The 56,113-nt window shown below is 66.1% G+C and carries 56 protein-coding genes and 2 tRNA genes (2 of these 58 running past the window's edge); 49 read left to right on the top strand and 9 right to left on the bottom strand.

All coding sequences use genetic code 11. From position 1 onward, the window contains the following. The 3 genes from rpoH to fghA form a co-directional block, all read right to left on the bottom strand. On the bottom strand, window positions 1-497 hold the 5' portion of the coding sequence (rpoH, locus tag AC6LJW_RS00535) for an RNA polymerase sigma factor RpoH (RefSeq protein ID WP_056565550.1). It extends 388 nt beyond the left edge of the window; only the first 497 of its 885 coding nucleotides appear in the window; its start codon is at window positions 495-497; the stop codon falls past the left edge of the window. A gap of 142 nt (window positions 498-639) precedes the next feature. Then, a complete protein-coding gene (locus tag AC6LJW_RS00530; RefSeq protein ID WP_056565553.1) occupies window positions 640-1,329 on the bottom strand; it encodes a hypothetical protein in 690 nt (229 codons plus the stop codon). Between the two features lie 97 nt (window positions 1,330-1,426). Then, window positions 1,427-2,293 carry an S-formylglutathione hydrolase gene (gene fghA / locus AC6LJW_RS00525; RefSeq protein ID WP_498086169.1) on the bottom strand — a complete coding sequence of 289 codons (867 nt, stop codon included), beginning with the start codon at window positions 2,291-2,293 and terminating at the stop codon, window positions 1,427-1,429. A gap of 241 nt (window positions 2,294-2,534) precedes the next feature. Between fghA and AC6LJW_RS00520 the strand changes: the two genes are divergently transcribed. The 4 genes from AC6LJW_RS00520 to AC6LJW_RS00505 all read left to right on the top strand — a co-directional run bounded on the left by AC6LJW_RS00520 (window position 2,535) and on the right by AC6LJW_RS00505 (window position 10,803). Next, window positions 2,535-3,299: a hypothetical protein gene (locus tag AC6LJW_RS00520; protein WP_498086168.1), complete on the top strand. Its 765-nt coding sequence runs from the start codon at window positions 2,535-2,537 to the stop codon at window positions 3,297-3,299. 449 nt (window positions 3,300-3,748) lie between these two features. Further along, window positions 3,749-8,488 (top strand): glutamate synthase-related protein, encoded by a 4,740-nt coding sequence (locus AC6LJW_RS00515; protein ID WP_056565560.1) that lies wholly within the window; start codon window positions 3,749-3,751, stop codon window positions 8,486-8,488. A gap of 8 nt (window positions 8,489-8,496) precedes the next feature. Beyond that, window positions 8,497-9,963, top strand: coding sequence for a glutamate synthase subunit beta (locus AC6LJW_RS00510; protein ID WP_056565563.1), 1,467 nt, complete (start codon window positions 8,497-8,499; stop codon window positions 9,961-9,963). A gap of 201 nt (window positions 9,964-10,164) precedes the next feature. Next, complete coding sequence (locus AC6LJW_RS00505; protein ID WP_056565566.1) at window positions 10,165-10,803, top strand: OmpW/AlkL family protein; 639 nt, start codon at window positions 10,165-10,167, stop codon at window positions 10,801-10,803. A gap of 39 nt (window positions 10,804-10,842) precedes the next feature. On the opposite strand, the gene AC6LJW_RS00500 is transcribed toward AC6LJW_RS00505, so the two are convergent. After that, a complete protein-coding gene (locus AC6LJW_RS00500) occupies window positions 10,843-11,715 on the bottom strand; it encodes a LysR family transcriptional regulator (protein WP_498086167.1) in 873 nt (290 codons plus the stop codon). Window positions 11,716-11,780: 65 nt separating this feature from the next. On the opposite strand from AC6LJW_RS00500, the gene AC6LJW_RS00495 reads away from it, so the two are divergent. From AC6LJW_RS00495 to AC6LJW_RS00370, 26 genes are all read left to right on the top strand, one after another. Further along, entirely contained in the window at window positions 11,781-13,010 is a 1,230-nt protein-coding gene (locus AC6LJW_RS00495; RefSeq protein WP_498086166.1) for a YbfB/YjiJ family MFS transporter, read from the top strand. 26 nt (window positions 13,011-13,036) lie between these two features. Further along, a complete protein-coding gene (locus AC6LJW_RS00490) occupies window positions 13,037-14,014 on the top strand; it encodes a Bug family tripartite tricarboxylate transporter substrate binding protein (RefSeq protein ID WP_498086165.1) in 978 nt (325 codons plus the stop codon). Between the two features lie 18 nt (window positions 14,015-14,032). Next, window positions 14,033-15,094: an NAD(P)H-dependent flavin oxidoreductase gene (locus AC6LJW_RS00485; protein WP_498086164.1), complete on the top strand. Its 1,062-nt coding sequence runs from the start codon at window positions 14,033-14,035 to the stop codon at window positions 15,092-15,094. 375 nt (window positions 15,095-15,469) lie between these two features. Next, complete coding sequence (locus AC6LJW_RS00480; RefSeq protein ID WP_056565582.1) at window positions 15,470-16,306, top strand: ABC transporter ATP-binding protein; 837 nt, start codon at window positions 15,470-15,472, stop codon at window positions 16,304-16,306. Further along, window positions 16,303-17,091 (top strand): lipid asymmetry maintenance ABC transporter permease subunit MlaE, encoded by a 789-nt coding sequence (gene mlaE, locus AC6LJW_RS00475; protein ID WP_056565585.1) that lies wholly within the window; start codon window positions 16,303-16,305, stop codon window positions 17,089-17,091. The genes AC6LJW_RS00480 and mlaE overlap by 4 nt, the downstream gene beginning before the upstream one ends. Before the next feature lie 12 nt (window positions 17,092-17,103). Next, window positions 17,104-17,604, top strand: a complete 501-nt coding sequence (gene mlaD, locus AC6LJW_RS00470; protein ID WP_056565588.1) for an outer membrane lipid asymmetry maintenance protein MlaD — start codon at window positions 17,104-17,106, stop codon at window positions 17,602-17,604. A gap of 82 nt (window positions 17,605-17,686) precedes the next feature. Continuing rightward, window positions 17,687-18,493, top strand: coding sequence for an MlaA family lipoprotein (locus tag AC6LJW_RS00465; RefSeq protein ID WP_056565590.1), 807 nt, complete (start codon window positions 17,687-17,689; stop codon window positions 18,491-18,493). A gap of 37 nt (window positions 18,494-18,530) precedes the next feature. Then, on the top strand, window positions 18,531-19,169 hold the full coding sequence (locus AC6LJW_RS00460) for an MlaC/ttg2D family ABC transporter substrate-binding protein (protein ID WP_056565593.1): 639 nt from the start codon (window positions 18,531-18,533) through the stop codon (window positions 19,167-19,169). Window positions 19,170-19,342: 173 nt separating this feature from the next. Next, window positions 19,343-20,155 carry an ABC transporter ATP-binding protein gene (locus tag AC6LJW_RS00455; protein WP_105236929.1) on the top strand — a complete coding sequence of 271 codons (813 nt, stop codon included), beginning with the start codon at window positions 19,343-19,345 and terminating at the stop codon, window positions 20,153-20,155. Further along, entirely contained in the window at window positions 20,152-20,964 is an 813-nt protein-coding gene (locus tag AC6LJW_RS00450) for an ABC transporter permease (protein WP_056565599.1), read from the top strand. The genes AC6LJW_RS00455 and AC6LJW_RS00450 overlap by 4 nt, the downstream gene beginning before the upstream one ends. 5 nt (window positions 20,965-20,969) lie before the next feature. Continuing rightward, window positions 20,970-21,215 carry a BolA family protein gene (locus tag AC6LJW_RS00445; protein WP_056320382.1) on the top strand — a complete coding sequence of 82 codons (246 nt, stop codon included), beginning with the start codon at window positions 20,970-20,972 and terminating at the stop codon, window positions 21,213-21,215. Further along, window positions 21,215-22,486, top strand: a complete 1,272-nt coding sequence (gene murA / locus AC6LJW_RS00440) for a UDP-N-acetylglucosamine 1-carboxyvinyltransferase (RefSeq protein ID WP_498086220.1) — start codon at window positions 21,215-21,217, stop codon at window positions 22,484-22,486. Before AC6LJW_RS00445 ends, murA begins: the two co-directional genes overlap by 1 nt. After that, complete coding sequence (gene hisG, locus AC6LJW_RS00435; protein WP_056565602.1) at window positions 22,483-23,157, top strand: ATP phosphoribosyltransferase; 675 nt, start codon at window positions 22,483-22,485, stop codon at window positions 23,155-23,157. Before murA ends, hisG begins: the two co-directional genes overlap by 4 nt. 61 nt (window positions 23,158-23,218) lie before the next feature. Further along, window positions 23,219-24,523, top strand: a complete 1,305-nt coding sequence (gene hisD, locus AC6LJW_RS00430; protein WP_498086163.1) for a histidinol dehydrogenase — start codon at window positions 23,219-23,221, stop codon at window positions 24,521-24,523. Further along, entirely contained in the window at window positions 24,520-25,626 is a 1,107-nt protein-coding gene (gene hisC, locus AC6LJW_RS00425; RefSeq protein WP_498086162.1) for a histidinol-phosphate transaminase, read from the top strand. Before hisD ends, hisC begins: the two co-directional genes overlap by 4 nt. Before the next feature lies 1 nt (window position 25,627). After that, on the top strand, window positions 25,628-26,215 hold the full coding sequence (gene hisB, locus AC6LJW_RS00420; protein WP_105236925.1) for an imidazoleglycerol-phosphate dehydratase HisB: 588 nt from the start codon (window positions 25,628-25,630) through the stop codon (window positions 26,213-26,215). A 53-nt stretch (window positions 26,216-26,268) separates the two neighbouring features. Next, window positions 26,269-26,967: an imidazole glycerol phosphate synthase subunit HisH gene (gene hisH / locus AC6LJW_RS00415; RefSeq protein WP_056565616.1), complete on the top strand. Its 699-nt coding sequence runs from the start codon at window positions 26,269-26,271 to the stop codon at window positions 26,965-26,967. 56 nt (window positions 26,968-27,023) lie between these two features. Further along, on the top strand, window positions 27,024-27,764 hold the full coding sequence (gene hisA / locus AC6LJW_RS00410) for a 1-(5-phosphoribosyl)-5-[(5-phosphoribosylamino)methylideneamino]imidazole-4-carboxamide isomerase (protein ID WP_006224535.1): 741 nt from the start codon (window positions 27,024-27,026) through the stop codon (window positions 27,762-27,764). After that, a complete protein-coding gene (hisF, locus tag AC6LJW_RS00405; RefSeq protein ID WP_056565619.1) occupies window positions 27,761-28,582 on the top strand; it encodes an imidazole glycerol phosphate synthase subunit HisF in 822 nt (273 codons plus the stop codon). The genes hisA and hisF overlap by 4 nt, the downstream gene beginning before the upstream one ends. A 2-nt stretch (window positions 28,583-28,584) precedes the next feature. Beyond that, window positions 28,585-28,989, top strand: a complete 405-nt coding sequence (hisI, locus tag AC6LJW_RS00400) for a phosphoribosyl-AMP cyclohydrolase (RefSeq protein ID WP_056565623.1) — start codon at window positions 28,585-28,587, stop codon at window positions 28,987-28,989. After that, on the top strand, window positions 28,986-29,336 hold the full coding sequence (locus AC6LJW_RS00395) for a phosphoribosyl-ATP diphosphatase (RefSeq protein ID WP_056565627.1): 351 nt from the start codon (window positions 28,986-28,988) through the stop codon (window positions 29,334-29,336). The genes hisI and AC6LJW_RS00395 overlap by 4 nt, the downstream gene beginning before the upstream one ends. Before the next feature lie 17 nt (window positions 29,337-29,353). Beyond that, window positions 29,354-29,722 (top strand): histidine triad nucleotide-binding protein, encoded by a 369-nt coding sequence (locus AC6LJW_RS00390; RefSeq protein ID WP_056565630.1) that lies wholly within the window; start codon window positions 29,354-29,356, stop codon window positions 29,720-29,722. A gap of 14 nt (window positions 29,723-29,736) precedes the next feature. After that, a complete protein-coding gene (tatA, locus tag AC6LJW_RS00385; protein ID WP_056320404.1) occupies window positions 29,737-29,964 on the top strand; it encodes a Sec-independent protein translocase subunit TatA in 228 nt (75 codons plus the stop codon). A gap of 75 nt (window positions 29,965-30,039) precedes the next feature. Further along, window positions 30,040-30,597, top strand: coding sequence for a Sec-independent protein translocase protein TatB (gene tatB, locus AC6LJW_RS00380; RefSeq protein WP_427985294.1), 558 nt, complete (start codon window positions 30,040-30,042; stop codon window positions 30,595-30,597). After that, a complete protein-coding gene (gene tatC, locus AC6LJW_RS00375; RefSeq protein ID WP_056565635.1) occupies window positions 30,594-31,385 on the top strand; it encodes a twin-arginine translocase subunit TatC in 792 nt (263 codons plus the stop codon). Before tatB ends, tatC begins: the two co-directional genes overlap by 4 nt. 109 nt (window positions 31,386-31,494) lie before the next feature. Continuing rightward, window positions 31,495-31,965: a helix-turn-helix domain-containing protein gene (locus AC6LJW_RS00370; protein WP_498086160.1), complete on the top strand. Its 471-nt coding sequence runs from the start codon at window positions 31,495-31,497 to the stop codon at window positions 31,963-31,965. Here the strand turns inward: AC6LJW_RS00370 and AC6LJW_RS00365 are convergent. Further along, window positions 31,962-33,119 carry a trypsin-like peptidase domain-containing protein gene (locus tag AC6LJW_RS00365; protein WP_498086159.1) on the bottom strand — a complete coding sequence of 386 codons (1,158 nt, stop codon included), beginning with the start codon at window positions 33,117-33,119 and terminating at the stop codon, window positions 31,962-31,964. The two genes, AC6LJW_RS00370 and AC6LJW_RS00365, sit on opposite strands and share 4 nt — an antisense overlap. A 19-nt stretch (window positions 33,120-33,138) precedes the next feature. Here AC6LJW_RS00365 and AC6LJW_RS00360 point away from each other — a divergent pair, with 19 nt between their 5' ends. Continuing rightward, window positions 33,139-33,915, top strand: coding sequence for a Nif3-like dinuclear metal center hexameric protein (locus AC6LJW_RS00360; protein ID WP_498086158.1), 777 nt, complete (start codon window positions 33,139-33,141; stop codon window positions 33,913-33,915). A gap of 47 nt (window positions 33,916-33,962) precedes the next feature. Here the strand turns inward: AC6LJW_RS00360 and mscL are convergent, their stop codons facing one another. Next, entirely contained in the window at window positions 33,963-34,409 is a 447-nt protein-coding gene (gene mscL, locus AC6LJW_RS00355; RefSeq protein ID WP_498086157.1) for a large conductance mechanosensitive channel protein MscL, read from the bottom strand. Between the two features lie 138 nt (window positions 34,410-34,547). On the opposite strand from mscL, the gene petA reads away from it, so the two are divergent. From petA to AC6LJW_RS00325, 6 genes are all read left to right on the top strand, one after another. Beyond that, window positions 34,548-35,189, top strand: a complete 642-nt coding sequence (gene petA, locus AC6LJW_RS00350) for a ubiquinol-cytochrome c reductase iron-sulfur subunit (RefSeq protein ID WP_056565650.1) — start codon at window positions 34,548-34,550, stop codon at window positions 35,187-35,189. A 71-nt stretch (window positions 35,190-35,260) separates the two neighbouring features. Beyond that, complete coding sequence (locus AC6LJW_RS00345; RefSeq protein ID WP_056565653.1) at window positions 35,261-36,649, top strand: cytochrome b; 1,389 nt, start codon at window positions 35,261-35,263, stop codon at window positions 36,647-36,649. Window positions 36,650-36,673: 24 nt separating this feature from the next. Continuing rightward, complete coding sequence (locus tag AC6LJW_RS00340; RefSeq protein ID WP_105236914.1) at window positions 36,674-37,525, top strand: cytochrome c1; 852 nt, start codon at window positions 36,674-36,676, stop codon at window positions 37,523-37,525. Window positions 37,526-37,675: 150 nt separating this feature from the next. Then, window positions 37,676-38,287 (top strand): glutathione S-transferase N-terminal domain-containing protein, encoded by a 612-nt coding sequence (locus AC6LJW_RS00335; RefSeq protein ID WP_006388039.1) that lies wholly within the window; start codon window positions 37,676-37,678, stop codon window positions 38,285-38,287. Between the two features lie 13 nt (window positions 38,288-38,300). Continuing rightward, a complete protein-coding gene (locus AC6LJW_RS00330) occupies window positions 38,301-38,753 on the top strand; it encodes a ClpXP protease specificity-enhancing factor (RefSeq protein WP_056565659.1) in 453 nt (150 codons plus the stop codon). A 68-nt stretch (window positions 38,754-38,821) separates the two neighbouring features. After that, window positions 38,822-38,897, top strand: a tRNA-Thr gene (locus tag AC6LJW_RS00325). A 96-nt stretch (window positions 38,898-38,993) separates the two neighbouring features. Here the strand turns inward: AC6LJW_RS00325 and AC6LJW_RS00320 are convergent. Continuing rightward, a complete protein-coding gene (locus AC6LJW_RS00320) occupies window positions 38,994-40,382 on the bottom strand; it encodes a GntP family permease (RefSeq protein ID WP_498086156.1) in 1,389 nt (462 codons plus the stop codon). Window positions 40,383-40,554: 172 nt separating this feature from the next. Here AC6LJW_RS00320 and AC6LJW_RS00315 point away from each other — a divergent pair. The 4 genes from AC6LJW_RS00315 to AC6LJW_RS00300 all read left to right on the top strand — a co-directional run bounded on the left by AC6LJW_RS00315 (window position 40,555) and on the right by AC6LJW_RS00300 (window position 43,504). Continuing rightward, window positions 40,555-40,630 (top strand) — tRNA-Asn (locus tag AC6LJW_RS00315). A 138-nt stretch (window positions 40,631-40,768) separates the two neighbouring features. Further along, window positions 40,769-41,680, top strand: coding sequence for a transcriptional regulator GcvA (gene gcvA, locus AC6LJW_RS00310; protein ID WP_056565664.1), 912 nt, complete (start codon window positions 40,769-40,771; stop codon window positions 41,678-41,680). A 119-nt stretch (window positions 41,681-41,799) separates the two neighbouring features. Then, window positions 41,800-42,273, top strand: coding sequence for a RidA family protein (locus tag AC6LJW_RS00305; RefSeq protein WP_056565666.1), 474 nt, complete (start codon window positions 41,800-41,802; stop codon window positions 42,271-42,273). 34 nt (window positions 42,274-42,307) lie between these two features. Beyond that, window positions 42,308-43,504 carry an aminotransferase class V-fold PLP-dependent enzyme gene (locus AC6LJW_RS00300; protein WP_498086155.1) on the top strand — a complete coding sequence of 399 codons (1,197 nt, stop codon included), beginning with the start codon at window positions 42,308-42,310 and terminating at the stop codon, window positions 43,502-43,504. A gap of 59 nt (window positions 43,505-43,563) precedes the next feature. Here AC6LJW_RS00300 and AC6LJW_RS00295 read toward each other — a convergent pair whose 3' ends face one another. Beyond that, window positions 43,564-44,472 (bottom strand): DMT family transporter, encoded by a 909-nt coding sequence (locus tag AC6LJW_RS00295; RefSeq protein ID WP_498086154.1) that lies wholly within the window; start codon window positions 44,470-44,472, stop codon window positions 43,564-43,566. A gap of 171 nt (window positions 44,473-44,643) precedes the next feature. On the opposite strand from AC6LJW_RS00295, the gene AC6LJW_RS00290 reads away from it, so the two are divergent. From AC6LJW_RS00290 to AC6LJW_RS00255, 8 genes are all read left to right on the top strand, one after another. Continuing rightward, complete coding sequence (locus AC6LJW_RS00290) at window positions 44,644-45,534, top strand: helix-turn-helix domain-containing protein (RefSeq protein WP_498086153.1); 891 nt, start codon at window positions 44,644-44,646, stop codon at window positions 45,532-45,534. Window positions 45,535-45,641: 107 nt separating this feature from the next. Then, window positions 45,642-47,099 (top strand): DUF2868 domain-containing protein, encoded by a 1,458-nt coding sequence (locus AC6LJW_RS00285; protein ID WP_498086152.1) that lies wholly within the window; start codon window positions 45,642-45,644, stop codon window positions 47,097-47,099. Continuing rightward, window positions 47,092-48,480, top strand: coding sequence for a GTPase/DUF3482 domain-containing protein (locus AC6LJW_RS00280; RefSeq protein WP_498086151.1), 1,389 nt, complete (start codon window positions 47,092-47,094; stop codon window positions 48,478-48,480). The genes AC6LJW_RS00285 and AC6LJW_RS00280 overlap by 8 nt, the downstream gene beginning before the upstream one ends. A gap of 260 nt (window positions 48,481-48,740) precedes the next feature. After that, complete coding sequence (locus AC6LJW_RS00275; protein WP_056565680.1) at window positions 48,741-50,348, top strand: ABC transporter substrate-binding protein; 1,608 nt, start codon at window positions 48,741-48,743, stop codon at window positions 50,346-50,348. 119 nt (window positions 50,349-50,467) lie between these two features. Then, the gene (locus AC6LJW_RS00270; RefSeq protein WP_056565682.1) at window positions 50,468-51,439 is read left to right on the top strand and encodes an ABC transporter permease; all 972 of its coding nucleotides are present in this window, start codon (window positions 50,468-50,470) and stop codon (window positions 51,437-51,439) included. 99 nt (window positions 51,440-51,538) lie between these two features. Continuing rightward, complete coding sequence (locus tag AC6LJW_RS00265; RefSeq protein WP_498086150.1) at window positions 51,539-52,465, top strand: ABC transporter permease; 927 nt, start codon at window positions 51,539-51,541, stop codon at window positions 52,463-52,465. 7 nt (window positions 52,466-52,472) lie between these two features. Then, entirely contained in the window at window positions 52,473-54,200 is a 1,728-nt protein-coding gene (locus tag AC6LJW_RS00260) for a dipeptide ABC transporter ATP-binding protein (protein WP_427985308.1), read from the top strand. 27 nt (window positions 54,201-54,227) lie between these two features. After that, entirely contained in the window at window positions 54,228-55,436 is a 1,209-nt protein-coding gene (locus AC6LJW_RS00255; protein WP_498086149.1) for a metal-dependent hydrolase family protein, read from the top strand. Between the two features lie 3 nt (window positions 55,437-55,439). Here the strand turns inward: AC6LJW_RS00255 and AC6LJW_RS00250 are convergent, their stop codons facing one another. After that, window positions 55,440-56,113, bottom strand: partial view of a YdgA family protein gene (locus AC6LJW_RS00250; RefSeq protein WP_498086148.1) — the end only. The gene runs 778 nt beyond the window's last position; only the last 674 of its 1,452 coding nucleotides appear in the window; its start codon lies off the right edge, out of view; it ends in the stop codon at window positions 55,440-55,442.

Raw genomic sequence — 56,113 nt, 5'->3', positions numbered from 1 at the left:
ACCTGATCCGGGTCCAGGGTCTGGCCGTCGGGACGCATGCTGCGCAGGTTGAAGAACAGCTTGCGCTGCGCCTTGGTCGTGGCCACCTTGACCAGCCGCCAGTTGCGGATGATGTATTCGTGGATTTCGGCCTTGATCCAGTGCACGGCGAACGACACCAGGCGCACGCCGCGCTCGGGGTCGAAACGTTTGACGGCCTTCATCAGGCCGACGTTGCCTTCCTGGATGAGGTCGGCGTGGGGCAGGCCGTAACCCAGATACTGACGGGCCACGGACACCACAAGACGCAGATGCGAAAGAATCAGCTCGCGGGCGGCGCCCAGGTCTTCCTGGTCGCGCAGGCGGCGGCCGAGTTCTGTTTCGCGATCCGCGGACAACACCGGCAGGCGGTTGACCGCGGAAATATAAGCGTCGATCGTACCGAGAGCGCCCGGATTGGCGATGGCCAACGCCAGAGCGTTGCCGGAGGCGGTCAACGAGGTACTGGGTTGCTTCATAGCGGGGGTCTCCGGATGGCGAGATAACGACATGAATTCGATGTTAGCACTCAAGTAATAGGAGTGCTAATTCGACTGTTGCGACGCGTCAAAGTTTCATTCCTGTAGCGCGTCCCCATTTATTCGGTGCGCCGGGAGCCCTTCACCATCCCAGGCGCTTCAGCCCTTCGGCGGTGGCTTCGCCGTCCGGACGGATGAAAAGCGCGCCGCGCGGGTCCATGAAGACCTGGTAGCGGGCCCCGTCGAACAGGGGCATGTAGGCGCCGCTGCCAAATTGGACATCGACAAAGGGGAACCAGTTCGGAAAACTTTTCTTCAGGGATCCGAGGTCCGGCGCGGGCCAGTCATCGAGGGGATGCACCGAACGCGTGGCCGTGGCTTCGCGGGCGGCGTCGCTGTAGCGGCCCGACAGGCGCTCCAACCGGTACAGCGGCGGCACGCCCGCCATCAGCGCCGGCAGTTTCCAGCGCACGACACGGGCGTCGATCTGCCATTGGTCGCCGTACAGCACATATTGCTTGTCGCCGATGCCCGGGGCGTTGGCGTTGACCTGAAACTGGCCCTCGGCCTGTTGGCGGATGTCGATGCGGGCGACCGGCTGGTCGGTGGTCAGGCGAACGAACTGCACCAGCGACAGCGCGAGCAGGCCCGATACGCACCCCAGGCACACCAGCAGCAAGCCACACGCGCGGCGGATCGGCCGGAACTGGAACATGCGGCGACCGCGCTCGTCGCGAGGGCCGCCCCGGCCCAGCAGCATGACGATGCCGGGCAAGAGAACGATGACGGCGCCCAGCAGGATCCAGGCGAAGGGAGCGATTCCGTTGATCAAATCAGGCGTTCCTATTCAAGCCGCCGCGGTGTGCAGCGCGGCGGGCGCAGGAAGCCGCCACCCGCCGCGGCAGGCTTCCCAGTATAGAAGCGCGTCTTCAGGCGCCCGGTTTTCCAAGCCGCTCGACGTGAAACCGGATGTGATCTTCGATGAACGTCGAGATGAAGTAATAGCCATGGTCGTAGCCGGCCTGGCGGCGCAGGGTGAGCGGCTGTCCGGCGGCGGCGCAGGCGGCCTCAAATACCTCGGGATACAACTGCTCGGCCAGGAATTGGTCGGCGTCGCCCTGGTCAATGAGGATGCCGCCAGGGAAGGGCTGCTGCAATCCGCGCATCAGGGCGGACGCATCGTAGGCCGCCCAATCCTCGGCTTGCGCACCCAGGTAGGCGCCGAAAGCCTTCTTGCCCCACGGGCATTGGCTGGGCGCCGCGATCGGCGCAAATGCCGAGACCGAACGGAATTTGCCGGGGTTGCGCAGCGCCAGCACCAGCGCGCCATGGCCGCCCATGGAGTGACCAAAGATGCCGGTCCGCGAGGCGTCGCCCGGCAGCGCGCCGCCGGTGACGATGGCGTGTAGCTCCTGGGTGACGTAGCTGTACATGCGGTAGTGGTCGCGCCATGCGGGCGTGGTGGCGTCGACATAAAAGCCGGCACCGGTGCCCAGGTCCCAACTTTCTTCCTCGCCGGGCACGCCGGCACCGCGCGGGCTGGTGTCGGGCGCCACCAGCATGACGCCCAATTCCGCTGCCAGCCGCTGCGCCCCGGCCTTGATCATGAAGGTTTCTTCGGTGCAGGTCAGGCCCGCCAGGTAGAACAGCACCGGCACCGGACCGTGCTCGGCCTGCGGCGGCACATAGACCGAAAAACGCATGGGCAGGCCGATCTCGGTGGAGTCGTAACGGTAAAAGCGCTGCGTGCCGCCGAAGCACCGATGCTGCGAGATGAGTTCGAGGGACGCGGCCATTGACTTGCTCCGGTAGAAAGAGGGGGAAAGCGGGGGGTAAAACGTCGGTGGATTAGGGGAATCCACGGTGCGACGTTCCGTCGCCGAATGTTAACCTGCCCCTCAATGACCGCCCGCCACAAAAAAATACGATTCCGCGCTCAGATTGTGGTCACGGGACTTGACCAGCGCCCATCGTGGCACTATTTATATACCGTGAGTGAAGACAACCCGTTCTTCCTGATACGCAAGCCCTGACACTATGGCCCGTCTGCCCCGTCTGTATGCCCCTGGGCTGCCCCAACTGGTGCAGGCCAACTTTATTCAGCCATTGGCGGCGCCATCGCAACCTGCGCCCGCCGACATCCTGAATCAGCTCGCCACGTGGCTGGGCGAATCGGCCCAGCGGCACCGGGTATCGGTGCACGGCTGGCTCCTCGCCAACGACCGCATCCTGCTTCTTGCCACGCCGGCCGACGAAGAAGGCCTGCCCCGGTTGATGCAGACGCTGGGCCGCAATCTCGCGGCACGGCTGCGCGGCGGCCGGGTGTTCGCGGGTCGATACCGGTCCGCCTTGCTGGAACCCGGCGCGTGGGTGCTGCCTTCGCTGGTCTGGCTGGAGACGTATCCGGTTCGCAGCGGCGCCTCGCAGGATCCCGATTCGTGGCCGTGGTCGTCCGCGTCCAGCCATACCGGCAACACCAGCGCCGCCCCCGCGCAATGGCAATCCGATCACGCCGATTACTGGGCTTGCGGCAACACGCCTTTCGACCGGCAGGCCAATTACCGCAAGCGGCTGCAAGATGGGCTGTCGCGCGAGGAAACCCAGCGCATCGACCAGGCGGTCTCTGGCCAGTGGGCGCTGGGCGGCCCCAGCTTCATTGCCAGCCTGGCGCACACCGCCAGCCGGCGCGTGGCGCCCGGCCAGCGTGGACGCCCGCGCAAGAAGCCCGCCGCGGCGCCCGCAGACACCGAGTCCAGTCCGCCGGCGCCAACGCCCTCCACGCCGCCGGTCAACAATTCCTAATCCCCGACCCGCCATCTCGGCGGGTTTTGTTTGCCTGCCTCCGGCGTCACTGTGCCGCTTTGCAGCAGAAGGACTTCGGTCGACCCGAGAGACCTGCGCGCCCACGCGCGAGCCCTGACTTGTGTCGTCGCGGAACCCTCGTCCCGATACCGTGCGATTTCGCCACACTCGACGTTGATCCCAGACAGAAAAAACCCCCTTTTAAATGGGGACGTATAACATCAGTTTGCACCGTTTCAGGCCCTTGGATCAGTGTGGCAAACCACCTGCCCCAAAGACAGCCAATATCGGCGCGGTTGTTGCTGCGTCCCCATATTCATGCACTATGACGGAGCACTGATTTAATTGGGGTCGCACCCTCTTTGTTTCTGTTGCGCCCTACTGCCGTCGGGGGTATTGTCCGACTCCTGCACTGCAACATTAGACGCAGGCCCACTGCGGAGCGCGCCATGCCCCAAATTACCAAGACCGAATCCTGTCCCACCTCCAAGGCAGTACCCGTCGATGCCAGCCGCATCGGCCTGCCTTCGGCCCAGGGCCTGTACAACCCCAAGAACGAACATGATGCCTGCGGCGTCGGCTTCGTTGCCCACATCAAGGGCAAGAAAAGCCACGCGATCATCCAGCAGGGTCTGAAGATTCTGGAAAACCTGGACCACCGCGGCGCGGTCGGCGCTGACAAGCTCATGGGCGACGGCGCGGGCATCCTGATCCAGATCCCCGACACGCTGTACCGCGACGAACTCAGCCAGCAAGGCATCATCCTGCCCCCGCCCGGCGAGTACGGCGTGGCCATGGTGTTCCTGCCCAAGGAAACGGCCTCGCGCCTGGCCTGCGAACAGGAACTCGAGCGCTCGGTGCGCGCCGAGGGTCAGGTCGTGCTGGGCTGGCGCGACGTGCCGGTGGATGTCGACATGCCCATGTCGCCCACCGTGCGCGACTGCGAACCCGTGATCCGCCAGCTGTTCATCGGCCGCGGCGCCGACGTGATGGTGCCGGACGCGCTGGAACGCAAGCTGTACGTCATTCGCAAGACCGCCAGCCACGCCATCCAGAACATGCACCTGGCGCACGGCAAGGAATACTTCGTGCCCTCGGCCTCGGTGCGCACCGTGGTCTACAAGGGCCTGCTGCTGGCCGATCAGGTTGGCCGCTACTACCGCGACCTGGCCGACACCCGCACGGTGTCCGCGCTTGCGCTGGTTCACCAGCGTTTCTCGACCAACACGTTCCCCGCCTGGCCGCTGGCTCACCCGTACCGAATGATCGCCCACAACGGCGAAATCAACACGGTCAAGGGCAACTTCAACTGGCTGCGCGCCCGCGAAGGCATGATGCAGTCGGCCGTGCTGGGCGACGACCTGAAGAAGCTGTACCCGATCGTCTATGAAGGCCAGTCGGACACCGCGACGTTCGACAACTGCCTGGAACTGCTTGTGAATTCGGGCTACTCGCTGGCCCACGCCATGATGATGATGATCCCGGAAGCCTGGGAACAGCACACGCAGATGGACGAAAGCCGCCGCGCTTTCTACGAGTACCACGCCGCCATGATGGAGCCGTGGGACGGCCCGGCAGCGGTCGCGTTCACCGATGGCCGCCAGATCGGCGCCACGCTGGACCGCAACGGCCTGCGTCCCGCCCGCTATCTGGTCACCGATGACGACATGGTCATCCTGGCCTCGGAAGCCGGCACGCTGTCGATTCCCGAAAACCGCATCGTCAAGAAGTGGCGCCTGCAGCCGGGCAAGATGTTCCTGATCGACCTGGAACAAGGCCGCATCATCGACGACGCCGAGATCAAGCTGCAACTGGCCAACAGCCGTCCGTACCGCCAGTGGATCGAACGCCTGCAGATCAAGCTGGAATCGCTGCCCGCGCCGCGTCAGGTCGCCGTCGCCACGCAATCGTCCGTGTCGCTGCTGGACCGCCAGCAGGCGTTCGGCTGGACCCAGGAAGACTACAAGTTCATCCTGGAACCCATGGCCGCGAGCGGCGAGGAAGTCATCGGCTCGATGGGCAACGATGCCCCGCTGGCCGTGCTGTCGGACCGCGCCAAGCCGTTCTACAACTATTTCCGCCAGTTGTTCGCGCAGGTCACGAACCCGCCGATCGACCCGATCCGCGAACAGCTCGTGATGTCGCTGGTGTCCTTCATCGGTCCCAAGCCGAACCTGCTGGACATCAACAACGTCAACCCGCCGCTGCGTCTGGAAGTGTCCCAGCCGGTGCTGGACTTCGCCGCGATGGCGCAGATCCGCGACATCGACCAGGTCACGGGCAAGAAATTCCGCAGCTTCGAGCTGGACATCACGTATCCCGCCGCCTGGGGTCCCGAAGGCATCGAAGCCCGCGTGGCGGCCCTGTGCGCGCGCGCCGTCGACGCGGTGCGCAGCGGCTACAACATCCTGATCGTGTCGGACCGCCTGGTCGACAGCGAGCGCGTGGCCATCCCCGCGCTGCTGGCCACCTCGGCCGTGCACCAGCACCTGATCCGCGCCGGCCTGCGCACCAACACGGGTCTCGTCGTCGAAACCGGCTCGGCCCGCGAAGTGCACCACTTCGCGCTCCTGGGCGGCTACGGCGCCGAAGCCATTCACCCCTACCTGGCGCTCGAATCGCTGGGCAAGATGAATGACCCCGAAAAGGCCGTGAAAAACTACATCAAGGCGCTGGGCAAGGGCCTGAACAAGGTCATGTCCAAGATGGGCATTTCCACGTACATGTCGTACACCGGCGCGCAGATCTTCGAAGCCGTCGGCCTGCAGAGCGCCCTGGTGAACAAGTACTTCACCGGCACCGCCTCCAACATCGAAGGCATCGGCATCTTCCAGGTCGCCGAGGAAGCGCTGCGCCAGCACCGCGCCGCCTTCAGCGCCGACCCCGTGCTTGCCAACGACCTGGACGCCGGCGGCGAATACGCCTATCGCGTCCGCGGCGAAGAGCACATGTGGACGCCGGATTCGATCGCCAAGCTGCAGCACGCTTCCCGCGCCAACAACTACCGCACGTACAAGGAGTACGCGCAGATCATCAACGACCAGAGCCGCCGTCACATGACGCTGCGCGGCCTGTTCGAGTTCCGCTTCGACCCGTCGCGCGCCATTCCGCTGGACGACGTCGAGCCGGCCAAGGAAATCGTCAAGCGCTTTGCCACCGGCGCCATGTCGCTGGGTTCGATCTCGACCGAGGCCCACTCGGTGCTGGCCGTTGCCATGAACCGCATCGGCGGCAAGTCCAACACCGGCGAAGGCGGCGAGGACGAACTGCGCTACCGCGCCGAAATGCGCGAAGGCAAGAGCACCATCAAGGACGGCGACACGCTGGCCTCGGTGCTGGGCACGGACCGCATCGAAGCCGACGTCGAACTCAAGAAGGGCGACTCGCTGCGTTCGAAGATCAAGCAGGTCGCCTCGGGCCGTTTCGGCGTGACCGCCGAGTACCTGTCGTCCGCCGACCAGATCCAGATCAAGATGGCGCAGGGCGCCAAGCCCGGCGAAGGCGGCCAGTTGCCCGGCCACAAGGTGTCGGAATACATCGCCAAGCTGCGCTACTCGGTGCCGGGCGTGGGCCTCATCTCGCCCCCGCCGCACCATGACATCTACTCGATCGAAGACCTGGCGCAGCTCATTCACGACCTGAAGAACGTCAATTCCAAGTCCTCGATCTCGGTCAAGCTGGTGTCCGAAGTCGGCGTCGGCACGGTCGCCGCGGGCGTGGCCAAGGCCAAGGCCGACCACGTCGTGATCGCCGGCCATGACGGCGGCACGGGCGCATCGCCGGTGTCGTCCATCAAGCACGTGGGTACGCCGTGGGAACTGGGTCTGGCAGAAACGCAGCAGACGCTGGTGCTGAACCGCCTGCGCAGCCGCATCCGGGTGCAGGCCGACGGCCAGATGAAGACCGGCCGCGACGTCGTCATCGGCGCGCTGCTGGGCGCTGACGAATTCGGCTTCGCGACCGCGCCGCTGGTCGTCGAAGGCTGCATCATGATGCGCAAGTGCCACCTGAACACCTGCCCGGTGGGCGTGGCCACGCAGGATCCCGCGCTGCGCAAGAAGTTCCAGGGCAAGCCCGAGCACGTCGTGAACTTCTTCTTCTTCATCGCCGAGGAAGTCCGCGAAATCATGGCCCAGCTCGGCATCCGCAAGTTCGACGACCTGATCGGCCGCGCGGATCTGCTGGACATGCGTTCGGGCGTCGAGCACTGGAAGGCGCAAGGGCTGGACTTCACCCGCGTGTTCCACCAGACGGTGTCCGACGCCGAAGTGCACCAGACCGAAGAGCAGGACCACGGCCTGGCCGGCGCGCTGGATCACCTGCTGATCGAACGCAGCAAGCCCGCGCTGGAGCGTGGCGAGAAGGTCTCGTTCATCGTGCCGGTGCGCAACCGCAACCGCACGATCGGCGCAATGCTGTCCGGCGCCGTGGCCTCGCGCTACGGCCATGACGGCCTGCCCGACGACACCATCCACATCCAGTGCAACGGCACCGCCGGCCAGAGCTTCGGCGCGTTCCTGGCGCACGGCATCACGATGGACCTGGTGGGCGAAGGCAACGACTACGTGGGCAAAGGCCTGTCCGGCGGCCGCATCATCGTGCGCTCGCCCAACGACTTCCGCGGCTTCGGCCCCGACCACATCATTGCCGGCAATACCGTGCTATACGGTGCGCTGGCAGGCGAGGCGTTCTTCAACGGCGTGGCGGGCGAACGCTTTGCCGTACGCAACTCGGGCGCGGCCACCGTCGTGGAAGGCACCGGCGACCACGGCTGCGAATACATGACCGGCGGCACTGTCGTCGTGCTGGGTTCCACCGGCCGCAACTTCGCGGCGGGCATGTCCGGCGGCGTGGCGTACGTCTGGGATCCGGACCGCACGCTCAAGCATCGCGTGAACCTGTCCATGGTGGAACTGGAATCGGTGGTGCCGCATGCCGAGCAGCAGTCGCTGAACAACATCGACATCTGGCACAGCGCGCAGCGTGGTGGCGAACGCGAGACGGACGAGTCCATCCTGCGCCGCCTCGTGGAAGACCACTTCCGCTACACCGGCAGCTACCGTGCCCGCGAAATCCTGGGTGACTGGGAAGCCTCGCGCGGCAAATTCGTGAAGATCATGCCGACGGACTACCGCCGCGCATTGGGTGAAATGTGGCGTGCAGCCAACCCGCAACAACTGGCTGCGTGAGGGATACCATGGGAAAAATCACTGGATTTATGGAATTTCAGCGTCTGCAGGAGGCCTCCGAGGCCCCGCAGAAGCGGCTGAAGAACTGGCGCGAATTCGTGCTGCACCTGACGGACGATCAGGCCAAGCAGCAGGCGGCGCGCTGCATGGACTGCGGCATTCCGTTCTGCAACAACGGCTGCCCGGTCAACAACATCATCCCGGACTGGAATGACCTGGTGTACAAGCAGGACTGGCGCCGCGCGCTGGACGTCCTGCACTCCACCAACAACTTCCCGGAGTTCACGGGCCGCATCTGCCCGGCGCCCTGCGAAGCCGCCTGTACCTTGAACATCAACAGCGACGCTGTCGGCATCAAGTCCATCGAGCACGCGATCATCGACAAGGGTTGGGCCGAAGGCTGGGTGGCGCCGCAAGTGCCGGTGCGCAAGACGGGCAAGAAGGTCGCCGTCGTGGGCTCGGGACCTGCCGGCATGGCGTGCGCGCAGCAACTGGCGCGCGCGGGCCACTCGGTGACCCTGTTCGAAAAGAGCGACCGCATCGGCGGCCTGCTGCGCTACGGCATTCCCGACTTCAAACTCGAGAAGCACCAGATCGATCGCCGCATCTCGCAGATGGAAGCCGAGGGCGTGGAATTCGCGCCGTCGACCTACGTCGGCGATCCGAAGGATCCCGTGGCCGATGGCCTGACCGTGCGCACGCCGAAATCGCTGATGGCCGAATTCGACGCCGTCGTGATGAGCGGCGGCTCCGAGACGCCGCGCGACCTGCCGGTGCCGGGCCGTGAGCTCGACGGCGTGTACTTCGCCATGGACTTCCTGCGCCAGCAGAACAAGGCCGTGGCCGGCGACCGCCTCACCAACCAGACGCTGGCCAAGGGCAAACACGTGGTGGTGATCGGCGGTGGCGACACGGGTTCCGACTGCGTCGGCACCAGCAACCGTCACGGCGCGGCGTCGGTCACGCAATTCGAACTGATGCCTCAGCCGCCCGAGTCCGAAAACAAGACCATGACGTGGCCGTACTGGCCGCTGAAGATGCGCACGTCGTCCTCGCACGAGGAAGGCTGCGAGCGCGACTGGTCCGTGACCACCAAGCTGCTCAAGGGCGCCAACGGCAAGGTCGAAAAACTGGTCGGCGCGCGCGTCGAATGGTTCAAGGACGACGCCACCGGCCAGATGAAGATGCGCGAGGTCGAGGGCTCCGAGTTCGAGATCAAGGCCGACCTGGTGCTGCTGGCCATGGGCTTCGTGTCGCCCGTGCAGAACGTGCTGGACGCGTTCGGCGTGGATCGCGATGGCCGCGGCAACGTGCGCGCCAACACCGACGACTACCGCACCAATGTGGAAAAGGTCTTCACCGCCGGCGACATGCGCCGCGGCCAGTCCCTGGTCGTGTGGGCCATCCGCGAAGGCCGCCAGTGCGCACGCTCGGTCGATGCCTATCTGATGGGAAGCAGCGAACTGCCGCGTTGATCGCATCACGACCTATGAACGCCGTCGGACGCCTTGCGCGCCGGCGGCGTTTTTTTATTTGTCGTTGCGGTTAACCGCAGCTGTTGCGGCATAACCACTCTTCGAAAACGGTCTTTTCACGATTTGACACACGTCAAGCACGGGGACGGGGCGGTCTGAGAACCTGTCGTCTCACCCCACACGGAAAGATCGGAGAAGAAAATGTTTTCGCTGAACGGGCGTATCCGCGCCACCGCCATTGCCGGTTTGATCGCTGCCGGCGCCTTTGCCGCCCCCGCCCACGCCCACGAAGCCGGCGACGTGCTGTTCCGCGTCGGCGTCACGCAAGTCCGCCCCTCGCAAAACAATGGCACGGTGCTCGACGGCAGCGTCAAGCTGGGTGTGAGCAACAACGTGCGCCCCAGCTTCACCCTGGCCTACATGGCCACCCGCAACATCGGCATCGAACTGCTGGGCGCCTGGCCCTTCCAGCATGACGTCAGCGGCAGCAACCTGGGCAAGATCGGCTCCACCAAGCAATTGCCGCCCACGCTCAGCCTGCAATGGCACATCCTGCCCGACAGCATGATCCAGCCGTACATCGGCGTCGGCATCAACTACACCCACTTCTTCGACACCAAGGGCGAAGGCGCGCTGAAGGGCTCGAACCTGAAACTGGGCGATTCCTGGGGCGTGGCCGCGCAACTGGGCGCGGACATCAAGATCAACGATCGCTGGTTCATGAACGCCGACATCCGCTACATCGACATCAAGTCGAAGGTGACGCTGGACGGCGAACGCGTCGGCACCGCGCGCATCGACCCGTGGGTGGCCACCGTGGGCGTTGGCTACCGTTTCTGATCGCTGACCTGAAGATGCGCGCGGCCTCGCGCGCATCGCTCAAGCCTGCGGCGGCGCCAGCCAACTGCGCAGGGCCTGCAACGCCGGCGTGTCGTCGTCGGCGCGCCAGACCAGCTGGGTAAGCGCCTGCCCATGAGGCCCGGACAACTCGCCCACGCGCACTGTCTGCTCCGCCCCCAGCACCGCCAGCACCGAGCGCGGCACGATTGCCACACCGGTCCCGGCAGCCACACACGCCACAATGGCGTGATACGACGCAAATTCCATCACCTTGCCGGGCGCAATGCCCTCCTGGTTCAACCACGACTCCAGGATGCGCCGGTACGAGCAGCCCGCCGCAAAGGCGATGACGCTGCGGTTGCCCAGGTCTTTTGGACTGCCGATCGGATCCCACGCCAACGGCGAGATCAGCGCCAATTCCTCCTTGAACGCATCCATTGCCGCCAGGCCTTCCGCAGGGAAAGGCTGCGCCACGAAAGCGGCCTCGATCTCGTAATTGCGCACCTTGGCGGCCAATGCGCCTGACGTGCCGGTCACCAGTTCAATGCGTACCTGCGGCCAGGCCGCGTGATAGGCCGCCAGGATGGGCGGCAGGCGGGCGGCCGCCGTGCTTTCCATGGTGCCGATGCGCAGCACGCCCTGCAGGGCGCCTTCCCGGACGGCCGCTTGCGCCTCGTCGGACAGGCGCAGCAGGCGGTCGGCGTACGACAGCAGCACGCGGCCCTGGTCCGACAGCACCAGCCGGCGGTTCTGCCGGCGAAAAAGCGGCGTTCCCAGCGAGGATTCCAACTGCTTCAGGCGCGTCGACACATTGGACTGCACCCGGTTCAGATGCGCGGCGGCGCGCGCCACGCCCCCCTGATCCGCCACCGTCTTGAAAATCTGCAGCGCGTCGAGATCCAAGTTTCTCATTTTGGGAACTCACGTTCTTAATAATTCACTATTCAAGATATTAGTACAGCCGTAGAGTAGGCTCCATGTCAACGCCTGCTAACCCTTCCCCCCACCCCTCGGCCAGCGCGGCCAGCCTGGCCTGGCCCGCGGCGCTTGCGCTGGCGGCGGCCATGGGCATCGGCCGCTTCGCCTTCACGCCCGTCTGGCCGTTGATGGCGCAGGAGTCCGGCCTGTCGCTGGCACAGGGCGGCTGGATGGCTTCGGCCAACTACGCGGGGTATCTGTTGGGCGCGCTGGCGGCGATCGTCTGGCCCGTGCGCCGGCTGCGCGCCACGCTGGCGGCCAGCCTGGCCGCCGTGGCCGCGCTGACGCTGGCCATGCCGCTGCTGCACAGCGTGGCGGGCTGGTCGGTGCTGCGGCTTGCCGCGGGCTATGCCAGCGCAAGCGCGTTCATCTGCGTGGTCGCATGGCGGCCGGTGCCCGCCGCCGACCCGCGCGAGGCCACGGCTTCGGCGGTAACGTATGCCGGCGTGGGCGCGGGCATTGCACTGACGGGACTGGCCTGTCTGGCCCTGATGGCCTGGGGCGCAAGCGCTGGCGTGACCTGGACCGCGCTGGGCGGCCTGGCGCTGGCGCTGTCCGTGGCCGCGTGGCCCGGGCTCAGCCGGCAATCGCCGCCGGTCCGCCGGGCGGCCGCCGACGCGCCGCAAGCCCGCCTGCCGCGCGGCATCGCCGCGCTGTCGCTGCACTACGGCGTCTTCGGGGTCGGCTACATCATTCCCGCCACCTTCCTGCCGGCCATGGCCAAGGAGATCTTTCCCGACCCGGCGATCTTCGGCTGGGCGTGGCCGCTTTTCGGCATGGCCGCGGCGCTGTCCTGCCTGCTGGTCCCGCGGCTGGCGCGCGGCCGCGACGACAGACAGGTGTGGCGCGGCGCGCAGGCGCTGATGGCGGCCGGCATGCTGACCGTGGCGCTGTGGCATCACATCGCTGCCGTGATCGTCGCGGCGCTGCTGGTCGGCGGCACGTTCATGGTGATCACGCAGGCGGGCATGCTGACCGCCCGCCGCCTGTCGGGACCGGCGGCGCCCCGGGCGGCGGCCATCATGACGGCGGCGTTCGCGGCCGGGCAGATTCTGGGGCCGTTGCTGGCCTCGTGGGCCGCGCGCTGGGGCGCGGGCCTGCCGCAGGTGCTGGCGGCCAGCGCGGCGCTGCTGGCGGTGTCGGCCTGGGCGCTGGGAAAAGTCACGACAGATGGCAATGGCGCTGGGCATAATGCCATCGGCCCTTCGGGCCAACCCCACAGCAATTAGAAAGCAGGTAAAGAGGAGTCCCCAGCATGAAAGCACTACGCCCCCTGATCGCCGCCCTGGCCGCCACCGCCACCCTTGGCGGCGTTGCCCAAGCCCAGACCGGCGAGTGGCCCGCCAAGCCCGTCACCATGATCGTGCCCTACGCGCCGGGCGGCTTTGCCGACACCCGCGTGCGCCTGTTGGCGCGCAAGCTGGGCGAATCGCTGGGCCAGCCGGTCGTCGTCGAGAACAAGGCGGGCGCAGGCGGCGTGGTCGGCACCAATCTCATCGCCAAGGCGGCGCCGGACGGCTACACGATCGGCACGGGCAACCTGGCCCCGATGGCGGTCAATCCGTCTCTGATGAAGGAAATGCCCTACAACCCGCAAAAGGACCTGGCGCCGATCATCCTGATCGAGAACAGCCCGCTGGTCCTGAGCGTGAACAATGAATTGCCCGTCAAGACGCTCGCCGACCTGATCGCGCTGGCCAAGAAAGAACCGGGCAAGCTGACCTTCGGCTCTTCCGGCGTGGGCGGCGCGCATCACCTGTCGGGCGAGATGTTCCGCGAGCAGGCCAACATCGACATCGTGCACGTGCCCTACAAGGGCGGCAGCCTGGCCGCGACCGACCTCATGGGCGGCCACATCGCGATGATGTTCGAAATGGGCTATTCGGCGCTGCCCGCCATCCAGGGCAAGAAGATCCACCCGATTGCCGTTACGTCCGCCAAGCGCCTGGCCGTGCTGCCCGACGTGCCCACCATGGCCGAATCCGGCCTGCCGGGCTTCGAGTCCTACAACTGGCAGGGCATCGTGGCGCCGGCCGGCACACCCGCGCCGATCATCGCCAAGCTCAACGCCGAGTTCAACCGCATCCTGAAGGACCCGGATGTGCAGAAGGCCATTGCCGACACCGGCAGCCAGGCCGGCGGCGGCACGCCCGAGGAATTCGCCGCATTCATCAAGACCGAAAGCGACAAGTGGGCGCACGTCATCAAGGCTGGAAACATCCAGCTTCAATAACCTCCCAGGAGTTTTCCCATGGCTACCCCTTTGATTGAATTGCTCAAGCTGACCCATCCCATCATCCAGGCGCCCATGGCGGGCGGCGCCACCACGGTGGACATGGTGGCCGAGGCATCGAAGGCGGGCGCCCTGGGATCGCTCGGGGGGGCCTACATGACGCCCGAACAGATCGAAGCGGCCGCCGAAGCGATCCGCGCCCGCACGGATCGCCCGTTTGCCATCAACCTGTTCGCCTCCGTGCCGCACGAGCCCATGCAGGGCGATGCGAGCAGGATGCTGGCCCTGATGGCGCGGTACCACGAGCAACTAGGCCTACCCGCGCCCGAGGCCCCCGGCCCGCAGGCCGACCCGCTGCCGGGCCAGCTCGAGGCGGTGCTGCGCATCCGGCCCGCCGTTCTCAGCTTCACCTTCGGCCGCCTGCCGGCCGCGGTTTTGGCCCGCTGCCGCGAGCTGGGCATCCTGACCGTGGGCACGGCCACCACCGTCCGTGAGGCCCAGGCGCTGGAGCAGGACGGCGTCGACGCCATCGTCGCGCAGGGCGCGGAGGCGGGCGGCCACCGCGGCACCTTCCTCGATGCATTCGAGGCGTCGTTGATCGGCACGATGGCCCTGGTCCCGCAGGTGGCGGACGCCGTCTCGGTGCCGGTCATCGCGTCGGGCGGCATCATGGACGGGCGCGGCATCGCGGCCGCCCTGGCGCTGGGCGCTGACTTCGCGCAAATGGGGACGGCCTTTCTCACCACGGACGAGTCCGGCGCCAGCGACGCCTACAAGGCCGTCGTGTCCGCCTCCCGCGCCGAACAATCCCGGATCACCCGTGCCTTCTCCGGCCGCCCGGCGCGCGGCATCGCCAATGCCTTCATGCAGGACGCGGACGCCCTGGGCAGCGATATCCTGCCGTACCCCCTCCAGAATGCGCTGACGCGCCCCATGCGCACCGCCGGAGGCAAGAGCGGCAACATCAATGTCCTGTCCCTGTGGGCCGGCCAAGGCGCGCCGTTGGCACGCAGGGAGTCCACGGCGGAACTGATCCAGCGGCTGGCCCGGGAAACGGCGGCGGCGCAGGCGCGTCGCTGAGCGCTCGCGGCGGCTCGGCCCGGGAGTGGGTGTCTGACACCCGGGTGAGGGGCATGTGAGCTGGGACCGCGCTTCAAGGGTGTCAGACACCCATGGAGCAATGCCAACGCCTGCCAGCGCCAACGCGGGCACCGCCAGATTGTTCCTGAAGCCGAAAACACTGTTCCACGCGCGGTGGCTTCAATTGTGATTGCACAGCGTCGGGCTACAATGGCGCCTCGCCGCCGGGAGCGAACGCTTACGCTTGTCCCCGGCTCTGAGTAACAGGGCGCTTCCCGACGCAGCCTGTCTTGTCCGCGCCGGCCAGGTTCTCGGTCCCGCGTGTCGACACGACAGCAGGGCAAGCTCCGCCGCCGAAACTCCCTTTCGTTGCCCATGCCCGCTCAAACCAGCAGCACCCCGGAATTCGCCCTGCGCCTGGAAGGTGTGGCGCTTGGCTACGGTGATTTCACCGTCTTGCGCGATATTTCCATGGACGTCCGGGCCGGCCAAGTGGTGGCGGTCATGGGTGGCTCCGGGTCCGGCAAGACCACGCTGCTGCGCGCGGCCACCGGCCAGATCACCGCCCAGCAGGGCCGAGTCCTGGCGTTTGGCCAGGATATCGGCACGGCCTCCCGCGCCGACGTGCAATCCCTGCGCAAGCGCATGGGCGTGCTGTTCCAGCAGGGCGCGCTGTTCACCGACCTGAACGTCTTCGAAAACGTGGCCTTTCCGCTGCGCGAGCACACGCGCATCGGCGAGGCCGAACTCACCGACCGGGTGCTCGACAAGCTGGATGCCGTCGGCCTGCGCGCCGCCGCCCACCTGAAGGTCTCCGAAATCTCCGGCGGCATGGCACGGCGCGTGGCGCTGGCCCGCGCGGTGGTGCTGGAGCCCGAACTCATCCTGTACGACGAACCCTTCGCCGGGCTGGACCCGATCTCGCTGGGCATCACCGCCCGCCTGATCCGCAGCCTTGCCGACCGGCTGGGCTGCGCCTCGGTGCTGATCACCCACGACGTGCAGGAATCGTTTGCCATCGCGGACCAGGTCTACCTGGTGGGCCGTGGCCAGCTGGCCGCCGCCGGCACCCCGCAAATGCTTGCCGCGTCGCCGGACCCCTACGTGCAGCAATTCCTCAAGGGCCAGCCCGACGGTCCGGTCGCGTTCCAGTATCCCGAAACGCCCGCCTTCCAGAAGTGGCTGTCGCAACAGAAAGGGCGCAAAGCATGAGCGCTTCCAATAACGCCATCGCCGGGCTGGGCCACTGGGTGCGCGCCCGCGTCGCCGGCATCGGCTACTTCACCCGATTCTTCTGCGCCATGCTGGCGCGCAGCGGCATCGCACTGTCGCGGCCGCGCCTGGTGTCGCAGCAGGTCCACTTCATCGGCAATTATTCGCTGCTGATCATTGCCGTTTCCGGCATGTTCGTGGGCTTCGTGCTGGGCCTGCAGGGCTACTACACGCTGAACCGCTACGGCTCCGAGGAGGCCCTGGGCCTGCTGGTGGCCCTGTCGCTGGTGCGCGAGCTGGGTCCTGTGGTCACCGCGCTGCTCTTCGCGGGCCGTGCGGGCACCTCGCTCACGGCCGAGATCGGCCTGATGAAAGCGGGCGAACAGCTATCGGCCATGGAAGTCATGGCCGTCGACCCGATACGCCGGGTGCTGGTGCCGCGCCTGTGGGGCGGCATCATCGCCATGCCCATCCTGGCGGCGGTGTTCTCCATGGTGGGCATCCTCGGCGGCTGGGTCGTGGGCGTGCTGCTCATCGGCGTGGATGCGGGCGCCTTCTGGTCGCAGATGCAGAACGGCGTCGATGTATGGAAAGACGTCGCCAACGGCGCCATCAAGAGCGTCGTCTTCGGCGTCACGGTGACGCTGGTGGCGCTTTATGAAGGCTGGCAGGCCAAGCCCACTCCCGAAGGCGTTGCCCGCGCCACCACGCGTACCGTGGTCGTGGGCTCCCTGGCGGTACTCGGGCTGGACTTCCTGCTCACCGCCTTGATGTTTGGAAATTGATACGGATCGATCATGTCACGCGAAAAAACCGACTTCTGGGTAGGCCTGTTTGTATTGCTCGGCGCGATCGCGCTTGGATTCCTGGCGTTGCGCGCCGGCAACTTGAGCACGTTTTCCTTTGCCCCGACCTATACCGTGACCGCCAACTTCGATAACGTAGGCGGCCTCAAGGTGCGCGCGCCGGTCAAGAGCGCCGGCGTGGTGGTGGGCCGGGTCACGGGCATTTCCTTCGACGACAAGACGTTCCAGGCGATCGTCTCGGTCGATCTGGAAACGGCCTACCAGTTCCCCAAGGACTCGTCGGCGTCCATATTGACCTCCGGCCTGCTGGGCGAGCAATACCTGGGCCTCACCGCCGGCAGCGAAGAAGATAACTTTACCGACGGCGGAAAAATCCGCTATACACAAAGCGCCGTGGTCCTGGAGCAGCTGATCAGCCAGTTCCTGTATGGGTCGGCGGAAAAGCAAGGCACGACCGCCGCGCCGGAATCGGCCCCGAAGGCGCAGGATTAAAGGCGCGGCACCATCAAGCCGTTACAACGCTGCGTCTCGCCGTCGCGATAACAAAAGAATTGTTGATAGGGATACCCGGATCATGAATAAGAAAGCTATTTCCCGAATTGCCACCGTCGCAGCGGCGGGCGCGCTGATGGCCGGTTGCGCCGCCCCGAAGAATCCGGACCCGCGCGACCCCTGGGAAGGCTTCAACCGCGGCGTCTACCAGTTCAACGACACGGTCGACCGCGCGGTGTTCAAGCCGGTCGCGCAGGCCTACACGTTCGTGACGCCGCAGCCCGTTCGCAGCTGCATCCACAACATCTTCAGCAACGTCGGCGACCTCTGGTCCGGCACCAACAGCTTCCTGCAGGGCCGCGGCCACGACTTCGTCAACACGCTTGGCCGCTTCCTTTTCAACACGACCATGGGCGTGGGCGGCTGCTTCGACGTCGCCTCGGCCAATGGCGCGCGCAAGATCCCCAACGACTTCGGCACCACGCTGGGCGTCTGGGGCTTCAGCCAGGGCCCGTACCTGGTGCTGCCGTTCTTCGGCGCCTCCAGCGTGCGCGACGGCGTCGGCCTGGTCGGCGACCTGTATGGCACCACCTACGGCTACATGGGCGTGGACTCGATCGACAACGTCCGCCTGCGCAATTCGCTGTGGGGCCTGCGCATCGTCGACACGCGCGCCAACCTGCTCGACACCACCGACACCATCGACCGCGTGGCGCTCGACCCGTACAGCTTCGTGCGCGACGCCTTCCTGCAACGCCGTGCCGCCATGGTGCTGGGCCACCGCGTCGATGACGAAGGCTCGCTGCCCAACTACGAAGACGACGGCGACGACACCCCCGCCGCGCCTGCGCCGGCCCCCGTGCCTGCGCCGCAACCCGCGAACAAGTAAGCTGAGGCCTTGCGCTTTCGGTACTGAAGGAGATTTGATGCGATTTTCCGTTCCCTCCCTGTTGCAGCGGCTGATGTTCGCGGGCCTGCTCGGCCTGTCCGCCGCCACGGCCGCGTCGGCCGCACAAGCCAAGCCGGATCCCAACGGCCCGCCCGAACAATTCGTGCTGGCTGCCGCCAACGAGGCCCTGGATGTCCTGAAGGCTGACGGCGCGGTCCGGGCCGGCAACACCGCCCGCATCAACCAGGTCGTCGACCAGCACATCCTGCCGTACGTCAACTTCCAGAAGACCACGCGCCTGGCCGCCGGCCGCTACTGGCGCCAGGCCTCCGAGCAGCAGAAAACCGCGTTGGCCGAAGCCTTCCGCGGCACGCTGATCCGCACGTACAGCGGCGCGCTGACCCGCGTCACGTCCAGCACCACCATCACCGGCCTGCCGTTCCGCGGCGATCCCAAGGCCGACGACGTGGTCGTGCGCACGCTGATCAGCCAGTCCAACAGCCAGCCGGTGGGCGTGGATTACCGCCTGGAAAAGACGCCGCAGGGCTGGAAGATCTACGACATGAACGTCGAAGGCATCTGGCTGATCGAGAACTACCGCAACCAGTTCGCCCAGCAGATCAACCAGAACGGCATCGACGGCCTGATCCAGGCGCTGAACCAGCGCAACAAGTAAGAATCCGCTCAGGCTCAGCTCGGCCCGGCGCGCCCCCTCGGGGGTATGCCGGGCCGATTATTTTGGGGACGTAACACCCGCCGGCCCCATCGCCACCGGGGCCATCCCCGGCTCCCGCCACATCGCGCTTATATAATGGTCAATTCGCTCTTTTCGGGCCATATCCCCCCGTCATGTCCGCCGTCAGCCTAGAAAACGTCTCCAAGATCTACTCGCCGCGCCAGCGCGGCTGGCAGAAGCTGCTCGGGCGCACGCCCCGTCCGGGCTTTCAGGCACTGGACAACGTCAGCCTGAATATCGAGCACGGCGAATTCTTCGGCCTGCTCGGCCCCAACGGCGCGGGCAAGACCACGCTTATTTCCATTCTGGCGGGCCTCGCGCATGCCACTGCGGGCCGCGCCACCGTCTGTGGGTACGACGTCGTGGCCGACTACAAGTCGGCGCGGCGTGCGCTGGGCGTCGTGCCGCAGGAATTGGTCTATGACCCGTTCTTCACCGTGCGCGAAACGTTGCGCATTCAGTCCGGGTATTTCGGCCTGCGCAAGAACGACGACTGGATCGACGAGATCCTGTTCAACCTGGGCCTGGCCGACAAAGCCAATTCCAACATGCGCGCGCTGTCGGGCGGCATGAAGCGCCGCGTGCTGGTGGCGCAGGCGCTGGTGCACCGGCCGCCTGTCATCGTGCTGGACGAGCCGACCGCGGGCGTGGACGTGGACCTGCGCCGCACGCTGTGGGAGTTCATCTCGCGGCTGAACCGGGCCGGTCACACCATCATGCTGACCACGCATTACCTCGAAGAAGCCGAGGCGCTGTGCAATCGCATCGCCATGCTCAAGGGCGGGCGCGTCGTGGCGCTGGACACCACCCAGGCCCTCCTGGCCCGCGTGGGCGGCGTGGACCTGGAAGACGCCTTCGTGCGCATCATGCACCAGGACGACGAGCCCGGCGCGCGCGCCCTGCAACCCGAAGAGATCTCATCATGACCCAGCCCGCCACGTCTGCCGGCCAGCCGCTGGTGCAGCCCCGCCTGGACGCGGGTTCCGGCTTTCCGACCCTGCTTCGCAAGGAATTGCTGCGCTTCTGGAAGGTCAGTTTCCAGACCATCGCCGCGCCCGTCATCACGGCGCTGCTGTACCTGCTGGTCTTTGCCCACGTGCTGGAAGGGCGCGTCACGGTGTACGGCACCGTGCCCTACACGTCGTTCCTGATCCCGGGGCTCATGATGATGAGCATGCTGCAGAACGCGTTCGCGAATCCGTCCTCGTCGCTCATCCAAAGCCGCATCACCGGCAACCTGGTCTTCATGCTTCTGCCGCCGCTGTCGCACCGCGACATCTTCGGCGCCTACGTGCTGGCCGCGATCGCGCGCGGTCTCGCGGTCGGCCTGTGCGTGTGGGCCGTGGCGCTGTTCTTCGTGCCACTGACGCCCGCGCATCCGCTGTGGGTGCTGGTCTTTGCCGTGATGGCGTGCGGCATCATGGGCACGCTGGGGCTGGTCGCGGGCCTGTGGTCCGAGAAATTCGACCAGCTCGCGGCCTTTCAGAACTTCCTGATCATGCCGGCGACCTTCCTGTCCGGCGTGTTCTATTCCATCCATACGCTGCCGCCGTTCTGGCAAAGCGTCTCGCACTGGAACCCCATCTTCTACACCATCGACGGATTCCGCCACGGATTCTTCTCGGTGTCGGACGTCTCGCCCTGGCACAGCCTGGCGGTGGTGACGGCGGTGTTCCTCGCGCTCTCCGCTTACGCGCTGCGGCTTCTGTCCAGCGGCTACAAACTCAGGAACTGACGTCCATGCTTCCCACTCCCGCGCAAGTCCGCCAATACATCGCTGACGGCCTGCCCTGTGAACATCTCGACGTGCAGGGCGACGGTTCGCACTTTGACGCCGTCATCGTCAGCACAGCCTTCGAAGGCAAGCGCCTGATCCAGCGTCACCAGCTCGTCTACGCTGCGCTGGGCGACCGCATGAAGGCCGAGATTCACGCCCTGTCGATGCGCACTCTGACCCCGGCCGAATACCAGAAAGCGGGCGAATGATGGACAAGCTACGCATCACCGGCGGCGCGCGGCTGCACGGCGAGATCTCGATCTCCGGCGCCAAGAACTCGGCGCTGCCGATCCTGTGCGCGGGCCTGCTGACTGCCGACACGCTGGTTCTGTCCAACGTGCCGCGTCTGAACGACACCGGCACCATGCTGCGTCTCCTGGCCCAAATGGGCGTGCGCGCCGAGCGTGCGGACGACGGCGTGGTCACGCTGCAGGCCGGCAACGTCGACAGCCTGGAAGCGCCGTACGACCTGGTCAAGACGATGCGCGCGTCGATCCTGGTGCTGGGCCCGCTGGTCGCACGCTTTGGCGAGGCCCGCGTCAGCCTGCCCGGCGGCTGCACCATCGGCCAGCGGCCGGTGGACCAGCACATCAAGGGCCTGGCCGCGCTGGGCGCTGAAATCAGCATCGAGCACGGCTTCGTCGTGGCGCGCGCCAAGCGCCTGAAGGGCGCCTCCATCCGCACCGACATGGTCACGGTCACCGGCACGGAAAACCTGCTGATGGCCGCCGTGCTGGCCGAAGGCCGCACCGTGCTGGAAAACGCCGCGCGCGAACCCGAAGTCGTGGACCTGGCCGAACTGCTCATCAAGATGGGCGCCCGCATCCAGGGCCACGGCACCGACCGCATCGTCATCGACGGCGTCGACCGCCTGCACGGCGCCGAGCACCGCGTCATTTCCGACCGCATCGAAGCGGGCACCTTCCTGTGCGCGGTGGGCGCAGCCGGCGGCGATATCCTGCTCAAGAACGCGGATGCCGGCATCCTGGGCGCCACGCTGGACAAGCTGGCCGAAGCGGGCCTGACCATCGAGACCGGCCCGGACTGGATCCGCGGCGCCATGGACAAGCGTCCCAAGGCCGTGGGCTTTCGCACACACGAATACCCGGGCTTTGCCACCGACATGCAGGCTCAGCTGATGGCGCTGAACGCCGTGGCCGACGGCACGTCGGTCATCGTCGAGACCATCTTCGAAAACCGCTACATGCACGTGCAGGAACTGCGCCGCATGGGCGCCCAGATCGACATCGACGGCCACACCGCCATCGTGCGCGGCGTGCCGCGCCTGTCGGGCGCCACGGTCATGGCGACCGACCTGCGCGCCTCGGCCAGCCTCGTCATCGCCGGCCTGGCCGCCGACGGCGACACGCTGGTTGACCGCATCTACCACCTGGATCGCGGCTACGACCAGATGGAAGTGAAACTGCGCGCCCTGGGCGCGAACATCCAACGAGTTACCGGCAAGGAACAGGCTCAATGAGCAATGCCTCCGTCACCCCCCTGACCCTGGCGCTGTCCAAGGGCCGCATCTTCGAAGAAACCATGCCGTTGCTGGCGGAAGCCGGCATCGACGTTCCGGAGAATCCGGAAAGCTCGCGCAAGCTCATCCTGCCCACCAGCGATCCCGGCCTGCGCCTGATCATCGTGCGCGCCTCCGACGTGCCCACCTACGTGCAGTACGGCGCGGCGGACCTGGGCATCGCCGGCAAGGACGTGCTGATCGAACACGCCAAGGAACAGCCCGGCGGCCTGTACCAGCCCATCGACCTGAACATCGCCAAATGCCGCCTGGCCGTGGCCGTGCGCAACGGCTTCGACTACGAGGCCGCGGTCCACCAGGGCGCGCGCCTGCGCGTGGCCACCAAGTACGTGCAGTCAGCCCGTGAACACTTCGCGGCCAAGGGTGTGTACGTGGACATCATCAAGCTGTATGGTTCGATGGAACTCGCGCCGCTGGTCGGCCTGGCCGACTGCATCGTCGACCTGGTGTCCACCGGCGGCACGCTGCGCGCCAACGACCTGGTCGCCGTGGAAGACGTCATGCCGATCTCGTCGCGCCTGATCGTCAACCAGGCCGCCCTGAAAACCCGCGGCGACCGCCTGCAACCGCTGCTGGACGCTTTCGCAAGAGCCGCCTCCCGCAACGTCTGATTCCCGCCCGCCGCGCCCGGCGCGGCGGCCGATACCGTTACCCGCTTTGCTCCATGACGCCATGGCCCTGATCAATCGTCTCGACTCCCGCGATCCCGGTTTCAAAACCGCCCTGTCCACGCTGCTGGCCTTCGAGGCCACCGAGGACGAATCCATCGACCGCGCCGCCGCCAGCATCCTGGCCGACGTGCGCGCCCGCGGCGATGCCGCGCTGGTGGAATACACGCAGCGGTTCGACCGCATGCCGGACGCGGCCGTCCATACGCTGGAGATCCCCAAGGCCGATTGGCATGCGGCCCTGGCCGCGCTGCCGGCCGCCCAGCGCAATGCGCTGGAAGCCGCCGCCGACCGCGTGCGCGCCTACCACGAGCGCCAGCGCGCCGAGACCTGGACCTACACCGAAGCCGACGGCACGCTGCTCGGCCAGCAGGTCACCCCGCTGGACCGCGTGGGCCTGTACGTGCCGGGCGGCAAGGCTGCTTATCCGTCGTCCGTGCTGATGAACGCCATCCCGGCCAAGGTCGCGGGCGTGCTGGAACTGGTCATGGTCACGCCCACGCCGGATGGCGTGCGCAATCCCATCGTGCTGGCCGCGGCCGCCATCAGCGGCGTGGACCGCGTGTTCGCCATCGGCGGCGCGCAGGCCGTGGGTGCGCTGGCGTATGGCACCGATACCGTGCCGGCCGTGGACAAGATCGTCGGCCCGGGCAACGCCTATGTTGCCGCCGCCAAGCGCCGCGTGTTCGGCGTGGTCGGTATCGACATGATCGCCGGCCCCAGCGAAATCCTGGTCATCTGCGACGGCAAGACGCCGGCCGACTGGATCGCCATGGACCTGTTCTCGCAGGCCGAGCACGACGAACTGGCGCAGTCCATCCTGCTCTGTCCCGACGCCGCCTTCATCGAGGAGGTCGAAGCGTCCATCGCCCGCCTGCTGCCCACGATGCCGCGCGCCGACATCCTGCGCGTCAGCCTGGCCAACCGCGGCGCGCTGATTCTGGTCCGCGACCTGGAAGAAGCCTGCCAGATCGCCAACGACATCGCCCCCGAGCATCTCGAGATCTCCACCGAGCAGCCCGAGGTCTGGACCGCCCGCATCCGTCACGCCGGCGCCATCTTCATGGGCCGCTTCAGCTCTGAAGCCCTGGGCGACTACTGCGCCGGCCCGAACCACGTGCTGCCCACCTCGCGCACGGCGCGCTTCTCGTCGCCGCTTGGCGTCTATGACTTCCAGAAGCGCTCCAGCCTGATCCAGGTTTCGCACGCCGGCGCCCAGACGCTGGGCCGCATCGCCGCCGAACTGGCGCTGGGTGAGGGCTTGCAGGCGCACGCCGCCAGCGCCCAGTACCGGATCGACAAGCCATGAGCGCAGCTCCGGCGGATGGCGTCGCCGGCCGCGTCAAAGGCACCGTCCGGGCGGACATTCGCGAGCTGGCGGCGTACCCCGTCGCCCATGCCGAAGGCTGCATCAAGCTGGACGCCATGGAATGCCCGTACGAGCTGCCCGAAGCCGTACGCGACGACATCGCGCGCGCCGTCCGCGACACGCCGCTGAACCGTTATCCGTCCGCCGACCTGTCCAAGCTTGAGGCCGCCGTCAAGACGGCCTTCGGCGTGCCGGACGCCGCGGACGTGCTGTTCGGCAACGGCTCGGACGAACTCATCCACCTGATGGTGCAGGCGTGCTGCAACCCGGGCGACGCGGTGCTGTCGCCGTGGCCGTCGTTCGTGTACTTCGACATGGCGGCCCGTTTCGATCACGCGCATTTCGTGGGCGTGCCGCTGACCGCGGACCTGAGCCTGGATCTGCCGGCCATGCTCGCCGCCATCCGCGAGCACCAGCCCAAGCTCGTGTTCCTGGCCACCCCCAACAATCCCACCGGCGGCCTGTGGTCGCCGGAAGACGTGAACGCCATCATCCAGGCCGCGCCCGGCCTGGTGGTGATCGACGAGGCCTACCAGCCGTTCGCGGACTACACCTGGATGCCCCAGGTGCTGGATGCGCCTAACGTCGTCGTCATGCGCACGGTGTCCAAGATTGGCCTGGCCGGCCTGCGCTTCGGCTACCTGGCCGGGCATCCCGCGTGGATCGCCGAGCTGAACAAGGTGCGCCCGCCCTACAACCTGAACGTGCTGACCCAGGCGACGCTGCTGGCCGTGCTGCGCCACAAGGCCGTGCTGGACGAACAGGCCGCCCGGCTGCGCGCGGACCGCGAACCGCTGGTCGCCGCGCTGGCGCAATTGCCCGGCGTCAGGGTATTCCCTTCCGCCGCAAATTTCATTCTCGCCCGCTTTTCCGGCAAGCTCGACGGCAACGCCGTGCATCTTGCCCTGAAAGCGCGCAAAATATTGATTCGCAACTTCTCCAATGCCCACCCGCTGCTGGCCGACTGCCTGCGCATTTCGGTGGGCACCCCGGCCGAGAACGCCGCCTTGCTATCCGCCCTGCAAGAGATCTTGAGTGCTTAATATGCGTACCGCAGAAATCACCCGCAACACCAACGAAACCCGCATCCGCGTGGCCATCAACCTCGATGGCACCGGCAAGCAGACGATCGACACGGGCGTGCCCTTCCTGGACCACATGCTGGACCAGATCGCGCGCCACGGCCTGATCGACCTGGACATCAAGGCCGAGGGCGACCTGCACATCGACGCGCATCACACGGTGGAAGACGTGGGCATCACGCTGGGCATGGCCATCGCCAAGGCGGCGGGCACCAAGGCGGGTCTGCGCCGCTACGGGCATGCCTACGTGCCGCTGGACGAAGCGCTGTCGCGCGTCGTGATCGACTTTTCCGGCCGTCCTGGCCTGGAATACCACATCCCGTTCACGCGCTCTCACATCGGCAGCTTCGACGTGGACCTCACGCGCGAATTCTTCCAGGGCCTGGTCAATCACGCGCTGATCACGATGCACATCGACAACCTGCGCGGATTCAACTCGCATCACCAGGCGGAAACCGTGTTCAAGGCCTGTGGCCGCGCGCTGCGCATGGCTCTCGAAGTCGACCCCCGCATGGGCGACGTCGTGCCTTCCACCAAGGGCGTGCTGTAACGCACTGCTGTAACGTACGCAATCCACTTTCGCACCGCACCAGGCAGACAGAAGTGACCACTATCGCCATCGTCGACTATGGAATGGGCAATTTCCATTCCGTCGCCCGCGCCCTGAAATACGCCGCGCCTGACGCCGACATCCGCATCTGCAACCAGCCCCAGGAAATCGCCGCAGCCGACCGCGTGGTCTTCCCGGGTCAAGGCGCCATGGCGGACTGCATGCGCACCCTGAACGAATCCGGCCTGCGCGACGCCGTCGTGCGCGCCGCTCGCGAGAAGCCCCTGCTGGGCGTCTGCGTGGGCGAACAGATGCTGTTCGACTCCAGCGAAGAAGGCGGCACCGCCTGCCTGGGCCTGTTCCCCGGCGTCGTGCGCCGCTTTTCCGGCCCCGGCTTTGCCGACCTGATTCCCGCCGACGACGAGGCCTGCCTCGCCGACGCGGGCGGCGCGGGCCTGGTCGACACCCGTCCTGAGCGCCTGAAGGTGCCGCACATGGGCTGGAACAAAGTCCGCCACACCCGCTCTCACCCGATCTGGGACGGCATTCCGGACGACTCGCACTTCTATTTCGTCCATAGTTACTACGCCGACCCGGCCGATCCGGGCCTGACGGTTGGTGAAACCGATTATGGCGTCGCCTTTACCTGCGCGGTGGCGGCAGCTAACATTTTCGCGGTGCAGTTCCACCCCGAAAAAAGTGCCGAGCACGGTTTGCGCCTGTATCGCAATTTTGTAGACTGGCAGCCCTAGGCCTCGAGCCGCGTGCGCCAGCCCTTTCAACCCCATCTTTTTACTCGCTGCCAACCATGCTGCTGATCCCCGCCATCGACCTCAAAGACGGGCGTTGCGTTCGCCTGCGCCAGGGTGACCTGGACGATGCAACGGTGTTCTCCGAAGACCCCGCCGCCATGGCCACCCGCTGGCTGGACCAGGGCGCCCGCCGCCTGCATCTGGTCGACCTGAACGGCGCCGTAGCCGGCAAGCCCAAGAACGAGGCGCCCATCAAGGCGATTCTGGACGCCGTCGGCGACGACATTCCCGTCCAGATCGGCGGAGGCATCCGCGACCTGGACACCATCGAACGCTACCTCGACGCCGGCATCTCGTACGTCATCATCGGCACTGCCGCGGTCAAGAACCCGGGCTTCCTGCAGGACGCCTGCGGCGCCTTCCCAGGCCAGATCATCGTCGGCCTGGACGCCCGCGACGGCAAGATCGCCACCGACGGCTGGAGCAAACTGACCCGCCACGACGTGCTGGATCTGGCCAAGAAGTTCGAAGACTACGGCTGCGAAGCCATCATCTACACCGATATCGGCCGCGACGGCATGCTGTCGGGCGTCAACGTCGAAGCCACGGTCCGCCTGGCCCAGCACGTGCGCATTCCCGTGTACGCGTCGGGCGGCATCGCCGGCATCCAGGACATCGAGGCGCTGTGCGCCGTCGAAGAAGAGGGTGTCGAAGGCGCCATCCTGGGCCGCAGCATCTACGAAGGCACGCTCGACTTCCAGGCCGCGCAGGCGCGCGCCGACGAATTGGCAAAATGACCACATCCAGCAGCACCCCCGGGGCCGGCGCGTCCGCGCAGAACGCGCTGACCCGCCGCATCATTCCCTGCCTTGACGTCACGGCCGGCCGCGTCGTCAAGGGCGTGAACTTCGTCAACCTGCTCGACGCGGGCGACCCCGTCGAGATCGCCCGCCGCTACAACGAGCAGGGCGCCGACGAACTCACCTTTCTGGACATCACCGCCACCAGCGATGGCCGCGACCTGATCCTGCCCATCATCGAGCAGGTGGCGTCGCAGGTCTTCATTCCGCTGACCGTGGGCGGCGGCGTGCGCCAGGTGTCCGACATCCAGCGCCTGCTCAATGCCGGCGCCGACAAGATCAGCATCAACAGCGCCGCGGTGGCCAATCCCGACCTGGTTCGCGCCGCGTCCGACTACCACGGCTCGCAATGCGTGGTCGTGGCCATCGACGCCCGTCGCGTGTCCGCGCCCGGCGAACCGGCCCGCTGGGAAGTCTTCACGCATGGCGGCCGCAAGGCCACCGGCCTGGACGCCGTGGCGTGGGCGCGCCGCATGGCCGCCTACGGCGCCGGCGAAATCCTGCTGACCAGCATGGACCGCGACGGCACCAAATCCGGCTTTGACCTGGAACTGACCCGCACCGTCTCGGACGCCGTGCCGGTGCCCGTCATCGCCTCGGGCGGCGTGGGCAACCTGCAGCATCTGGCCGACGGCGTCACCACCGGCCGCGCCAGCGCGGTGCTGGCCGCCAGCATCTTCCATTTTGGCCAGCATACCGTCGGCGAGTGCAAGCACTTCATGGCCGAACAGGGCATCGCCGTACGATTGGACTGATTATGAGCAACGAACCCACCTGGATGGCCGACGTCGTCTTCGACGAAAACGGCCTCATTCCCGCCATCGCCCAAGACGCCGAGAACGGCCAGATCATGATGGTGGCCTGGATGAACCGCGAATCGCTGGCCGAAACGGCCGCCACCGGCCGCGCCGTCTACTGGTCGCGCTCGCGCCAGCGTCTGTGGCGCAAGGGCGAAGAATCCGGCCACGTCCAGGAAGTGCACGAACTGCGCCTGGATTGCGACGGCGACGTGGTGCTCTTGAAAGTCCACCAGGAAGGTGGCATCGCCTGCCACACCGGCCGCGCAAGCTGCTTCTTCCGCCGCCTGGAAGGCCAGACCGATCAGGCGTCCTGGGTCACGGTGGATCCGGTGCTCAAAGACCCGGAACTCATCTACAAATGACCGATCAGACCCTGACCGCGGCCGACATCCTGGCCCGCATTGCAGACACCCTGGAAACCCGCCGTCCGCAGAACGGCGGCGATCCTTCCGCCTCCTACACGGCCAAGCTGCTGGCCAAGGGGCCGGACGCCTTCCTGAAGAAGATCGGGGAAGAAGCCACGGAACTGGTGATGGCCGCCAAGGATGGCGTCCCCGACCGCATCGTCAGCGAGACCGCCGATCTGTGGTTCCACTGCCTGGTGGCGCTGACGCATTTCAACCTGCGGCCCGAAGACGTGCTGGCCGAGCTGGCCCGCCGCGAAGGCCTCTCGGGCCTGGTGGAAAAGGCAAGCCGCCCGAAAGACTGACCACGGAAACCACACCCATGAGCGACAACTGCCTTTTCTGCAAGATCGCCGCTGGCGAAATCCCGTCCAAGAAGGTCTTCGAGGACCAGGACTTTGTTGCATTCCACGATATCAATCCCGCCGCGCCGGTACATTTACTGCTGATCCCCCGACGTCATGTCACATCCATGCAGGATATTACGGGCGAGGACGCAGATTGGTTGGGTAGAATGATGTCGTTGGCGCCGCGGCTTGCCGCCGAGAACGGTTGCCGTCCGGGCCCTGATGGCGGATTTCGCATCATGATCAATTCTGGCGTCGAAGGCGGCCAGGAAGTCCCGCACCTGCATTTCCACATCATCGGCGGCTCGCGTCCCTGGAAAGGGCGCGTGGCCCCCACTGCGTAATTCGGAGAATCATCATGGGTAGTTTCAGCATTTGGCATTGGTTGGTCGTCCTGGTCATCGTTGCGCTGATTTTCGGCACCAAGAAACTTCGCAACATCGGCGGCGATCTGGGCGGCGCGGTCAAGGGCTTCAAGGACGGCATGAAAGAAGCCAACAGCGACAAGCCCGCTGAACCGGTCACGCAGCAGCGCGTCGCCGGCGACACCATCGACGTGCAGGCCAAGGAAAAGTCCAACTCCTGAGCGCCAGCCAGTCTCCCTCCGGGCCAGCCCTGAACGGGCCGGCCCTTATTGCTTCAATTCCCAAGCGGCCGTCGAATGTTTGATGTCAGCCTCACTGAACTGATGGTGATCGGCGTCGTCGCCCTGATCGTCATCGGCCCCGAACGCCTGCCCAAGGTTGCCCGCACCGTCGGCCACCTGCTCGGGCGCGCGCAGCGTTACGTCAATGACGTCAAGTCCGATATCCAGCGCGAAATCGAACTCGACGAACTCCGCAAGTTCAAGACCGAAATGGAAGACGCGGCCCAGGGCGTGCAGCAATCGCTGAACGAGACCGGTGCCTCGCTGCAGGAACCCGTGCAGCAATTCCGCGCCGAACTCGACGAAGTGGCCCGCGAAGCCAGCGGCAAGGCCACGCCGGCCGTTGCGCAGGCGCCGGTGACTGCCCAGGTTGCTGACGCGTCCGACGAGCCCGCGCGCACGATCGCCCCCCCCAGCCAGAACCACAATCTGGATCTGGACCTGCCCGCCGCCGAGCCCGCACCGCGTCCGGCCGCCGCCCCTCAACAACCCGCCCCGGCGCCCAGCGCGCCCGCGGCTGACGTCGCCGCGCCCGCCGCCAAGCCCGTCTCGCCCTCTGGAACTCCGTCGTGACCCAGGACGCAACCCAAGAAGAAGGCCAGCAAGAGACCTTCATCTCCCACCTGGTCGAGCTGCGCACCCGCCTGCTGCGTGCCGTTGGCGCCGTGGTGGCCGTATTCATCGTGCTCTTCATTTATCCCGGCGCGTCGGCCATCTATGACGTGCTGGCCGCCCCCATGCTGGCCTCGCTGCCCGAAGGCACCCGCATGATCGCCACCGGCGTCATCACGCCCTTCATGGTGCCGGTCAAGGTCACGATGATGGCCGCGTTCATCGTGGCGCTGCCCGTGGTGCTGTACCAGGCATGGGCCTTCGTGGCCCCGGGGCTGTACCGGCACGAAAAGCGCCTGGCGCTGCCGCTCATCGTATCCAGCACGTTCCTCTTCATCGCGGGGATGGCGTTCTGCTATTTCGTGGTGTTCCGCACGGTGTTCCACTTCATCGCCACGTTCGCGCCGCAGTCCATCACCCCGGCGCCGGACATCGAGGCCTACCTGAGCTTCGTCATGACGATGTTCATGGCGTTCGGCATCACCTTCGAGGTGCCCGTGGCCGTGGTGCTGCTGGTGAAGATGGGCGTGGTCGAGCTCTCCAAGCTGAAAGCCGCGCGCGGCTACGTGGTGGTGGGCGCGTTCATCATCGCGGCCGTGGTCACCCCGCCCGACGTCGTCAGCCAGTTCATGCTCGCGGTGCCGCTGTGCCTGCTCTATGAGGTCGGGCTGATCTGCGCCCGGATGGTCACACCGAAAGAGGGTGCGCCGGCAGACGACGCCGCCGACTCCCTGACCGAACGCCACTGAAGCCGGTTGGCCGCAACGCAACGGCAAGGCAGATAGCAACCCAGACGGTCCGCATAAAAGCGGACCGTTTTACCTTGTCCGCCCATGACTGCAGTCCTACATTGCAGTCATGTCGCTCTCCCAAAGACTGCGCGCCCTCATGCGGTGGCGCGGCATCCATAGCCAGAACCAGCTTGCGCGCCTGTCGGGCGTGCCGCAGTCCTGCATCCACCGCATCCTTACGCGCGAAGACCGCTACTCGCCGGCCCGCAACACGCTCGTGCGGCTGGCGCGCGCCCTCGGCACCAGCGTGCCGTGGCTGACGGACGGCGTGGTGCACGCCTCCTCGCCGAAGGCTGGGGCTGGCTCTGGAACTGGGTCTGAATCTGGTTCCGCGGCGGGCTTTGGCGCTGGGTCGGGAACCTCACCCGGCCTGCAGAACGCCGTGGCCGACGGCATGGATGGCTATTGCGCCGAAATCTGCGCGCGGCTGGCGCCGCAACCCGACAGCACCAAGCGCCTGATCCTTGCGCTGGTTCGCGAGCTCTCCAGCAAACCCGACACCGCCGCTGCCCGCGCGGCGGCGCGCAAATGCGCTTAGCGCGGCTTGCCCGGCCGCGTCCCCATCACAACGGCCAGTTCCGCCGGCTTGCCGCTGCGCAAGATGCCCAGCGTGGCCCGCTGGCCCGGCGGCACCTGCGCAATCTCCGACAGCAGGCCGGTCGTGTCCGCCACCCGCTTGCCATTGACCGACTGAACGATATCGCCCACCCGCAGGCCGCCGCGCGCGGCCGGACCGTCGCGCATCACCCCGGCAATGATCACGCCCGCCGCATCGCGCGGCAGCTCGAAGGCCCGCGCCAGTTCCGGCGTCATGTCCTGCGGCTCCACGCCCAGCCAGCCACGCTTGACCGCCCCGGTCTTGACGATGTCGTCCATGACCTTGCGGGCAATTTCAATCGGCGTCGCAAAGCCGATGCCCATCGACCCGCCGGATTCCGAATAAATGGCGGTGTTGATGCCCACCAGGTTGCCGTAGGCATCGACCAGCGCGCCGCCCGAATTGCCCGGATTGATCGCCGCGTCGGTCTGAATGAAGTTCTCGTAGGTGTTCAGGCCCAGGCCATTTCGGCCCAGCGCCGACACGATGCCCTGCGTGGTGGTCTGGCCCACCCCAAACGGATTGCCGATCGCCAGCACCACGTCGCCCACGCGCAAGCCCTTGTCGGACGCCAGCGTTGCGGCGGGCAAGTCGCGCAGCTTGGACAGCTTAAGCACCGCCAGATCGGTGTCCGGATCCGCCCCCACCACCTTGGCGGTATCGCGCCGCCCGTCGCGCAGCGCCACCTCGATCGCGTCCGCAGCCTGCACCACGTGGTAGTTGGTCAGCACGTAGTCGTCCGCATTCACGATCACGCCCGAGCCCAGGCTGGTCGACGCCTCGCGCCGGCTCACGCCCGGCACCTGCCCGAAAAGCTGGCGCAGCACCGGATCGTCGGGCAGCGGAATCAACGGCACGTTCACGTGCTTGGTCGTAAATACGTTCACCACCGAGGGCGCCGCCTTGGCCACGCCATCCGCGTACGACACCGCGCCCACGTCGCCGTTGGGCGCGCGTCCGGCCGCGGCGGTGGCCGGCGGGACCGTGCCGGGTCCGTTCACGCGCAGCAGGTCGGGCCGCAACGTCGTCACCACGAATAGAATAGCCAGGCAGACCGTGACGGCCTGAGCAAAGATCAGCCAATATCGGCGCATGTTTCTGATAGGACTAGCGATGAATAAAGTGGACTCCCGCGTCCTGGCCAACTGGCTGGACGACACCCTGCAGGCGGCCCGTTTCAAGGACTACTGTCCCAACGGGATGCAGGTGGAAGGCCGATCCGAGGTCGGACACATTATCACCGGTGTGACGGCCAGCGAAGCATTGCTGCGCGCTGCGGTCGACCGCGGCGCGGATGCCGTGCTGGTGCATCACGGCTGGATGTGGCGCAACGAAGACCGCCGCGTCATCGGCACCCGCCGCACACGCATGGCCCTGACGCTGAAGAACGACCTGAACCTCTTTGCCTACCACCTGCCGCTGGACGCGCACCCGACGCTGGGCAACAACGCGCAACTGGCGCGCGTGCTGGGACTGACGCCGGCGCGGCGCGACGACGGCGCGCCGCTGACCTGCGGGCAGGACGGGCTGATCTGGCTAGGCGAGGCCAGCGGTGTGCAGACGCTGGGCCAACTGGGCGACCGCGTAGCGCAGCGCCTGGGCCGCCAGCCGCTCGTCGTGGGCGACCCGGACCAACCGCTGGCGACAATCGCCTGGTGCACGGGCGGCGCGCAAGGCATGATGGGCGACGCCGTGGAGGCGGGCGCCGGCGTCTACATCACCGGCGAAGTGTCCGAATCCACCGTACACCTGGCGCGCGAAACCGGCGTGGGCTTCATCGCGGCCGGCCACCATGCCACCGAACGCTATGGCGTGCAGGCGCTGGGGCAGGCCGTGGCCGAGCAATTCGGCATCACGGTCGAATTCGTGGATATCGACAATCCGGCCTGAACCCGGCCTGGATAAAAGCAAAAGCGCCCCGAGGGGCGCTTTGTGGTTTACGGCCGCTTGAGCAGATCGCGGATTTCACGCAACAGGGCCACGTCTTCCGGCGTCTTGGCCGGCGCCGGCGCTTCCTCCTGCTTGTTGCGTGCCCTGTAGATGGCCTTGACCATCCAGAAGATCACAAGCGCCAGCAGGACGAAATTGATGATGATGGTGACGAAGTTGCCCCAGGCAAAGACGTTGGCGCCGGCCTTGGTCAGATCCGCATAGGTCATCGGGCCCGCATAGCCCTCGGGCATCGAGAGCACGAGGAACTTGTTCGAAAAATCGACCGATCCGCCAAGAATGAAATTGACGAGCGGCATGATGATGTCCCGAACCAGCGAGTCGACAATCCTGCCGAACGCCGCACCGATGATCACACCAACGGCCAAGTCGACCGCGTTGCCCTTGACCGCGAAATCTCGAAACTCTTTGACGAAACCAGTCGTTTTGCTCATAAATCCGCTCCATTCGTGATACGCCTGGGGTAGGCTGGCCTATAATACGCGGTTGCTATGTTGTTACATATTCCCGCGAACCCGATGCCGCAGAAGTGATGCTACTCGTAGAGCGGGCGCATCAACAAGGATAGGAAGATGAGTCAGGATACGCTGGTGCATGACGATGACGGTGCGGTTGATCCCAACCTGCCACCTGATCCTTCGCGACGTTTCTGGGTTACCACCGCCTGTGCTGTGGGCGGCGTAGCAGGTGTCGCAACGGCAGTGCCGCTTGTGAGCACGTTTTCCCCCTCCGAAAAAGCCCGCGCGGCAGGGGCGCCCGTTGAAGTGGATATCGGCGACATTCCCGTCGGTTCCATGAAAACGGTCGAATGGCGCGGCAAACCGGTCTGGATCATGCACCGCTCGCCCGAGCAGCTGGCCGGCCTGAAGGCACTGGATCCCCAGCTCGCCGACCCGCAATCCAAGCGCCCCGGCTTCACGCCTCCCTATGCCGAAAACGAAGCTCGCTCGCGCAAGCCCGAGATCTTCGTCTGCGTCGGCATCTGCACCCACCTGGGCTGCTCGCCCACCGCGCACTTCGAAACGGGTGGCGGCGGCGGTCTGGGCGCGGATTGGCAAGGCGGCTTCCTCTGTCCCTGCCACGGCTCCACGTTCGACCTGGCTGGCCGGGTCTTCAAGAACAAGCCCGCCCCCGATAATCTCGAAGTTCCGCCGTACCAGTACCTCACCGATACCCGCATCATCGTGGGCGTCGATGAAGACAACAAGGCCTGACGCTCGCGTCGCGCTTTTTTCCCGATCTACGTAAGTAAGAACAATACGCCACGTATAGAAGGAGCCGTTACATGGCTGGCGAGAAAACCGTCGAGACGACAGGCCTGTTGGGCTGGCTGGACCGGCGCTTTCCGGTGACATCCACCTGGAAAGCCCATCTGTCCGAGTATTACGCACCCAAGAATTTCAACTTCTGGTACTTCTTTGGCTCGCTGGCGCTACTGGTGCTGGTGCTGCAGATCGTGACCGGCATCTTCCTGGTCATGCACTACAAGCCGGACGCCGAGCGCGCGTTCCAATCCGTCGAATACATCATGCGCGAGGTCCCGTGGGGCTGGCTGGTGCGCTACATGCACTCGACCGGCGCGTCGATGTTCTTCGTCGTCGTCTACCTGCACATGCTGCGCGGCCTGCTTTACGGTTCCTACCGCAAGCCCCGCGAACTGGTGTGGATCTTCGGCGTCGCGATCTTCCTCTGTCTGATGGCCGAAGCATTCTTCGGCTACCTGCTGCCCTGGGGCCAGATGTCGTACTGGGGCGCCCAGGTGATCGTGAACCTGTTCGCGGCCATTCCGTTCATTGGTCCTGAACTGTCCATCTGGATCCGCGGCGACTACGTCGTGTCCGATGCCACGCTGAACCGCTTCTTCGCCTTCCACGTCATCGCCATTCCGCTGGTTCTGATCGGCCTGGTGGCGGCTCACCTGGTGGCTCTGCACGAAGTCGGCTCGAACAACCCGGACGGCATCGAAATCAAGCAAGGCCCGAAAGACAAGTACGGCCGCCCGAAAGACGGCATCCCGTTCCATCCGTTCTACTCGGTGCATGACCTGGTGGGCGTGGCGGGCTTCCTGCTGGTGTTCGCGGCCATCGTGTTCTTCGCCCCGGAAATGGGCGGGTACTTCCTCGAGTTCAACAACTTCATTCCTGCTGACTCGCTGAAGACGCCTCCGCACATCGCGCCGGTCTGGTACTTCACGCCGTTCTACTCGATGCTGCGCGCCACCACGGATGAATTCACGTGGGTGCTGGCGGGCGCGTCGGTGCTGGGCGCCATCGTGCTGTTCGCCAAGAGCAACCTGAAGGGCTTCATGCGCATCGCCGTCCCCGGCATCCTGATCGTCGTCGCCGTGCTGCTGCGCGCCATCGACGCCAAGTTCTGGGGCGTGGTGGCCATGGGCGGCACGGTCGTCATCCTGTTCTTCCTGCCCTGGCTCGATCATTCGCCGGTCAAGTCGATCCGCTACCGCCCCACGTGGCACAAGTGGATCTACGGCATCTTCATGGTCAACTTCCTGGTGCTCGGCTACATCGGTACGCAGCCGCCCAGTCCGCCGTTGAACCTGACGTCGCAGATCGGCACGCTGCTGTACCTGGCCTTCTTCTTCCTGATGCCGGTATGGAGCCGCCTGGGCACGTTCAAGCAAGTGCCCGACCGCGTCACGTTCCACGCCCACTGAGCCAACGAGAATAACGGACTAACCATGATCAAGAAGCTGATTGGTGCCGTGGCCTTGATGCTCACGTGTACCGCAACCTTTGCCGCCGGAGGCGGGTTCCCGCTGGACAAGGCGCCTTACCGCGTCAACGACATGGCGTCGCTGCAAAACGGCGCCAAGCTGTTCGTCAACTACTGCCTGAACTGTCATAGCGCATCCTCGATGCGCTACAACAAGCTCCGGGATATCGGCCTGACCGACGAACAGATCAAGGAAAGCCTGCTGTTCTCCGGCGAAAAGATTGGCGACATGATGCACGTCGCCATGACGCCGAAGGACGCCAAGGCCTGGTTTGGCACGACGCCCCCGGACTTGTCCGTGATCGCCCGCGCCAAGTCCGTGAACGCCGGCCCCTCGGGCTCCGACTATCTGTACACCTACCTGCGCACGTTCTACCGCGACACGTCGCGCGCCACGGGCTGGAACAACCTGGTCTTCCCGTCGGTCGGCATGCCGCATGCCCTCTGGCAGGAACAGGGCCCGCGCGAGCTCACCACCGTTGCCGTTCACGAAGTCGAAGGCAAGGAAGGCGCGCCCAAAACGTGGGAACGCGTCACAACGGTGTACGATGCACAGGGTTTTGCCACGGTGAAGGCCGAGCCGTTAGCCAATCACCATGGCCATGCCACCTTTGATGCCAAATTCAAGGCCGCCAACCCGGCCCAAATCGCAACATACGACAACGACGTCGCTGATCTGACCGCATTCATGTCCTGGATGGCCGAGCCCGTCCAGACACTGCGCGTCCGCATCGGCGTCGGCGTCATGTTGTTCCTGCTCCTGTTCTTCTTTGTTACGTGGCGCCTGAATGCCTCGTACTGGAAACACGTGCGCTAACCGTAACGCCCCGCCAGGTTCCCCAGCCACCCCGTCTATTGGGGACGGAAGAGGCGGATAGGGCTGTAAGCCTATCCTGCCTGGCAATTGGGGCCAGCGCCTGCTAGATTTAGGCGCTGGCCTTTCGTTTTTCATAAAGGACTTACCGCCATGATGGTGCTCTATTCCGGAACCACGTGTCCGTTTTCGCAACGCTGCCGTTTCGTGTTGTTCGAAAAGGGTATGGATTTCGAGATCCGCGACATCGACCTGTACAACAAGCCCGAAGACATCTCGGTGATGAACCCGTACGGTCAAGTGCCCATTCTGGTCGAACGCGACCTGGTTCTGTACGAGTCGAACATCATTAACGAGTACATCGACGAGCGCTTCCCGCACCCGCAGCTCATGCCCGCCGACCCGGTCATGCGCGCTCGCACGCGTCTGTTCCTGTACAACTTCGAGAAGGAACTGTTCGTTCACGTCTCGACGCTGGAAGACCGCAGCGCCAAGCCCGACGAAAAGAAGCTCGCCAACGCTCGCCAGAACATCCGCGACCGCCTGGCCCAGCTGGCCCCGATGCTGCTCAAGAACAAGTACATGCTGGGCGAGGAATTCTCCATGCTCGACGTGGCCGTCGCTCCGCTGCTCTGGCGCCTGGACCACTACGGCATCGAACTGCCCAAGAATGCGGCTCCGCTGCAAAAGTACGCCGAACGCATCTTCTCGCGCCCGGCCTACATCGAAGCGCTGACGCCTTCGGAAAAAGTGATGCGTCGTTAAGGCTGGCTGTGTAATGGGTGAAACTTCGACCAAACCGTATCTGATCCGCGCGTTGCACGAATGGTGCACCGATAACGGCTACACGCCGTACATCACCGTGCAGGTCGACGAGCACACCATGGTGCCCGTCGCCCACGTGCGCGACGGCCAGATCACGCTGAACGTGGGCACGCTGGCCACCAACCGTCTGGTGCTGGGCAATGAATTCATCGAATTCCAGGCCCGCTTCAGCGGCGTGACCGAAAACGTCTACGTCCCCGTCGGCGCCGTCAGCGCCATCTATGCGCGCGAAACCGGCGCCGGCATGGGCTTCGAGGTACAGCCCTACGAGCCGCCCGAGGCAGGCGCCCAAAGCGCCACGCCGAACCCCGCCGCCCCCGAGGGCTCGGATGCCAATCCCGCCCCCGGAGGCGACGATGGCGACGACGACGAACCCAAGCGCCCGCGCCTGACCATCGTCAAATAACGACCCCACGAGAGGGGCTGCATTTTTTTCATTACAATGCAGTCCCTGCGCGTGCCCCGGCACGCTTCGCCGGTGTAGCTCAGTTGGTAGAGCAGCTCACTTGTAATGAGAAGGTCGAGGGTTCGATTCCTTTCACCGGCACCAGAGAAATACCCAGCAAAAAGGCCGATTCCATGTGGATCGGCCTTTTTGTTTGTGGGGCGGCTCGTGCATGGCGCGCATCCGCTCCCGCTGTCTTTGTTACCCCAACGCCGGCAACAGATTAAACAGCAGCACCATCACCAGCCCCACCACCGACACGATCGACTGCACGACCGAAATCGTCTTCGTGGCTTCGCCCATCGTCATGCCGAACGATTCCTTCACCATCCAGAATCCGGCGTGGTTCGCGTAGTTGAAGAACAGCGAACCGCAACCGATGGAAAGGGCAAGCAGCGGCAAATTCAGGTTGGGGTCGGCACCCGCCAGCGGCGCCAGCAGCCCCGCAGCGCCCACGATGCCGACCGTGGCCGAGCCGGTGGAGACCGACAGCAGCATGGCGATCAGCCAGCCCAGGATCAGCGGCGGGAAGGCGAACTGGTGGGTCAGGTGCACGATGGCGTCGCCGACCTTGGCGTTCGTCAGGACCTGCTGGAAGGCGCCACCGCCGGCGATGATGAGCATGATGCCGGCGATCGGCTTCAAACTCTGGCCCAGCGCGCCGCGCAGCTTTTCCGGGTCGCCGCCGCGCATGAAAACCAGCGTCACGGCCGCGAACAGCACGCCCAGCAGCATGGCGACGACAGGGTTGCCCAGGAAGGCGGCCACGTGCGTCACGCTGGAGTCCTTGGGCAGCAGCATTTCGGCCACGGCATGAACCAGCATCAGCAGGGCGGGCAGCAGCGCCGCCAGCACGCCGAGCCCGACGCTGGGCGCATGCTGGCCAGCGGGGCTGTCGGTGGAGGCGGTGAACTGGTCAAGCAGAGCCTCGTCCGGCCGGGTCGTCATGCGCGGGGCGATGAAGGCGCCATACAGCGGGCCGCCAAAGATCATGGCCGGCAGGGCCGCGATGAAGCCGTAGATCATGGTCGGGCCGACCGTGGTCTTGAGCGTGGCGATGGCGGTCAGCGGGCCGGGATGCGGGGGCACCATGCCGTGCATGGCGGCCAGCGCCGAAATCACCGGCACGCCCACGTAGACATAGGCCGAGCCCTTGAACCGCGACTGGCTTTCCAGCTTGCGCGCCACGCTGAAGATCAGCGGCAGCATCACCACCAGGCCCACTTCAAAGAACATGGGGATGCCGATGACGAACGCCACCAGCGTCATGGCCCAGGGAATCAGGCGCGGAGAGGTGTGGCGCAGGATTGCATTGGCCAGGCGCTCGGTGGTGCCGGAGTCCGCGAGGATCTTGCCCAGCATCGCGCCCAGTGCGATTACCACGCCCACGGCGCCCAGTGTCTTGCCGGCGCCGTCGGTCAGGCTTTTGACGATGGCGCCCGGGGCCATGCCCGTTGCAAAGCCGACGCCGATCGACACTATCAAGAGCGCCAGCAGCGGATGCATGCGTATCCGCGAGACGATCAGTGCGACCAGGACCAGAACGCTCACCAGGGCGGTGAGCAGCAATTGAATGTCGAACGAAGACATATGAGAACCCAGAAAAATCGAGAGAGGTCGCGAGCCCTCTGTGCGCCATGATACGGGATCGGGTTGACGGCAAGCTTGAAAAAAAGGGCCGGTTTCGGCAACCGAAAGCCGCTTTTTCAGGTCGCTTTGCATTCTTCCGATTTTTTGTGCATAATTCGCCCCCTCTACCTGTTCCCCGATAGCTCAGTCGGTAGAGCGACGGACTGTTAATCCGCAGGTCGCTGGTTCGAGCCCAGCTCGGGGAGCCAAGAATTTGCAGTACCGCAGTACCCCTAAAAAAGCCCGCAACTTGTTTGCGGGCTTTTTGCATTGGGGCGCAAGTTGCCAACCCCCGCGCATCGCGTAGCATCACCCGCATCTTCCGCACCTTCCGTCCCTGCACACCGATGCGTTCCTCGCGATCCCTGCCGCCTCTGGTATCCCTGCGCGCTTTCGAGGCCGCCGCGCGGCGGCTGAGCTTTTCGCAGGCCGGAGAAGAGCTGTTCGTCACGCAGAGCGCGATCAGCCATCACATCCAGCGGCTGGAAAAGGAATTGGGCGTGGCGCTTTTTGAACGGCGCACGCGCGCCGTCGCGCTGACCGAGGCCGGCCAGGCCTACTACGCCCGCGTGCACGCGGCGTTCGAGCTGCTGCGCCAGGGCACCGAGGAACTGCGCGCGCCCGAGCCCGCGCGCCATACGCTGCGGATCGGATTGCTGGCCTCGTTCGCCACGCGCTGGCTTGCGACGCGCCTGCCCGCCTTTGCCGCCGCGCATCCCCATATCGATCTGCAATTGCAGCCCGACATCGCACTGGCGGATGTTGCGGGCGGCGAGGTCGACGCCGCGATCCGCTATGGCCGCGGCGGCTGGCCCGGCGTGCGCAGCACATTGCTGATGACGGAACGCTTATCCGTCGTGTGCGCGCCCGCGCTCGTGGCGGGCCGAAAGCGGCCGAAGACGTCCGCCGACCTGCTGCGCCACCCGCTGCTGGTCTCGCACGCGCAGCAGCAGTTCGAGTGGGACGCGTGGGCGCACCGGTACGGACTGGATCTGGGCGCCGCCCGCACGGTGCGGCTGCATGACTACAACATCGTCGTCGAGGCCGCCCTCGCGGGGCAGGGCCTGGCGATGGGCCGCGAAAAGCTGATCGCAGCGCACCTGGCGAGCGGGGCACTGGTTGAGGCGCTGCCCGGCGCGGTGCTGGAAGATCCGCGCATCGGCTGGTGGTTCGTCACGCCCCGCGGCGCATTCAGCGAGCCCGTTCAGGCGTTGCACCACTGGCTGGCACAGACCGCAGCCCAAAACACGGATGTCTGACACGTATTAGTTTTACTCATACGTACCGAGCAAGAATTGATTGGTCATGTCACGCCGCGCCCGATAGCATCAGGGCAGCGTCAAGACGCGCCTTCCCTTTCTTTCATAGGTGATTCGATATGACCCGCAGCATTTCCGCCCGCGTTGCCGAGCTTGGCCTGGTTCTGGAAGCCGCCGCCGCCCCGGCCGCGAACTACGTGCCCTTCGTTCAGGAGGGCAACCTGCTCTACATCTCCGGCCAGATCTCCCGCAAGGACGGCAAGGCGGCCTACCTGGGCCAATTGGGCCATCAGGTGTCGGACGCCGACGGCGTCGAGGCTGCGCGCGCCAGCGCGCTGGGCATCCTGTCGCAGATCGCCGCCGCCACCGGCGACCGGCTGGACCGCGTGGCGCGCGTCGTCAAGCTGGGCGTGTTCGTTGCCAGCGCGCCGGACTTCAATCGCCAGAGCGCCATCGCCAATGGCGCTTCGGACCTGATGGTCGAGGTGTTCGGCGACGCGGGACGCCATGCCCGCAGCGCCGTCGGCGTCGCCGCTTTGCCGCAAGGCGTGTCGGTGGAAGTCGAGGCCGTGATCGCGCTGACCCCGGCCTGATGACCGCCGCCTGATCGCAACAACAGGAACCGCCATGACCGCCCCCCTGACCCCGAGCGCCGTTCAGGCGTTGCGCGCCCTCGCGCCCGGCGCGCAAAGCACGGTGCACTTCAATCACGCCGGCGCGTCGCTGCCTTCAGAAGCCACGCTCCAGGCCATTCATGCGCATCTGAAGCGTGAAGCGGCGCAGGGGCCGATGGAGGCAGGCGTGACGGCGCGCGACCTGACCGAAGCGGCCCGTTCGCTGGCGGGGCAGTTACTGCACGCGCACGTGGACGAAATCGCCTTGACCGGCGGCAACTCGCCCGGTTGGGGCGCCGCGTTTGCGGCGCTGCCGCCATGGCAGCCCGGGGACCGCATTCTGGTCGGCCGCCACGAATGGGGCGGCAACCTGGCCGCCATGCGTCTGATTGCGCAGCGCGCGGGCGCGACGCTGGAGACCATTCCCTCGGACCACAGCGGCTGCGTGGACGCGCAAGCGCTGGAAGCCATGCTGGACGACCGGGTACGGCTGATCGCGCTGACCTGGCTGCCGGCCAACGGCGGCCTCATCAACCCGGCCTCAGCCATCGGACGGGTCGCGCGCAAGCACGGCATTCCGTATTTCGTGGACGGCGCGCAGGCGGTGGGACAGTTTCCGATCGACGTGCGCGAGATCGGCTGCGACGTGTTGAGCGGCGCCGGCCGCAAGGCGTTGCGCGGACCGCGCGGCACGGGGCTGCTGTACGTGCGGCGCGACTTCCTGGATCGGCTCACGCCCGCCTTCGTGGACACGCATTCCGCGCCGCTGGGCGCGGACGGCGAGCCCGTGTTGCGCGCCGACGCCGCGCGTCTGGAATCCGCGGAGAACTCGCTGGCGCTACGCTGCGGCCTTGCCAATGCCCTGCGCGAAGCGCTGGATGTGGGCCTGGACACTATCCGCGCCACCATCGACGCCAACGCCCAGACGCTGCGCGCCGAACTGTCGGCCATTTCCGGCGTGTCGGTGCTGGACCAGGGCCGCGACAAATCCGGGCTGGTCGCCTTCAACGTCGCCGGGCACGACGCGGCCGACGTGCAGCGTGCGCTGGCCGCGCAGGGCATCACCATCGGCAGCAACGGCGTGCCCTACACCCCGCTGGACATGCAGGCCCGTGGTCTGGACCGTGTCGCGCGCGCGTCGGTGAGCTATCTGACCAGCGCGAACGAAATCGATCGGCTGCTGGACGCCTTGCGCAAGCTGGCCGCATAGCGCGCGCGTAAACGCGGCGTCCACGTGCGACAGCCGCGCTGCGGCGAACAGGACCCGTGTTACGCGGTCTTGCCCGCCACGCCCGCACGCTTCGTAAAGGGCGACCATCTCGTGAACACGAGCAGGTTGCCCAGCATCACCAGCGCCAGGCCGGCGAACGCGTAGGGCGTCCAGCGGTAGCCTTCTACGATGGTCGAAATGCTGAGCGCAACGACCGGAAACAGCACCGTGCAATAAGCGGCCCGCGCCGGGCCCATGCGGCCGACCAGCGTCAGGTAGGCGGTAAAGCCCACGACCGATCCCAGGACGGCCAGATAGAGCAACGCGCCCACATAGACCGGCGAGGAATCGAAGCCGAACGGCAAGCCCGCTGCCACGCAGCCCGCCAGCAGGATCCCCGCGCCATACAGCATGCTGTACGCATTGCCCGTCAGCGGCCGGATGCCGGCGCGCTGCTGCAGGGACGACAACATGTTGCCCGTGGAAAAGCAGAGCGTGCCCAACAGCGCAAAGCCCAGCCCAAGCAGCGTCTCGTGGCTGGCCTCCTGGCCCGCCAGTTCCGGCCAGAACAGCAGCACCAGGCCGCAGAATCCCAGCGCGCCCGCCGCCATGACGCGTGGCGAGATGCGGGTGCCGAACCAGATCCGCGCATTGAGCGCGTTCCACAGCGTGGCGGCCGAAAACACCACCGACACCAAACCGCTGGGAATCCATTGCGTGGCCGAATAGAAGCACAGGAAATTCAAGCAGAACAGGCAGAGGCCCTGTCCCACGCACAGCCAATGGCCGCGCCGGTCCAGCTTCTGCAGTTTGCGCGTGGCCAGCAGCGCCACAAACAGCAGCAGCCCCGCCAGCGCGAAGCGGTAGAAGATCGACACGGGGATGGCTACTACGCCAAGCTGCAGCTTGATGGCGATCCAGGTCGTGCCCCAGATCAGGACAGTGAGCAGATAAAGAAAGAGATTCATGATGCGATGAGCGCGGGCCATCCACGCGAAGATCAGATACGGACACCGTCAGCCACCTGACGCACCGGACAGCCAGTGTGCGCCCCGATGCCACACCGCAATTGCCGGTTCTTGCGCTTTTGTCCGGATCGGGCGCGTCACGCGCGCGCGAACGCAGTAGCATTCCTTCCCATGGGCAACACCGCTACGGCCCCGGCCGATTTCTCCGTATTCCGCACGCTGTCGCGCTCGACCGCGACGCTGCAGCGTGCCGCGTCGCTGGGCGAGGGCATGGCGATCTCGCAATGGTCACGCACCGCCCGCGAAACCCTGGGCTACGAAACGCCCGGCCACCACACGCTGTCGCTGTACCTGCACGGCGGCGACCGGTCGTTTCGCGTAGGTCAGGACTCACTGCATGGCGGCGCGGGCAAGTTCTGCGTGCTGCCCGCCGAGCACCATTCGCGCTGGAGCATGAACGACAACGTACGGTTTCTGCACCTGTACATCGCGCCGCAGCGGCTGGCGCGCGAAGCCGTCATGCGGCTGGACTGCGAACCGCGCACGCTTGAACTGCGCGACCGCACCTACATCCAGGACGACTCGCTGATCGACGTCTGCCGCCGGCTGCTGGGCGCCGACTGGAACGCACCCGCCGACCGCCTGGCCGCCAGCAGCGCCGCCGAAACCGTGCTCCACCATCTGCTGATGCAGGGCGTCGCGCGCAAGACTCCGCAACCCGCGCGTGGCGGCCTGGCGCCCGGCGTGCGCCGGCGCGTGATGGATTACGTGGACGCGCACCTGGCCGATCCGCTGACGCTCGACGAATTGGCCGGGGTTTCCGCGTTGTCCACGTATCACTTCGCCCGCATGTTCCACGCCTCGTTCGGCGAACCGCCGCACAGCTGGGTGCGGGGCCGGCGTCTTGCCCGCGCCCGTAGCCTGCTGGCGGCCGGCAAGGGCGACCTGGCCAGCGTTGCGCAGGCCTGCGGGTTTGGCAGCGCCAGCCATCTTGCCCGCGTCTTTCGCGACGCCATCGGCGTCACGCCGGGCCAATACCGCAGCGCACACGCCTGGCACTGACACCTCTGATCCGGCATCACGCCGGCCGCGGCGCGCGGTCTACAATGGCGCATCGCCCTAGCGGCTCACTCGGCCTCACCCGGCCACCTCCCGCCTGCCCCGACGCGATGCCGCTTCCGACCTCTCGCGATATTTCCCCCTTCATCGACAGCGCCGGCCAGCGCCCCTTGCGCGCGCACTGGCTGGCCGAGCTGATCCGGCTGCGCGAAACGCACTGGGGGCCGCTTGAAGACGCGCAAGCGGTGCGCCAGGTACGCCAGCTCGATGCCGACCTGCCGTCGCGCATCCTTGCCCGCGCCGCGCTGCTGGCGCAACGCGAAAACCTCAATCCCCTCGTCGACGCCTGGCGCCGCAGCGCCACGGTCATGCTGGCCGTGCTGTTCGTGCTGGCGCTGGTTTCCGGCGCGGCCGCCGCGGCGGGTGCGTTGGGCGATGGCACGCGGCCCGTCAACGTGCTGTGGGCCGTGGGCGCCCTGCTGGGGCTGCATGCGCTGACCTTCCTGTTGTGGCTGGCAAGCTTTCTGCTGCGGCCCGCGGCCGTGACGGGCTTTGGGCGGCTGTGGCTCTGGGCCACGCGCAAGCTGGCGCGCGGGCCCGATGGCGCGCTGGTGCCGCAGGCCTTCCTGAATCTGCTGTCGCGCGCAGGCGCCTTGCGCGGTCTGTTCGGCAGCATCAGCCATCTGCTGTGGCTGACCGCGCTGTGCGCCGCACTCGCAACGCTGCTGGCGGTGCTGTCCACCGCCAGCTACCGCTTCATCTGGGCCACCACGCTGCTCGCGCCGGACACCTTCGTGTGGCTGACGCAGGCCATCGGCTGGCTGCCCGCGCATCTGGGCTTTCCCATGCCCGACGCCGCGACGATCCGCGCCAGCGACGGCACGCAGGTCCTGCCGGCCAGCGCGCAGGCGCAATGGTCGCTCTGGCTGATCGGCGTGCTGGTGGTCTATGGCATCGTGCCGCGTCTGATCGCGGGCGCGCTGTGCATCGCCGCCACGCTGCGCGCGCTGCGCCGCGTGCGCATCGATCCCGCGCTGGCGGGCTTCTCGCCCCTGCGCGACCGGCTTGAACCGCCCGCGCTGTCCACCGGCATCGACCGCCCCGTGGACCCCCTGCACGAACCGCGCGTGCGTGCCCCCGCGCTGGACGGCCTGGGCGGGCAGCCCGTGCTGCTGGCGCTGGAGCTGCCGGCCGATCTGACATGGCCGCCCGCGGATCTGCCCGACACCATCCGCCAGGCCGGCAACCTGGATACGCGCGAAGAACGCAACCGCGTGCTCGATGCGCTGGCCCAGTCGGCGGCCTCGCGCTTGCTGATCGCCTGCGACGCGCGCCAGACGCCCGACCGGGGCACGCTGTCGCTGGTGGCGGACCTTTCGGCCCACGCGGGACAGACGCGGGTCTGGCTGATCACGCCGCGCGCAGGCGACGGCACTCCTACCGAACCCCGCGCCGAAACCCGCGCCGGCCTCTGGCGCGATCGCCTGCTGGCGCTAGGCCTGACCGCTGACGCCATCCTGCAGGCGCCCGTCGCGCCGCTCACCTGGCTGGAGTCCGGTCATGGCTGACCTGGTCATCAAGATCGCGCTCGTCGGCCACACCAACACCGGCAAGACCTCGCTGCTGCGCACGCTGACCCGCGACACCACGTTCGGCGAAGTCGCCGACCGCCCCGGCACCACGCGCCACGTCGAAGGCGCGCGCCTGCGCCTGGACGGTCGGCCCGTGCTGGAATGGTTCGACACGCCCGGCATGGAAGACAGCATCGCCTTGCTGGAATACCTGGAACGCCTGGACCGCCCCGGCGAAAGACTGGACGGCCCGGCGCGCATCCGCCGCTTTCTGGACACCCCCGAAGCGCATGGCCGCTACGAACAAGAGGCGCGCGTCCTGACCAAGATGCTCGACTGCGATGCCGCGCTCTACGTCATCGACGCCCGCGATCCGGTCCTGGGCAAGCATCGCGATGAACTCGCCATCCTGGCCGCTTGCGGCCGGCCGCTGCTGCCGGTGCTCAACTTCGTCAACGCACCCGCACACCGCGCCGACGCCTGGCGTGACGCCATGGCCCGGCTGGGCCTGCACGCGGTGGTCGAGTTCGACACCATCGCGCCACCCCTCAATGGCGAGCAGCAACTGTATGCCAAGCTTGGCGTGCTGCTGGACCGCCATGCCGGGGTGCTGGCGCGCTTGTCCGACAGCCTTGCCGCGCAACGCCGCGAACGCCACGCTGCCGCCTACGAACTGGTCGCCGATCTGCTCATCGACGTGGCCGCGCTGCATGTATCCAGCGCGAGCGACGAGGCCGCGCTGGCCGCCGCGTCCAGCCAGCTGCGCGATCAGGTGCGCCAGCGCGAACAAACCTGCGTCAACGCGCTGCTCGCCCTTTACAACTTCCGCGCCACCGATTTCGCCGACGACGCCTTGCCCTTGCAGGGCGAACGCTGGGGCATGGATCTTTTTCATCCGCAAGCGCTCAAGGACATGGGCGTGCAGGTCGGCATGGGTGCGGCCGCAGGCGCCATGGCCGGCGCCGCCGTCGACCTGATGAGCGCGGGCCTCAGCCTGGGCACCGGCATGCTGATCGGCGCGGCCGCTGGCGGCTTGTGGCAAGGCGTCGAAAAGCTGGGCAAGCGCGTCGCGGGCAAGCTGCGCGGCTATCGCGAGATCAGCGTCGACGATGCGGTGCTGCGCTTGCTCGCATTGCGCCAGCGGCAGTTGATCGAGGCGCTGGAGCGCCGTGGTCACGCGGCCCGCGAACCGTTGCGCCTGGACCTGCCGGCCGATGACGCATGGCGCAAGGGCCCCTTGCCGGATGCGCTGAAGGAAGCGCGCAGCCGGCCCGAATGGTCGGCCCTGGGTAAACACTATGAAGACAGCGACCGCCGCAAGCGCATGCTTCTCGAATTGGCGAAAACCCTAGCCTCCGCGCCGCTCCCGGCCGAATGACCGGCGGCCCGCGCGCCCCGCAGAACGCACCATTCACGGCATCCGGCAAGCGCGTGATTACCCCAATCCAAAGCAATTGACGCTTAAACGAATGCGTCGATAAGATTCGATCTGCATCGACGCAGGTCCGTCCCCGTCATGCCAATCACAAGGGGTCGGTCTATCGGTTCCAGCAGCAACGCCATGCCCCGGATCCCTTTGGGGCCGGGGCCCTGTCACTTCTGTCGCGCGATCTGCGCACCACACGGAGCATGAGGGCTATGCGTACTTTTCCCCACTTCAAGCAGGCGGCGCTCGCCGCTGCCGTGGCCGCCTCGCTGGCCTTCAGCGCCGGCGCGGCCGCCAAAACGCTGCACTGGTCGTATCAGGGCGACGCCACGTCGATGGATCCGATGGCGTTGAACGAGACCTTCACGCTGGGCTTTCAAGGCAACATCTACGAAACGCTGGCCGGCTACGACGGCAACCTGAAACTCACGCCGCTGCTCGCCGAAAGCTGGGAGAACCCCGAGCCCACCAAATGGGTCTTCAAGCTGCGTCGCGACGTGAAGTTCCATGACGGCTCGCCGTTCACCGCCGACGACGTGATCTTCTCGTGGAAGCGCAGCCTGACGCCGGGCTCGGACATGAAGGGCTACGGCGCCAAGGCCAGCGACATCAAGAAGGTGGACGACTACACCATCGAAGTCACCACGCCCACGCCCAACCCCATCCTGCCGCGCGAATGGGTGTTCCTGTACATCATGAGCAAGAACTGGGCGGAAAAGAACAAGACCACCGAGGCCACCAACGTCAAGGGCGACAACCAGGGCAACTACGCCAATCTGCACGCCAACGGCACCGGCCCGTTCATGCTGACCGAACGCCAGCCCGACGTGAAGACGGTGCTCAAGCGCTACGGCGGCTACTGGAACAAGAACATCAAGACCAACATCGACGAGGTCATCTTCCAGCCGATCACGCAGGAAGCCACGCGCGTGGCCGCGCTGATCTCGGGTGAGATGGACGTCGTGCAGCCCGTCCCGGTGCAGGACTGGAAGCGCCTGGAAGACGCCAAGGGCGTCAAGCCACTGACCGCGCCCGAAGCCCGCGCCATCTTCATCGGCATGGACCAGGACCGCGACGAGCTGCTGTTCTCCGACGTGAAGGGCAAGAACCCGTTCAAGGACGTGCGCGTGCGCGAGGCCGTCGTGCTGGCCGTGGACACCAAGGCCATCAACGAGAAGATCATGCGCGGCGCGGCCAAGCCGCTGGGCTCGCTGATCGCCACGTCGATCAACGGCTATGACGAATCCTTTGGCGCGCCGTACAAGCCCGATCCTGAACGCGCCAAGAAGCTGTTGGCAGAAGCCGGCTACCCCAAGGGCTTCACCGTGACGATGGACTGCCCGAACGATCGCTACGTCAACGACGAAAAGGTCTGCCAGGCCGTGGCCGGCATGCTGGCGCGCGTGGGCATCAAGATCAACCTGCTGGCGCAGACCAAGTCCAAGTACTTCGGCAAGATCCTGCTGCAGGCCGGCAACCAGACCAGCATGTACATGCTGGGTTGGACGCCCAGCTCCACCGACGCGCACAACACGCTGCTCAACCTGACCTCGTGCCGCGACGCCAAGACGGCCGCGGGCCAGTTCAACCTGGGCGGCTACTGCAACAAGAAGGTGGACGAACTGACCAACAAGATCGGCGTTGAAACCGATCAGGCCAAGCGCAACGCGATGATCAAGGAAGCCTTCGGCATCGTGCGCAGCGACTTCGGCTACCTGCCCCTGCACCAGCAGCCCATGTCGTGGGGCGTGAAGGAAAACGTCACCGTCACCCAGCGCGCCGACGACGTGCTGGACCTGCGCGACGTCGTGCTGCCGTAAGCGGCGCGTGATGCAACCCCGGGCGGCGCACGCCGCCCGGACGCGCCCGGCCCAGCCCCCAATTCCGCGCGGCGCGCGGAACGCGGCCCGGCGCCGTCCGAACCAGAGGGCTTCCTGACATGCTTTCCTTTATTGCGCAGCGGCTGTTTCAGTCGGTGCTCGTGATGTTGACGGTGGCGCTGATTGCGTTCTCCATGTTCCGCTACGTGGGCGACCCGGTCGCCAGCATGGTCGGGCAGGACACGACGCCCGAACAGCGCGCCCAGTTGCGCGAACAGCTCGGCCTGGATGATCCCTTCGTCGTTCAGTACGCGCATTTCGTCATCAATGCGGTGCAGGGCGACTTCGGCATGTCGTACCGGCATCGCCGTCCAGTCAGCGACCTGCTCGAAGAGCGCATGCCGGCCACGCTGGAACTGTCGTTTGTGTCCGCCGTCATGGCGCTGGCGCTCGGCATCCCCATGGGCATCTACACCGCGCTCAAGCGTCACGGCGTGCTGTCCAAGGCGTTCATGGCGATTTCGCTGGCGGGCATCTCGCTGCCCACGTTCCTCATCGGCATCCTGCTCATCCTGTTTTTCGGCGTGCAGCTGCGATGGCTGCCCAGTTTCGGGCGCGGCGACGTCGTCAGCCTGGGATGGTGGACAACGGGCTTTCTCACCAAATCCGGATGGCTGGCGCTCATCATGCCCGCCATCACGCTGGCGCTCTTTCAGATGACTCTCATCATGCGCCTGGTGCGTGCCGAGATGCTGGAAGTGCTGCGTGCCGACTTCATCAAGTTTGCACGGGCGCGCGGACTGCCGGAACGGCTGATCAATTTCCGCCATGCGTTGAAGAACACGATGGTGCCCGTCATCACCATCACCGGGCTACAGCTCGGCTCCATCATCGCCTTCGCCATCATCACCGAGACGGTGTTCCAGTGGCCGGGCATGGGTCTCCTGTTCATTCAAGCCATCAGCATGGTGGACATCCCCGTCATGGCCGCGTATCTCGTTCTGATCGCCTTCATGTTTGTGGTGATCAACCTGGTGGTCGACCTGCTGTATTTCGCCGTGGACCCGCGTCTACGCGTGCAGAGCAAATAAAGGAAAAGGAATGGCCCCCACGCCGCGCCTCCGGCTTGCTGCCCCCCAAGGGGGTGCTTTTTTACCTTGGGACGGCCTGGCGGTAAAAAAGGAACTCGCATGATTGCTCGCATCGCTCCCTTCTTCACACGCGCCGCCGACAGCGACCTGTGGCACAGCTTCAAGCGTTCGCCCGGCGCCATCATCGCCGCGATCGTCACGCTGGTCATCGTGCTGGGCGCGCTGTTCGCGCCGGTCGTCGCGCCGCACAATCCGTTCGATCTCGCTTCCTTGAGCATCATGGACGCCAACACGCCGCCGGCCTGGGAAGAGGGCGGCAGTCCAGATTTCCTTTTGGGCACGGACGACCAGGGGCGCGACATCCTGTCGGCCGTGATGTATGGCTCGCGCGTATCGCTGCTGGTCGGCTTTGCGTCCGTGCTGTTCTCGATGGTGCTGGGCGTGACGCTCGGGCTCATCAGCGGCTACGCGGGCGGGCGCATCGACAGCTTCATCATGCGTATCGCCGACGTGCAGCTCTCGTTTCCGGCGATCCTGGTCGCGCTGCTGATCGACGGCGTGGCGCGCGGATTGTTGCCGCGCGACATGCACGATCAGCTCGCGCTCTACGTGCTGATCTTCGCCATCGGCATTTCCGGCTGGGTGCAATACGCGCGTACGGTGCGTGGCTCGACGCTGGTCGAACGCAACAAGGAATACGTGCAGGCGGCCAAGCTGATCGGCATCGGCCCCATCACCATCCTGCGCCGCCACATCCTGCCCAACGTCATGGGGCCGGTGCTGGTCATCGCCACCATCCACCTGGCGGTCGCCATCATCACCGAGGCCACGCTGTCGTTTCTGGGCGTGGGCGTGCCGCCCACCGCGCCGTCGCTCGGCACGCTGATCCGCATCGGCAACAGCTATCTGTTCTCAGGCATGTGGTGGATATCGATCTTCCCAGGCATCGCGCTGGTGGCGCTGGTGCTGTCGGTCAACCTGCTGGGCGACTGGCTGCGCGACGCGCTCAACCCCAAGCTGCGCTGAGGACGTCATGGCCCTGCTGAACATTGAAGACATCCGCATCGAATTTCCCAGCCGCCGCGGCACACTCGTGGCCGTGGACGGCGTTTCCTTGTCTCTGGAAAAAGGCGAGATTCTGGGCGTGGTGGGCGAATCCGGCGCCGGCAAATCCACCATCGGCAACGCCGTCATCGGCCTGTTGGAAGCGCCCGGACGGCTCGCCGGCGGATCGGTGCTGCTCAACGGCGAACGCATCGACACGCTGACGCCGGCGCAAAAGCGCAAGGTGCGCGGCCGCCGCATCGGCATGATCTTCCAGGATCCGCTGACGTCGCTAGACCCGCTACAGACCGTCGAAAGTCAGCTGGTGGAAACGATGCTGGTGCATCTGGATCTGACGCACGACGCGGCAAAAAAGCGCGCCGTGCAGCTGCTGGCGCAGGTCGGCATCGACCAGCCCGAGCTGCGCGTCCAGCAATATCCCCACCAGTTCTCGGGCGGCATGCGGCAGCGCGTCGTGATCGCGCTGGCGCTGTGCTGCGAACCCGAGGTCATCATCGCCGACGAGCCCACCACCGCGCTGGACGTGTCGATCCAGGCGCAGATCCTGGACCTGCTTAGAAAGCTGTGCCGCGAAGAGCAGGTGGGCATGATCATCATCACGCACGACATGGGCGTGATTGCGGACGTGACGGACCGCGTCGCAGTGCTGTATCGCGGCAAGCTGGTAGAGCAAGGCCCCACCGCCAAGATCCTGGGCGATCCCGACCACGCCTACACGCGCAGCCTGATCTCGGCCGTGCCGCGTCCGGACATCAAGCTCAAGCGTTTTCCGCTGGTGACTTACATCGAATCCGTGCGCACGCCCGCGCAGCCGCTGGACCTGGCCACGCACTGGCTGGGGCAGCGCCGCGACTTCGGCAAGCGCACGGACGGTCCGCTGGTCCAGGCGCGCGACCTGTCCATGCGGTTCGTGCTCAAGAGCGCGTTCTTCAAGCGCAACCAGCGCACGCTGGACGCGGTCAAGCGCGTGAATCTGTCCATCGGCGAAGGCGAGGTCTTTGGGCTGGTCGGTGAATCCGGCTCGGGCAAGTCGACCGTGGCGCGGCTGATATCAGGGCTGTACACGCCCAGCGAAGGCTCCGTCACGTTCGGCGGCACCGACCTCACGGCGCTCAAAGGCGAGAAGGAACTCAATCCGTTCCGCCGGCAGATCCAGATGATCTTCCAGGACCCGTTTTCGTCGCTGAATCCGCGCATGCGCGTGCTGGACATCGTGGCCGAACCCATCCGCTTCCACAAACTGGCCACGAGCGAAGCCGAGACGCGCCGCATCGTGGCCGACCTGCTGGACGTGGTGGGCCTCGCCGACCGCGCCGCCGAGCGCTTTCCGCACGAGTTTTCCGGCGGCCAACGCCAGCGCATCTGCATCGCGCGGGCGCTGGCCACGCGGCCGCGCTTCCTGATCTGCGACGAGCCCACGTCGGCGCTGGACGTGTCCATCCAGGCGCAGATCCTGAACCTGCTCAAGGACCTGCAGGAAGAGCTTGGCCTGACCATGCTCTTCATCAGCCACGACCTGCCGGTGATCCGCCAGATGTGCGACCGCGTGGGCGTGATGCGCCACGGCGAGCTGCTGGAAGTCGCCGACACCGAAACCCTGTTCGAACACCCGCAGCATCCCTACAGCCAACATCTGCTCGGCCTGATGCCTCGCCTGCAATCCATGTCCCGCGAAGGGCTGGACGTGGTGGGCTGAAACCGCGCGCCAACGGAGACCACTGACATGAGCGAGTCACGGCAAACCCTCTTCATCGGCGGCAAGGTATTCGACGGCGAGGGGCGAACGTTGCCCAACCACGGCGTGCTGGTCGAGGGCGCACGCGTGGCCCGCGTGGCGCCTGCGGACGAATTCTCGGGTTATGCGGGCGCACGGGTCGACACCACCGGCATGACGCTCATGCCCAGCCTGGCGGATTGCCACGTGCATCTGGTCTACACGGGCGGCGCGGATCCCAACGCGCAACTGAGCAAGCAAGGCCCGGCGCAGATCACGCTGACGGCGCTGGAAAACGCACAGTCCAGCCTGCGCGGCGGCGTCACGGCGCTGCGCGACTGCGGCGGCAAGGACTATCTGGAGTTCGGCGTGCGCGACGCCATCGCGCGCGGCGTGTTTCCCGGCCCCACCATCAAGGCCTCGGGCCGCATCATCTGCATGACGGGCGGCCACGGCAACCGCATCGGCCGCGTGGCCGACGGTTGCGAGGAAGTGGTCAAGGCCGTGCGCGAACAGGTTCACGCCGGCTGCGACCTGGTCAAGATCATGGCCACGGGCGGCGTCATGACCCCGGGCGTCAGCCCCATGGATGCGCACTACAGCTTTGATGAAATGAAGGCGGGCGTGCACGAGGCCAAGCGCTTTCGCAAAAGCACCGCCAGCCACGCGCAGGGCACGCAGGGCATCCTGAACGCGGTGCGCGCCGGCATCGATTCGATCGAGCACGGCATCTTCATGGACGACGACTGCCTGCGCGAAATGCTGGAAGCCGAGACGTATCTGGTGCCGACCATCGCCGCCGTGCGCAACATCATCGCCAACGCCGACAACGGCATACCCGCCTACGCGGTAGAGAAGGCCCGCGCGGTGGAACAGCGCCATCGCGAGTCGTTCCAGATGTACTACAAGGCCGGCGGCCGAATCGCGCTGGGCACCGACGCAGGCACGCCGTTCAACCTGCACGGCGAGAACGCCATGGAACTGGCGTACATGGTGGAGTTCGGCATGACGCCGGTGGACGCGCTGATCGCCGGCACGTCACGCGGCCATGACCTGATGGGCATGACCGACCACGGCGTGATTGCAGCGGGCAAGGTGGCCGACCTGCTGCTGGTGCAGGGCGACCCGGCTGAAGACATCATGAAGGCCGCCGACAAGCGATTTCACGTGGCCGTGCTGCGCAACGGCGAACTTGCGGCGGGGGCCTTGCCGTTCTGAATGTCAGGGCGCCGGCGCGGCGCCCGGCGAATTGCGCATGAACATCTGGCTCAGGAAGATCTCGACGGGGATGCGCTTGCCGTTGATGCCGACTTGGCCCTCCTGGTAGTCCGCCTCGAACTGAATCACGCCGTCCTCGATACGGGCCCAGGTCGATGCGGCGACAAGGCCACGCAGCCCCGCGGCTTCCCGCTCGGCCGCAGACCGGGCTGCCTCACGCGTGGCGCCCTTCAGTTCCGCCCGCGCCGCAATCACATCGGCCATGTTTTCCGGCGACAGCTTCAGCCGCACGCTCAGGTTGCGCACGACCTCCTTGGCGATGGCGATGGGGTCGTGTTTCCAGAATGACGGTGAATCCAGGCCGATATCCAGGCTGAGCGACGACGTGCCACGAGCCGTGTCGACCTGCAGCGTCGACAGCGTGAAGCTGGGACGGGCCAGAAGGAACTTCAACATATGAGACGCGGCAAGCATCCCCTCGCCCGAAAGGGGATCGGCCTTTTTCGCGCTCAACGGCGTGCTTGTGGTGGCGTCCTGAAACGCCTTGAGCGCCGCCACGTCCATGTCCTTGCCGCCCGCCGCCAACCGCAGCTTGGCCACATGCAGACCGCGCACGCTGATGCTGCCGACATCGAGCGTCATCTTGCCGGCCATGCGCTCGCGTGTCCCTTCCGAAC

It is taken from the genome of Achromobacter sp. 1012554356, assembly GCF_059760815.1.
The sequence above is the reverse complement of the archived record's forward strand: the minus strand, read 5'-3'. Positions and strand labels throughout refer to the sequence as shown.

Coding starts and splice junctions, on each gene's coding strand:
- AC6LJW_RS00280 (WP_498086151.1), top strand. CDS start 47,092: ATGGCTGACCTGGTCATCAAGATCGCGCTCGTCGGCCACACCAACACC.
- AC6LJW_RS00455 (WP_105236929.1), top strand. CDS start 19,343: ATGTCCGCCGTCAGCCTAGAAAACGTCTCCAAGATCTACTCGCCGCGC.
- AC6LJW_RS00505 (WP_056565566.1), top strand. CDS start 10,165: ATGTTTTCGCTGAACGGGCGTATCCGCGCCACCGCCATTGCCGGTTTG.
- mlaD (WP_056565588.1), top strand. CDS start 17,104: ATGTCACGCGAAAAAACCGACTTCTGGGTAGGCCTGTTTGTATTGCTC.
- AC6LJW_RS00335 (WP_006388039.1), top strand. CDS start 37,676: ATGATGGTGCTCTATTCCGGAACCACGTGTCCGTTTTCGCAACGCTGC.
- AC6LJW_RS00275 (WP_056565680.1), top strand. CDS start 48,741: ATGCGTACTTTTCCCCACTTCAAGCAGGCGGCGCTCGCCGCTGCCGTG.
- AC6LJW_RS00395 (WP_056565627.1), top strand. CDS start 28,986: ATGACCGATCAGACCCTGACCGCGGCCGACATCCTGGCCCGCATTGCA.
- AC6LJW_RS00290 (WP_498086153.1), top strand. CDS start 44,644: ATGGGCAACACCGCTACGGCCCCGGCCGATTTCTCCGTATTCCGCACG.
- fghA (WP_498086169.1), bottom strand. CDS start 2,293: ATGGCCGCGTCCCTCGAACTCATCTCGCAGCATCGGTGCTTCGGCGGC.
- AC6LJW_RS00490 (WP_498086165.1), top strand. CDS start 13,037: ATGAAAGCACTACGCCCCCTGATCGCCGCCCTGGCCGCCACCGCCACC.
- hisA (WP_006224535.1), top strand. CDS start 27,024: ATGCTGCTGATCCCCGCCATCGACCTCAAAGACGGGCGTTGCGTTCGC.
- tatA (WP_056320404.1), top strand. CDS start 29,737: ATGGGTAGTTTCAGCATTTGGCATTGGTTGGTCGTCCTGGTCATCGTT.
- AC6LJW_RS00390 (WP_056565630.1), top strand. CDS start 29,354: ATGAGCGACAACTGCCTTTTCTGCAAGATCGCCGCTGGCGAAATCCCG.
- AC6LJW_RS00345 (WP_056565653.1), top strand. CDS start 35,261: ATGGCTGGCGAGAAAACCGTCGAGACGACAGGCCTGTTGGGCTGGCTG.
- AC6LJW_RS00270 (WP_056565682.1), top strand. CDS start 50,468: ATGCTTTCCTTTATTGCGCAGCGGCTGTTTCAGTCGGTGCTCGTGATG.
- AC6LJW_RS00370 (WP_498086160.1), top strand. CDS start 31,495: ATGTCGCTCTCCCAAAGACTGCGCGCCCTCATGCGGTGGCGCGGCATC.
- hisC (WP_498086162.1), top strand. CDS start 24,520: ATGAGCGCAGCTCCGGCGGATGGCGTCGCCGGCCGCGTCAAAGGCACC.
- AC6LJW_RS00330 (WP_056565659.1), top strand. CDS start 38,301: ATGGGTGAAACTTCGACCAAACCGTATCTGATCCGCGCGTTGCACGAA.
- AC6LJW_RS00340 (WP_105236914.1), top strand. CDS start 36,674: ATGATCAAGAAGCTGATTGGTGCCGTGGCCTTGATGCTCACGTGTACC.
- AC6LJW_RS00295 (WP_498086154.1), bottom strand. CDS start 44,472: ATGAATCTCTTTCTTTATCTGCTCACTGTCCTGATCTGGGGCACGACC.
- hisB (WP_105236925.1), top strand. CDS start 25,628: ATGCGTACCGCAGAAATCACCCGCAACACCAACGAAACCCGCATCCGC.
- AC6LJW_RS00460 (WP_056565593.1), top strand. CDS start 18,531: ATGCGATTTTCCGTTCCCTCCCTGTTGCAGCGGCTGATGTTCGCGGGC.
- petA (WP_056565650.1), top strand. CDS start 34,548: ATGAGTCAGGATACGCTGGTGCATGACGATGACGGTGCGGTTGATCCC.
- hisG (WP_056565602.1), top strand. CDS start 22,483: ATGAGCAATGCCTCCGTCACCCCCCTGACCCTGGCGCTGTCCAAGGGC.
- AC6LJW_RS00300 (WP_498086155.1), top strand. CDS start 42,308: ATGACCGCCCCCCTGACCCCGAGCGCCGTTCAGGCGTTGCGCGCCCTC.
- AC6LJW_RS00260 (WP_427985308.1), top strand. CDS start 52,473: ATGGCCCTGCTGAACATTGAAGACATCCGCATCGAATTTCCCAGCCGC.
- gcvA (WP_056565664.1), top strand. CDS start 40,769: ATGCGTTCCTCGCGATCCCTGCCGCCTCTGGTATCCCTGCGCGCTTTC.
- AC6LJW_RS00445 (WP_056320382.1), top strand. CDS start 20,970: ATGCTTCCCACTCCCGCGCAAGTCCGCCAATACATCGCTGACGGCCTG.
- AC6LJW_RS00515 (WP_056565560.1), top strand. CDS start 3,749: ATGCCCCAAATTACCAAGACCGAATCCTGTCCCACCTCCAAGGCAGTA.
- tatB (WP_427985294.1), top strand. CDS start 30,040: ATGTTTGATGTCAGCCTCACTGAACTGATGGTGATCGGCGTCGTCGCC.
- AC6LJW_RS00480 (WP_056565582.1), top strand. CDS start 15,470: ATGCCCGCTCAAACCAGCAGCACCCCGGAATTCGCCCTGCGCCTGGAA.
- hisF (WP_056565619.1), top strand. CDS start 27,761: ATGACCACATCCAGCAGCACCCCCGGGGCCGGCGCGTCCGCGCAGAAC.
- AC6LJW_RS00520 (WP_498086168.1), top strand. CDS start 2,535: ATGGCCCGTCTGCCCCGTCTGTATGCCCCTGGGCTGCCCCAACTGGTG.
- mscL (WP_498086157.1), bottom strand. CDS start 34,409: ATGAGCAAAACGACTGGTTTCGTCAAAGAGTTTCGAGATTTCGCGGTC.
- AC6LJW_RS00495 (WP_498086166.1), top strand. CDS start 11,781: ATGTCAACGCCTGCTAACCCTTCCCCCCACCCCTCGGCCAGCGCGGCC.
- hisI (WP_056565623.1), top strand. CDS start 28,585: ATGAGCAACGAACCCACCTGGATGGCCGACGTCGTCTTCGACGAAAAC.
- AC6LJW_RS00360 (WP_498086158.1), top strand. CDS start 33,139: ATGAATAAAGTGGACTCCCGCGTCCTGGCCAACTGGCTGGACGACACC.
- AC6LJW_RS00510 (WP_056565563.1), top strand. CDS start 8,497: ATGGGAAAAATCACTGGATTTATGGAATTTCAGCGTCTGCAGGAGGCC.
- AC6LJW_RS00465 (WP_056565590.1), top strand. CDS start 17,687: ATGAATAAGAAAGCTATTTCCCGAATTGCCACCGTCGCAGCGGCGGGC.
- AC6LJW_RS00285 (WP_498086152.1), top strand. CDS start 45,642: ATGCCGCTTCCGACCTCTCGCGATATTTCCCCCTTCATCGACAGCGCC.
- AC6LJW_RS00255 (WP_498086149.1), top strand. CDS start 54,228: ATGAGCGAGTCACGGCAAACCCTCTTCATCGGCGGCAAGGTATTCGAC.
- murA (WP_498086220.1), top strand. CDS start 21,215: ATGGACAAGCTACGCATCACCGGCGGCGCGCGGCTGCACGGCGAGATC.
- AC6LJW_RS00450 (WP_056565599.1), top strand. CDS start 20,152: ATGACCCAGCCCGCCACGTCTGCCGGCCAGCCGCTGGTGCAGCCCCGC.
- AC6LJW_RS00320 (WP_498086156.1), bottom strand. CDS start 40,382: ATGTCTTCGTTCGACATTCAATTGCTGCTCACCGCCCTGGTGAGCGTT.
- AC6LJW_RS00365 (WP_498086159.1), bottom strand. CDS start 33,119: ATGCGCCGATATTGGCTGATCTTTGCTCAGGCCGTCACGGTCTGCCTG.
- AC6LJW_RS00265 (WP_498086150.1), top strand. CDS start 51,539: ATGATTGCTCGCATCGCTCCCTTCTTCACACGCGCCGCCGACAGCGAC.
- AC6LJW_RS00485 (WP_498086164.1), top strand. CDS start 14,033: ATGGCTACCCCTTTGATTGAATTGCTCAAGCTGACCCATCCCATCATC.
- AC6LJW_RS00500 (WP_498086167.1), bottom strand. CDS start 11,715: ATGAGAAACTTGGATCTCGACGCGCTGCAGATTTTCAAGACGGTGGCG.
- hisD (WP_498086163.1), top strand. CDS start 23,219: ATGGCCCTGATCAATCGTCTCGACTCCCGCGATCCCGGTTTCAAAACC.
- mlaE (WP_056565585.1), top strand. CDS start 16,303: ATGAGCGCTTCCAATAACGCCATCGCCGGGCTGGGCCACTGGGTGCGC.
- AC6LJW_RS00305 (WP_056565666.1), top strand. CDS start 41,800: ATGACCCGCAGCATTTCCGCCCGCGTTGCCGAGCTTGGCCTGGTTCTG.